The following is a 54,647-nucleotide window of genomic DNA, read 5'->3' on the forward strand; positions in this document are numbered from 1 at the left end:
GTCACCTTCCGAAGCCTCTCAACCCCGTCCAGCCCCCCAACAGCGCGTCGCCGCCCCGTCGGTGAAGGGGTGTCTAGAGCCACTCTCAAAGAGTCGCAACCCCTTTTTTAGAAGAAAATGCACTTTCCATGAAAAGTCCCGGGCCGACCCTGCGTCACCCAAATCAAGGGCGGATCGAAGGTGATCTCGCGCTGTTCGGGCCGATGCCCGCAAGGCGAGACCGTCTATACAGGCGCCAGATAACGGGGAGCCCACGGAACCTGTACCGGTCGAACCGCGCCGCCATCTCCATCCCGAGGCGGAAAAAGCCATTGCCGATCGACGGCGGGGTCGGGCGCTCTACGATCCCGATGCCCTGCCGGACAACCCCTTGCAGGACGATCAAGACACCAAGGCCGGTCTGGACGATGCATGCCCTTTGGCCTAGGCCAGTGGGGACAGCTGTAGGACACCCCATGAAAATCGCGACGTTCAATATCAATGGCATCAAGGCCCGCATCGGCGCCCTCACGGATTGGCTGCAGGAAGCACGACCCGACGTGGCCGTCCTGCAAGAGATCAAGTCGGTGGATGCCAATTTCCCAGCGCCCCATTTCGAGGATCTCGGCTATCAGGTCGAAACCCACGGCCAGAAGTCCTTCAACGGCGTGGCCATTCTGTCGAAGCTGCCGCTGGAAGATGTCAGCCGGGGCCTTCCCGGCGATGAGGCCGACGAACAGGCCCGCTACATCGAAGCCACCGTGATCGGCGATGTGCCGGTGCGCGTCTGCGGGCTCTACCTGCCCAACGGAAATCCGGCGCCAGGCCCCAAGTTCGACTACAAGCTGGCGTGGATGCAGCGGCTGGAGGCGCATCTCGCCACCCTCCTGCCCCGGGAAGAGCCGATGGTGATTTGCGGCGACTACAACATCATTCCGCAGGCCGAGGACGCGGCCCGGCCCGCGGCCTGGCGCGACGACGCGCTGTTCCGCCCCGAAAGCCGCGCCGCCTGGCGCCGGATCGTGAACCTCGGCCTGACCGACGCCTTCCGCGTTTGCCATCCGCATATGCCCCCGCATCCCGGACCGGAACACTACAGCTTCTGGGACTACCAGGCCGGGGCATGGAACCGGAATGACGGGATCCGTATTGATCACCTGCTGCTGTCGCCGCAAGCCGCAGATCTGCTGAACGACTGCCAGATCGACAGCGCCATCCGCGGCCGCGATAAACCCTCCGATCACGTGCCGGTCTGGATCGACCTCGCGGCCTGAGCACAATACGGCGGGCGCTCTGTTCTACCGCGCCGCACAATTCTTCTTGGCCAAAATACTCACCTTGCGCCGCGCAGCGGCGCCCGGCCCAACGGGAGGCGCCCCGCAAAGGGGCAACGACGGGCGGGAGCCCCCCGGCGACGGGGGCAACCGGGGACCTAGTCTTTGGTGACGTCGTGCCCGTGCAACCAGTCGAACCGGTTCAACGCGGCCTTGGGTGCCAGCTTGCCGCCCAGTTTCAGCGCGGCCAGCGCCCCGGACCGCAGCGGCGTCCCAAGGTGATAGGCGCGGGCGTTGCTGTCCGCCCCGGCCACGATCCGGCGGCAACGATCAATACGCCGGGTTTCATAAGCCGCCAGCCCGGTTTCAGGAGAAGCGGCGTTGGACAACGCATCGGCCAGAACCCAGGCATCCTCGATGGCCATGCAGGCCCCCTGCGCCAGGAACGGCAGGGTGGCATGGGCGGCATCGCCCAGCAGGGCCAGCCGTCCCAGCGACCATACCTGCGCCACCGGCCGCTTGAACAGGCCCCAAAGATAGACCTCCTCGATATCGGCCAGCAGGGCCCGCGCCTCGGGGGCGAAATCGGCAAAGGCCGCTTGCAGGGTTTCGGGATAATCCTGCTGGGTCCAGCCCTCGCCGACCCAGTGATCGCGCTCCTGCACCGCCACCACGTTCATGGTCCGGCCATCGCGCAGAGGATAGGCCACCATGTGCCGTCCGGGCCCGAGAAAGACCTGCACTTCCGGGGCCACCGCTTCGGGTTGCGGCACCAGCACGCGCCAAGCGGTCTGGCCGGTGAACGCCGGCTCTTCCTCGCCGGCCACCACCGCGCGCGCCTTCGACCGCACGCCATCGGCGGCAATCACCAAGGGCCGGGTCAGGGTCTCGCCCGAGGCCAGATCCAACCGCACTCCGTCATCCACCGGCAACAGGGCGTCCACGCCCGCGTTCAGGCGAATATCCACACCGATGGCATTGCAGGCTTCGTGCAGCACATCGACCAGATCGGCCCGATGCACGAACAGCCAGGGGTGCGGCGCTTTCAGCCCGGCAAGATCCATCTCCACCACGGCCTTGCCGGTCAGCCCGTCCCGCAGGGTGACTTTCTGGCCGCGCACCGAGCGCGCGATCAGCGCTTCGGCCACCCCAAGGGCGTCCAGAACCGCCATGCCGTTGGGACTGACCTGAATACCCGCGCCCACCTCGGTGACTTCCGACGCCTGCTCCAGCACCTCGACCCTTGCGCCGCGCTTGGCCAGCGCCAGCGCCGCGGTCAGCCCGCCGATGCCAGCGCCGATGACGGTGATGTCCTGTCCGATCAGCATGAGACGCCCTCCCTTGGGAAACGAAAAACACCCAGGCGAGACCCGGGTGCCTTGACAAAAATCAGCTTGCGCCGAAATTCAATCGTCGCGATGCACTTTTTCGCGGCGCTCGTGACGTTCCTGCGCTTCCAGCGTCATGGTGGCGATGGGACGCGCATCCAGACGCTTCAGCGAAATCGGCTCTCCGGTCGCCTCACAGTATCCGTATTCGCCCTCGTCGATCCGGCGCAGCGCGGCGTCGATCTTCGACACCAGCTTGCGTTGACGGTCGCGCGTGCGCAACTCCAGTGCCCGGTCGGTCTCCTCAGACGCCCGGTCCGTCACATCCGGAAAGTTCCGTGAACTGTCCTGAAGGCCTTCGATCGTATCGCGGCTTTCCACCAGGATATCGTTCTTCCAGGCCGTCAGCTTGCGTCGGAAATATTCCAGCTGTCGATCGTTCATGAAGGGCTCGTCCTCGGCGGGACGATAGTCATCGGGCAAAAACACCTCGGCCTTCATCTCTGCTCCCCTTTTTCTCCCGTCAGGGACCTCGGGTCTCGCGGCCATACATGACCGAAATCCTTGGTAAACATGCGGGTCTGGTCCTACAGCGCCCGAATACAAGAACCCCAACAGCTTGTCACGCTGATTCCACGCTTCTTTAACGTCCGCTTGCAGCACCCGCGCGCTGTGCTAGGGTCGCGCCGACAATGTTTCTGGGCAGGACGAGTAGCATGAAGTTCACTGGCACCGACACCTATGTCGCCACCGACGACCTGACCGTCGCGGTCAACGCCGCCGTGACGCTGGAGCGCCCTTTGCTGGTCAAGGGCGAACCAGGCACCGGCAAGACCGAACTGGCCATGCAGGTGGCCGAGGCGCTGGACCTGCCGATGCTGGAATGGTCGATCAAATCCACCACCAAGGCGCAGCAGGGCCTGTACGAATATGACGCCGTCTCGCGCCTGCGCGACAGCCAGCTGGGCGACGAACGCGTGCACGACGTGGCGAACTACATCCGCAAGGGCAAGCTGTGGCAGGCCTTCGAGGCACCGGGCAAGGTCGTGCTGCTGATCGACGAGATCGACAAGGCGGATATCGAGTTTCCCAACGACCTGCTGCAGGAACTCGACAAGATGGAGTTCTTTGTCTACGAGACCGGCCAGACCGTGCGCGCCGCCCACCGGCCCATCGTCATCATCACCTCGAACAACGAAAAGGAACTGCCCGACGCCTTCCTGCGCCGCTGTTTCTTCCACTACATCCGCTTCCCCGATGCCGAGACCATGAAGCGCATCGTCGAGGTGCATCATCCCGGCATCAAGCCCGCGCTTCTGACCGCCGCGCTGGAGCAGTTCTATGAAATTCGCGACACCGGCGGGCTGAAGAAGAAGCCCTCCACCTCCGAGGTTCTGGACTGGCTCAAGCTGCTGTTGGCCGAAGATCTGGATCCCGCAGACCTGAAGGCCGATGCCGGGTCAGCCCTGCCCAAGCTTCATGGCGCGCTGCTGAAGAACGAACAGGACGTGCATCTGTTCGAACGTCTCGCCTTCATGGCGCGGAGCCAGCGCAGATGAGCCCGACCATCCGCCCGGTGCGGCCCGAGGATCGCACCCGGTGGCAAGACCTCTGGACCGGCTATCTGGACTACTATGAAACCTCCCTGCCCGCCGAACAGTTCGAGCTTCAGTTCGCGCGGCTGACCGCGCCCGACCCGTCGATCCACGGGCTGGTGGCCGAACAGGATGGCGAACTGCTTGGGCTGGTGCATTTCCTGTTCCATACCCACGGCTGGAAGGCCCGTGATGTCTGCTACCTGCAAGACCTCTACACCGCGCCCGCGCAGCGCGGCACCGGCATTGGCCGGGCGCTGATCGAAGCGGTCTATGTCGCCGCCGACGCCCGTGGCGCGCCGGATGTCTATTGGCTGACCCAGACCTTCAACACCCCCGCGCGGCAGCTTTACGACCGGATCGGCACCGCCACGCCTTTCATGGTCTACAGGCGGTCCTGACGATGATCCTGCGCGCGCGTCTGCTGGCCGCCCTTGCCGTGGCCCTGCTGCTGTCGGCCTGTGCCCAGCCGTTCGACACCCCACCGGCCCAGCCCAGTCCCGAGATGATCGCCGCAACCCGTGCCCTGCCGCCGATGAAAACCTTCGGCGCCGCGCGGCCCGAGCCGCCCCGGCGGTCGAACACCGAACTGGCGCGCGATTTCATCGACCTGACCATGAAGCTGGAAAACGGCGAGAGCCTGCCGGTCTTCACCCGCTTCTCCGAACCGGTCACCATTGCCCTGACCGGCGATGTTACCCCGATCTTCCGCACCGAACTGTCGCGGCTGGTTACCCGCATCCGCCGCGAGGCCGGCGTCGACCTGCGGCAGGTCAAGACCCCCAACACCGCCGCCATCGTGATCGAGGCCATCGCCCGCGCCGATCTGCAAAGCGAAGTCCCCGCAGCCGCCTGTTTCGTGCTGCCGCGCCACATCACCTGGGCCGAATTCAGCAGCCGCCGCCGCATCAGCGGGTTGAACTGGTCCGGGCTGACCGAACGCACCGCCGCCACGATCTTCATTCCCGCCGATGTCAGCCCGCAGGAAATCCGCGACTGCCTGCACGAGGAAACCGCCCAGGCGCTTGGCCCGGTCAACGATCTCTACCGGCTGGAAGACTCGATCTTCAACGACGACAACATGCATTCGGTGCTGACCGGCTTCGACATGCTGATCCTGAAGGCCACCTATGATCCGGCGGTGCGCAACGGCATGTCAGCGGGCCAACTGGCTGCCGTGCTGCCCGGCGTCCTCGACCGGATCAACCCCGCCGGGCGCCGCTATGCCACCCGTCCCTACGCACCATCGACCAAGCCCTGGCTGCGCGCCATCGACGGGGCACTGACGCCCGACCGCTCCATGGGTGCGCGCCGCAACTCCGCCACCCGTGCGCTGGAACTGGCGCTTGACGCAGGCTGGGACGACACAAGGCTTGGCCTGTCCTTCCTGACCAGCGGACGGCTTGCCGCCGGTGGCAATGGCCCGCAGGCGCTGGAGGACTTCTTTCAGGCGGGCTATGTCTACCAGCAGCGCGACGCCACCGCGATCCATGGCGCCAATGTCGGCATCCAGATTTCGGCCTTCGCGCTGGCCACCGGCGAGATGGACACCGTCCTGCGGCTGGCCGACAAGCACATCCCGGCCGCCCGACAGGCCGAGAACGCGGCGTTGCTGGCCGACTTCCTGCTGGTGAAGGCGGCAGCGCTTGACGCGCTCGGCCGGACAGGCGAAGCCAGCGCCACGCGCCGCGACGGCTATGGTTGGGCGCGCTACGGGCTGCGCTCGGACGCCGACGTGTTGCGGCGGGCCGCTGAAATCGACGCATTGGTGCCGCGCGCACTGGAGGGAACATGATCATCTTGATTGCCGCATTCGCCGGCGCACTCTGGGGCAGCCACATCGCCCGCAAACGCAAGGGCAACCTTGCCGACATCCTTCAGTATGGCGCGGGCTATGGCATCGCCTTCGCGCTGCTGGGCCTGTTCGTCACAATCCTTCTGAACCGGATCGTCTAGCGGATGTTCCTGCGCTTCTTCGAAAACCTGCGCAGCGCCAAGATCCCCGTCAGCCTGCGCGAATACCTGTCGTTCCTCGACGGCATGGCCGCCGGGCTGGTGACCTATGACGTGGACGGATTTTACTACCTCGCCCGCACCGCCATGGTGAAGGACGAACGCCACCTCGACCGCTTCGACCTGGCCTTTGCCGAAACCTTCAAGGGGCTGGAACACGTCGACCTGTCGGAACTGGTCAGCCAGGTCGATCTGCCCGAGGAATGGCTGAAGAAGCTGGCCGAAAAGACCCTCTCGCCCGAAGAAAAGGCCGAGATCGAGGCCCTGGGCGGCTTCGAAAAGCTGATGGAGACCCTCAAGGAGCGTCTCAAGGAGCAGCAAGGCCGCCACCAGGGCGGCAGCAAGTGGATCGGCACCGCCGGCACTTCGCCCTTCGGCGCCTACGGCTATAATCCCGAAGGGGTGCGCATCGGCCAGCACGAAAGCCGCCACCGCCGCGCCGTGAAGGTCTGGGACAAGCGCGAGTTCCGCAACCTTGACGACACCGTCGAACTGGGCACCCGCAACATCAAGGTGGCGCTGAAACGCCTGCGCCGCTGGGCCCGCGACGGCGCCCATGACGAGCTGGACCTCGACGGCACCATCCGCGCCACCGCCGAACACGGCTATCTTGATGTAAAAACTCGGCCCGAACGGCGCAACGCCGTCAAGGTGCTGCTGTTTCTCGACGTGGGCGGTTCGATGGACGATCACATCGGGCTGGTGGAAGAGCTGTTCTCGGCCGCCAAGGCCGAATTCAAGCATCTCGAACACTACTACTTTCACAACTGCCTGTACGAAGGTGTCTGGCGCGACAACTCCCGCCGCTGGACCGAGCAGACCCCGACCTGGGACGTGCTGCACACCTATGGGCCGGACTACAAATGCATCTTCGTGGGCGACGCCTCGATGAGCCCCTACGAGGTGATGTATCCCGGCGGCGCCAATGAACACTGGAACCAGGAAGCGGGCGAAACCTGGCTGCGCCGCGCCGCCACGCAATGGCCCGATCACCTGTGGATCAACCCGGTGCCGGAAAAGCACTGGGGCTATACCCAGTCCATCGGGCTGATCCGGCAGGTCTTCGAAAACCGCATGGTGCCGATGACGCTGGAAGGGCTGGACCGCGGGATGCGGGTGCTGGGCTAGGCGTTCCAACACAGGACAGACGTACAATCATGGCCGATTTCGGTAAAACCGCCGTCCCCAGCTATCGCCGTGACATCGACGGCTTGCGGGCGGTCTCGATCCTTCTGGTGCTGGTGTACCATCTGAGCACCGAGCTTTTTGGCCACAAGCTGGCCATGGGCGGCTTCGTTGGGGTCGATGTCTTCTTCGTCATCTCGGGATACCTGATCACCTCGATCCTTGTTCGAGAGCTTGCCACCACGGGCCGCATCAGTTTCCGGCGGTTCTACATCCGCCGCGCCCGGCGCCTGCTGCCGGCCCTGTTGACCATGATGCTGGTAGCCTACGGGGTCGCATGGGCCTATCTGTTGCCCGAGGATCTGTCGCAATTCTCGGCTTCGGCCCTGTGGTCGCTGCTGTTTGCATCCAATTTCTTCTGGTGGAACGGACTTCAGCAATACGGCGCGGATTCCGGCCTGCTGATGCCATTGCTGCACACCTGGTCGCTGGCCGTCGAGGAACAGTATTACCTGATCGCGCCGATCACGCTGATCCTGGCCTTCAGGTTCATGCCCGGGCGGATCCTGGCGCTTTTCGTGGCCGTCACGGTTCTGGGCTTTGCCCTGGCCTGCGCGCTCACGGCCACCGACCAGATGCTGTCCTTCTACCTGCTGCCCTCCCGCATCTGGGAGTTGTCGTCCGGCGCGGCTCTGGCGCTGTACCTGGCACGCGACAAGGCACCCGCGCCGTTCCTGTCGCGCTGGCCGCTGGCCGGCATCGGACTGGCCCTGATCCTTCTGTCGGGCCTGTTTTTGGCCTTCGGGCCCTATCACCCCGGCGTGGCCACGCTACCGGCCGTTCTTGGCAGCCTGAGCATCCTGGCGGGCACCGACCAGACGCGGGCACGCCGGTTTCTCTCTACGGCGCCCATGGTGCACATCGGGCTGCTCTCCTACTCGCTCTATATCTGGCACTATCCGGTGTTCGCCTTTGGCCGGATCATGAACACCCAACCCGGCTGGATCGACTTCTCGATCTGGCTGGTGCTGGTCTATGTCCTGTCCCTGGCCTCGTATCGGCTGGTGGAATCCCCGCTGCGCCATGGTCGGTCCCTGGCCTTGTCCGGAACAATCCTGGCCGCCGGTACGGCCTGCGTCATCGCGCTGTCCACCGTGTCCCTGGCCACCAAGGGCGCGCCGTTCCGGATGCAGGCGCTGATGGATGTGCTGGACAGCGTCCAGGTCAAGCGCAACAGCCAGGACGGCCGCTTCTGCCATCGCTCGCACACCGGGTCCCACTTCCCAAATCTGGATGTCGAGGAAAGCTGCGTCTTCGGCGACCCCAGCCAAACCTCGCCACTGGTGCTGGTGGGCGACAGCCACGCCGGCGCCCTCGCCCACAGCATGAAGGCGCTGGCCGACGACCTGTCGATGCCCTTCGTGCAGGTGACGTTCGCGGGGTGTTCCCACATCGATGGCGGATACTTCGGCCTTGATCCGAACGCCCGCTGCGCCGAGCGCGCCGCGCAGTTCCGGACCTATCTGGCCGAGATGCACGAGCCCATCGTCGTCTTCAGCGCACGCATTCCGGTGATGCTGGAGCTTGAACTGTTCGACAATGGCGAAGGCGACCGCGAGGTGCGCTATACACCGCCCGATACCGCGCGCCGGGCCGCCGAGGCGGGATGGCGGTCCGATCTGGTGGTTTCGACCCTGTCGGACTGGGCCAAGACCGCCCGCGGGCTGGTGCTGGTCTACCCGGTTCCCGAACAGGGGTTTCATGTCCACCGCAAGCTGACCGAATTGCGCCCGCTTCCCAGGTCCGCCGAAGACCTGCCGGACCTGTCGACCAGCCTGGACCGGTTTCACGAACGCACGGCCAGCAGCTATGCGGCGCTTGACCGGGTGACAGACCCGAATGTGGTGCGGGTCTATCCCGAACGCCTGTTCTGCTCGGACGACAGCGGACGCTGCTATGCCGCGAAGGGAGAGTTGATCTATTTCGCGTCCGACAACCATGTCTCGGATCTGGGTGCCAACATGCTGGCCGCACGGATCGGGCAGGTGCTGGACTCGCATGGGATGACGCCCCCATAGGCGTGCCCGGCCCCGGCAAAGCGCCGGAACCGGGAGAGACGTAGGGCGCCTAGCCCCGTTCGGACTTCAGCCCCTTGTAGATCGCCCAGCACATCAGCAGCAGGATGACCGTGAACGGCAACCCGGTCGAGATCACCATGGCCTGCAAGGCCGCCAGCCCGCCGCCGATCAGCAGCACGATGGCCACAGCCCCTTCGAAGATGCACCAGAACACCCGCTGGGGCACCGGCGCGTCGATCTTGCCGCCCGCCGTGATCGTGTCGATCACCAGCGATCCGCTGTCCGACGAGGTCACGAAGAACACCACCACAAGGATGATGCCGATGAACGAGGTGATGCTGCTCAGCGGCAGTTCACCCAGCATCTTGAACAGCTTCAGCTCCAGCGGCGCCTCGCTGACGGCGGTGACGCCATCCTGCACGACCTGCTGGATCGCGGTGCCGCCGAAGACGCTCATCCACAGCACGCAGACCAGCGACGGGATCAGCAGCACGCAGATGATGAACTCGCGCACCGTGCGGCCCCGGCTGACGCGGGCAATGAACATCCCCACGAAGGGCGACCAGCTGACCCACCACGCCCAGTAGAAGGCGGTCCAGCCCTGGCTGAAGTTCACATCCTCGCGGCCCAGCGGCATCGCCAGCGCCGGCAGGTATTCCACGTAGGCCAGCAGGCTGTCGGCAAATCCGGTCAGGATCGCCACCGTCGGCCCCACGATCAGTACGAAGAGCAGCAACAGGAAAGCCAGCCCCATGTTGATCTCGGACAGCACCTTCACGCCGCCGTCCAGTCCGCGCACCACCGAAATCAGCGCCACAGCGGTGATCGCGGTGATCAGGATGACCTCGGTGGTCGAACTGACAGGCACCCCGAACAACTCGTTCAGACCGGCATTGGCCTGCGTCGCGCCGAACCCCAGCGAGGTCGCCAGCCCGAACAGCGTGGCAAACACCGCCAAAGTGTCGATCACATGGCCCCACCAGCCCCAGACACGTTCACCCAGCAGCGGATAGAAGGCCGAGCGGATCGTCAGCGGCAGCCCCTTGTTATAGCTGAACAGCGCCAGCGCCAGCGCCACAACCGCGTAGATCGCCCAGGGATGCAGCCCCCAGTGATAGATGGTGGCAGCCATGCCCAGCCGGATTGACTCGGCCTCATCGCCCGCAGCCCCGCCCAGCGGTGCCCAGTCGGTGCGCACGCCGTTCTCAACCGTGGTACCGCCCAGCGAAGTGCCGAAATGGCTCATCGGTTCGCTGACACCATAGAACATCAGCCCGATGCCCATGCCGGCGGCGAACAGCATCGCGAACCAGCCGATATAGCTGTAGTCCGGTGTCGCATCCGAACCGCCCAACCGCACCTTTCCCAGCGGCGAGACAATCAGGAACAGGCAGAACAGCACAAAGATGTTGGCCGCGCCCATGAAGAACCAGTCGAAATTGGCGGTCAGCGCCGGGCGCAACCAGCCGAAGAAGCCCGCCGCCTGCTCGGGCAGGGCCAGGGCGTAGAAGACAAAGGCAATGATGCTCATCCCGGAAATCAGGAACACCGGGTTGTGGATATCCACCCCGAAAGGGCCGACCTGGGTTTCGAAATTGTCTTGCCCGATGGTGTAATCGGTGTCGATGATCTCCGCGTCGCCTTCCGGCGCCGGAATACTGGTCTCGGTCTCGTCGGTCATGAAGACCTCCCTGTCATTTCTTGTTGCCGGCCCGTGGTGATCACCGCACCACCAGCACGCTCACATGTGCGTGCCCCGCGATCTTGCCGCCATTGGTGGGCCAGATGTAATTCAGGATGCCGGGATCGTGGCTGGCCATCACCACCAGATCGGCACCGGTGTCCTTCACCGCGTGCAGCAACGCCCCGTCCAGATCAACGGCGGGATCATGGTCGATGATCGCATGGGATTCGGTGGCGATCCCCTGCCCGGCCTGCCCGGTGGCAAAGCCCGCCAGCTTGGCCTTGTATTCGGCCGGGGTATGGGCAACCTCGGTCGGCGTGGCGGCGCTGACACCGACGTAGATCACCGTGGCGCCGTAAAGCTTGGCCAGATCATGGGCGCAGGTCAGCGCCCGGGCCTGGCTGTCGAGATGCCTCAAGTCGATGGGCATCATGATGCGTTTGAACATGCCGTCTCCCTTCCTGTCCGCCCGGCGGGTTCGGCCGGGCACGTCTCATCCGTCCCCGGACTATAGCGGAGTTCTGGTGATTATCTCATGGATGATTGCTGACCCAGCGTAAGACAGCCCGGCCCCGGCAATGTCCCCACAGCGCCGGGTCGGCCCGAAAATACGACATGGTGCAGTGGGTGCGCTTTTTGCTGGCATGCCCCGGCCCGGTCTGCTTTGCCGGGGTCATGACCCTGAAAGCCCTGCACCACGTCGCCCTCATCGCCTCCGATCTCGACGCCAGCCTTGCCTTTTACGGCGATCTTCTGGGGTTCGAGGTTGTGGATCGCAACTTCCGCGCCCCGCGCAACTCGTGGAAAGTGGATCTGCGCCATCCCTCGGGCATCGGGATCGAGCTTTTCACCTTTCCCGATGCGCCGCCGCGCCCCACCAGCCCCGAGGCACAGGGGTTGCGCCATCTCGCCTTCGCGGTCACCGACCTCGACGCGGCGATCGCGCCGCTGAAAGCCGCCGGCATCGCGGTCGAGCCGATCCGGACCGACCCCTACACCGGCGCCCGCTTCACCTTCTTTCCCGATCCCGACGGGTTGCCGCTGGAATTCTACGAAAGCTGAGCGGTGCGCCAGCCATACACCAGCCATACGTTTTCCATACGCGTTCCAGCCCCGTTTTTTTGCTTGCCGGAACCGCCCTGCGCCCCCATCTCTAGAACATGTTGAAACTGACCCCGATCCTGCTGGCGGTGTTCTACGGCCTGGCCATGTACATGGTCTCGGCCTTCCGCACCCGGCGCGAGCTCGACGCCAAGTCCACCGAACTGGTGGATCCAGGATTGTCGCGTGAATTCAACAAGCTGGCCGCCGCTCTCGACCTGCCGCGCATCAAGGTGAACCTCTACAACATCGACCCGGTGAACGGGCTTGCGGCCCCCGACGGACGGGTGTTCATCACCCGCGGGTTCTACAACAAGTACCGCGCGGGCGAGGTCACAGCCACCGAGATGACCAGCGTCATCGCCCACGAGCTGGGCCATGTCGCCCTGGGCCACGCCCGCAAGCGACTCATTGATTTTTCAGGACAAAATGCGCTGCGCAGCGCCCTTGCGGTGGTGCTGTCGCGGTTCCTGCCGGGCATCGGCGTCTGGATCGCCAACGGTCTGGCCACCCTGCTGGCCGCACATCTGTCGCGCAGCGATGAATTCGAAGCCGACGCCTATGCCTCTGCCCTGCTGGTCAAGGCCGGCATCGGCACCGCACCACAGAAATCCCTGTTCCGCAAACTCGACGGCCTGACCGGCGCTCATGGCGCCACCATGCCCGCCTGGCTGCTCAGCCATCCCAAGACCGACGCCCGCATCGCCGCCATCGAGGCGCTAGAATCCCGCTGGCAGCCCGAAGGCTAATCCCCGGTTTTTCTTGTCAGAAATACTCACTGCGCCGCGCAGCGGCGCCCGGCCCAACCAGACACGCCCCCAAGGGGCAAGGCGGGGCGGGAGCCGTCCCTCAGGCTGCGGGCCGTTGCGCGAAGGCATCGTCCAGCACCGTGCGCAGGATCTCTGCCGGAACATCATCTGTCACGAAGGCCGCGCCGATGCCCCGCGCCAGGATGAACCGCAACGTGCCATCCACGACCTTCTTGTCCTGCCCCATCAGCGAAATCAGCGCCTCGGGACCCGGCAATTCTCCCGGAATATCAGCAAGATCGCGCATCATGCCCATCTCTTGAAGATGCGCCCGCACGCGGCTGGGATCTTCCTGCGCACAAAGCCCCAGCCGCGATGACAGTTCAAACGCCAGCGCACAGCCGATGGCCACGCCTTCGCCGTGAAGCAACCGGTCGGAATAGCCCGTCGCCGCCTCCAGCGCGTGGCAAAAGGTGTGCCCGAGGTTCAGCAGCGCGCGCTCGCCCTGCTCGGTCTCGTCGGCCACCACGATCTCGGCCTTCATTTCCACCGAGCGGCGCACCGCCTTGATCCGCGCGGTCTCGTCCCCCGCCCGCAACGCCGGGCCATGTTCTTCCAGCCACTGGAAAAAATCGGCGTCGCCCAGCAACCCGTATTTCACCACCTCGCCATAACCGGCCAGGAAATCGCGATCCGGCAGGGTGGCCAGCACGCCGCTGTCGGCCAGCACCAGGCTGGGTTGATGGAAAGCGCCGATCAGGTTCTTGCCCTGCGGCGCGTTGATCCCGGTCTTGCCGCCGACCGAACTGTCGACCTGCGCCAGCAGGCTGGTGGGGATCTGCACGAAGCGGACGCCCCGGCGCAGCACTGCCGCTGCAAACCCAACCAGATCGCCGATCACGCCGCCGCCCAGGGCGATGACCACATCGCGCCGCTCGATCTTTTCCGCCAGCAGCCATTCGACGGTGCGGGTGAACTGCGGCCAGCCCTTGGTGCTTTCACCCGCCGGCAGCACCAGCGCGCTGCTGTCGATGCCTTGAGCCTTCAGCGCCGCTTCCAGCGCCGCCAGATGCCGCGCGGCCACGTTGTCGTCGGTAACGATGGCCACCCGTGGGCGTTTCAGCAGCGGCGCGATGTGACGCCCCGCATCCGCCAGCAGCCCCGGCCCGATCCTCACATCATAGGCCCGGTCGCCCAGCGGCACATGAACGGTTTCAACGGCAGGCATGGTTGGTCACTTTCAGGATGTCGGGATGTTCGGCCAGCGCCGCGATCACCGCGCTGGCCATGTCATCAATGGAATAATTGGAAAACGACGAGACATGAATCGCCGCCTGCGCGTAGATCGGGGTGCGTGCCTCGAACAGCGTCTTGAGCGTTTCATAGGGATTCTCGGTGCGCAGCAGGGGCCGCGTGTCGCGATACCGCACCCGCGCCCACAGCAGGTTCAACTCGGCATTCAGCCAGACCGACACGCCCGAGGCTTCGATCAACGCGCGGTTGCGCTCGGACAGGAAGGCACCACCGCCGGTGGACAGGATGCAGGGCGGCCCGGACAGCAGTCGCGCCAGCACCTGGGTCTCCTTCTCGCGGAAGAAAGCCTCGCCATAGGTCTGAAAAATCTCGGAAATCGTGGAATTCGCCGCCGCCTGGATCTCGTCGTCCTGATCAATGAACGGCACCCCCAGCTTGCGGGCCACGGCTGTCCCCACGGCGGTTTTCCCCGCGCCCATCATCCCCACCAGAACGACAGTTTTTTTCAGCTCTTGCGCCAAAAGGCCTGCCCTTTCCCTCATCTTATTTAATACATCTCTATGACGTGATCTTGCGGCAATTCCCATATAGAATGTGACGAAAGCGGTCACAACGCTGACAGAACAGAGGCTCAGGCATCGTGCGACTAGTCAAGATCATCTCCGTCCTTCTTCTACTGGCCGTGCTCGGTCTGGTGGGTTTCGCCTATCTGGGCGATCTCAGCCCGGCGCAGACCGAAACCCGGATCCCCGTGGATCTGAATGCGCAATAGACGCATTGCCGGGGCCCTGCTGGGCGCTTGTCTGGGCGTGACCGCCTCGGTCGCGGCCGGTGACGATGCGCCCCTGTCGGCCATTCCGTGGCTGTCGGACACGTTGGAAGCCCCGACCGAACGCTACGAACCACCGGCCACCCCGCTGGACGATCCCGCCCCCATCGACGTGGCGCCGCTGGAGCCGCCCGAACTGGGCACGACCGGGCTGATCTCGCCGGTCAGTGTCGGGCTGACGGGGGATCTTTGGGCCGCGTCCGATACCGACACCGTGACCCGGCTGATGCGCGCCATGCCCGGTCTGCTGCATCCGGCCCTACAGACGCTGTTCCGCAATCTGGTTCTGGCCGAGGCGATCCCGCCCACCGGTTCGGGCGAGGCGTTTCTGCTGGCCCGTGTCGATGCCCTGTTGACCCGGGGCGATCTTGTGGCAGCCCAGTCGCTGCTGGAGCGCGCCGGTCCTGACACGCCCGAGCTGTTTCGCCGCTGGTTCGACATCTCGCTGCTGCTGGGTACCGAGGATCGCGGCTGCGCCACGCTGGCGGCCAAGCCCGATCTGGTGCCCAACATCGAAACCAAGGTCTTCTGCCTGGCCCGATCGGGCCGCTGGCCCACCGCCGCGCTGACCCTGGAAACCGCCCTTGCCCTGGACCGGATCACGCCCGAGGCGCGCGACCGGATGGCCCGCTTCCTTGATCCCGAACTGTTCGAGGGCGAACCGTCGCCGCCGCTGCCGGATCCGATCACACCGCTGGATTTCCGGTTGCTGGAGGCCGTAGGCGAGCCCATTCCGACCCGTGACCTGCCACTGGCCTTCGCCCAGACCGACCTGCGCCACATCATCGGCTGGAAGGCACAGATCGAGGCTGCCGAACGTCTGGCCCGCGCTGGTGCCCTGCCGGTGCAGGACCTGCTGGCGATCTATACGGCGCGGCGCGCCGCCGCCTCGGGCGGGGTCTGGGACCGGGTTGACCTGATCCAGCGGCTGGATGTGGCACTGACCGCCGGCAATGCCAATGACGTCGCCAATCTGCTGCCAAGGGTCCGGGAGGCCATGCATCAGGTCACGCTGGACGCGGTTCTGGCCGCCCTCGTGCAGCCCCGGCTTGAGCGGCTGCGCCTGCCTGCAAGCCTTGGTCCGCTTGTCTACGAGATGGCGCTGCTGTCCAACGGTCGCGCCCGGTTGAGCGTACCACCGGTGCCGCCCGACACCCTGCCATCGGCCCTGCAGGATGCGGCGGCGGTTGTCGGACAGGACACGAAAGTACGCGCCGACGTGCCCCTGGCCGCCGCCCTTGCCGCCGGGCTGGAGGCCGACACCCTGCCCGCAAGCTATGCCGATCTGGTCGCGCAGAACCGCACCGGCGAGGCGCTGTTGCTGGCCTTGCGCGATCTGTCGGAAGGCCACGGCGGCGATCCCACCGACGCGGGCGAGGCCGTGCAACTGCTCACGGCGCTGGGGCTGGGCAACACCGCCCGCCATGCAGCGGCCCAAATCCTGCTGCTGGACCCGCGGGGATGAGCGAGGCGCTCATCAGCCGGTTTCTAGAGGCCCAGGCCGCTGAACTGGGGGCTGCGCGCAACACACTTCTGGCTTACGGGCGCGACCTGAAGGACTTCCTGACCTGGTGCACGCGCCGGGGGCTGGATTTTGACTCCGCACAACGCGGCGACATCGAGGCCTACCTGGGTTTCTGCACCGATCAGGGCTTGTCACGGGCCACCCGCGCCCGCAGGCTAGCGGCGATCCGGCAATTGTATCGATTCACCTTCGAGGAAGGCATGCGCGGCGACAATCCCGCGATCCAGATCAAGGGGCCGGGCAAGACCCGCGCCCTGCCGAAGACGCTGAGCGAGGCCGAGGTTTCGGCGATGCTGGAGGCCGTCCCCGCGCAGGGCCGCACCGACGCCGACCGATTGCGCAACACAGCCCTTCTGGAAATCCTGTATGCGACCGGCCTGCGGGTCAGCGAGTTGGTGACCCTGCCGGTGTCCGCTGCCCGGGGCGACCCGCAAGTGCTTCTGGTGCGCGGCAAGGGCGACAAGGAACGGCTGGTGCCGCTGTCGCGCCCTGCCCGCGCGGCGCTGACCCGTTGGCTGGAATCGCGCGATGCGACCGAGGAGGCCGCCGTGGCCGAAGGCGCCAAACCCTCGGCCTACCTGTTTCCCAGCCGCGCCGCCGCCGGGCATCTGACCCGGCAGAGCTTCTTTCTGATGCTCAAGGCGCTGGCGGTTTCAGCGGGCATCGACCCCACCAAGGTCACGCCGCACACCCTGCGCCACGCCTTCGCCACCCATCTGCTGGAACACGGTGCCGATCTGCGGGCGATCCAGACCTTGCTGGGCCACGCCGATCTGTCCACCACCGAGATCTATACCCATGTGGTCGAAACCCGCCTGCGCGAGTTGGTTCTGACCCATCACCCGCTGGCGGAAAAGTAAACGGCCCACGGCCATTGCCAGCCCGCCGCGAAGCATTAGTGTGAGCCGGAACGCAAACAATCGTCCGAGCAGACCCATGCACATATCCCGTCGTTCCTTTGGCCTTGGGCTGGCCGCTCTCGGCCTTGCCGGATGCAGTTCCTCCATCCCGCAATCGCGCGCCTCCAGCGGGCTTTCCGCCGATCTGAAACCGGTCCCCAATGCCGCCTATGACGCCTGGGTTTCGGGGTTTCGTGGTCGGGCACGGGCGCAGGGGATCACGACCGCGACCCTTGATGCCGGGTTCCGGGGCGCGGGTTACTTGCCGGGGGTCGTCAAACGGGATCGCAACCAGACCGAATTCAAGCGCAGCCTTGAAGACTACCTGTCCATCGCCGTCTCGGACGAGCGGGTCTCGAAAGGCCGCGCGGCCTATGCCCGCCATCGCAGCACGTTGAATGCCATTGCCAGCACCTATGGCGTCGATGCCACCATCATCACGGCGATCTGGGGGCTGGAAAGCTATTATGGCGAGCGGCGCGGCGATGTGCCGGTGATCTCGGCCACCTCGACGCTGGCCTATGACGGGCGGCGCGGTGCCTTCTTCGAGAAACAGTTGATCGCGGCGCTGAAGATCATCCAGAACGGCGATATCGCCGCCAACAACATGACCGGAAGCTGGGCCGGGGCCATGGGACATACCCAGTTCATCCCGACCTCGTACCAGGCCTTTGCCGTGGACTACACCGGCGATGGCCGCCGCGATATCTGGTCTGACGATCCCAGCGACGCGCTGGCTTCGACCGCCGCTTATCTGGCGCGCAACGGCTGGACCAAGGGCCTGAAATGGGGCGGCGAGGCCGGGGTGCCGGGCACGCCGTCGGGGCGCACGATCCAGCCGCAGGCCGGCGGACCGAAATTCGTCGTCACCCGCAATTTCAACGTGATCAAACGCTACAACAACTCGGACGCCTACGCGCTTGGCGTCGGGCTTCTGTCGGACCGGATCGGCGGCGCCGGCCCCCTGCGCGGCAGCTTTCCACCCGATGAATACGGGCTGACCAAGGACGATCGCATTGCCCTGCAGGAGGGCCTCACAGCCCGCGGCTTTGACACCGGCGGCAGCGATGGCGTGATCGGCCCGAACTCCATTCAGGCGATCCGGGACTATCAGCAGAACCGGGGTCTGCCGGTGACCGGGGAACCGTCAAAGGCCCTGCTGGCAAGTCTTGGCTAAACGGCACTTTCCCCCTATGTCGGCGCCATGACAGAGACACTTCACATCATCGGCGGCGGCATGGCCGGCTCCGAGGCCGCGTGGCAGGCCGCCAATGTTGGCGTGCCCGTCACCCTTCACGAAATGCGGCCCAAGGTCGGCACCTTTGCCCATCAGACCGGCAATCTGGGCGAAATGGTCTGCTCGAACTCCTTCCGCTCGGACGACAGCGAACAGAACGCCGTGGGGCTGCTGCACTGGGAAATGCGTCAGGCGGGCGGGCTGATCATGGCCACCGCCGATACGCACCGGATCCCGGCGGGCGGCGCGCTGGCCGTGGATCGCGAGCCCTTTGCCGAAACGGTCACCGCCAAGCTGAAGGCGCATCCGCTGATCTCGGTCGAATATGGCGAGATCACCGCCCTGCCCGACGACGGCCATTGGATCATTGCCACCGGCCCGCTGACCTCGGGCGGGCTGGCCGCAGCGATTCAGGCCGAGACCGGCGCCGATGCGCTGGCCTTTTTCGACGCCATCGCCCCGATCATCCACGCCGACAGCATCGACATGTCCAAGGCGTGGTTCCAAAGCCGCTATGACAAGGGCGAGACCGAGGCCGAGCGCACCGCCTATCTGAACTGCCCGATGGACCGCGACACCTATGAAGCTTTCATCGACGCCCTTCTGGCCGCCGAGAAGACCGAGTTTCACGACGGCGAAACCGCCAAGTATTTCGACGGCTGCCTGCCGATCGAGGTGATGGCCGAACGCGGCCGCGAAACCCTGCGCCACGGCCCGATGAAACCGGTGGGCCTGACCAATCCGCACCAGCCGGACATCAAGGCCCATGCCATCGTGCAGTTGCGCCGCGACAATGCGCTTGGCACGCTGTTCAACATCGTCGGCTTCCAGACCAAGATGAAATACGGCGCCCAGACCGAGGTGTTGCGGATGATCCCCGGACTGGAAGAGGCGCGCTTTGCCCGTCTGGGCGGCATTCACCGCAACACCTTCATCAACTCTCCGACGCTGCTGGACGGGCAGATGCGGTTGAAATCCAAGCCGAACATCCGCTTTGCCGGACAGATCACCGGCGTCGAGGGCTATGTCGAAAGCGCCGCCATGGGCCTTTTGGCGGGTCGTCTGGCGGCTGCCGAAATCAAGGGGGAAACCGTGGACACTCCGCCCCCCGAAACTGCCACAGGCGCGCTGATCACCCATATTTCAGGCGGGGCCGAGGCCAAGACCTTCCAGCCGATGAATGTGAATTTTGGCCTGTTCCCGCCGGTTGATCTGAAAGGCGGCCGCAAGAACCGCCCCGCGCGCTACAAGGCCTATACAGATCGGGCAAAAGAGCTTTGGCTAAAGTGGCTGGGAACAACAGACTAGCGCGCAAGGCAGATTGCTGTTCCTGAAAAGCGGTTGTCAGGGTCGGCATACAATCAGAGGATGTATTGTGCTATCCAGCGGCACTGACCAGGAGACCTGAAAGTGCATTCTTCAATACTGAAAGCCGCGCTGACCGGCGCGATGATTTGCTTCGGCGCGCCGGTACTTGCCACAACGACGATTGACATCGACCACCCGGACATGTGGTCGGAATGGATGACCTATCAAACGCCGGAGAAGCGACCGGGCATCTTCAAGATCGTGCTGAGCAATTACGATCAAACTGAAGTATCGGACTTCCACATCCAGCTTCGCAAGTCACGCCACTTCCCACAGCACGTGTTTGTTCCGGTGACCAACAAGGTCCCACCGTTCGAGAACGTATCGTATACCGACAGAAACCGATTGTATAATTTGTGGGGGGGAACCTTCACGGGAAGCGACTTTTTGACGATCACCTTGCTCGTCAACAATGCCGAAGGAAACGGGGCCGATACGGTGTACTACCGGTACAAGCCAACAACATCTTCCAAGGAAATCACGGAAACCCCGCTTCCCGCCGCCTTGCCTGCGCTTTTGACCGGTTTTGGCGGGCTGGCTCTGGTCAGGTCCAGACGGCGCAAGACAACGGCGGATCAGGATGCGGCATAGGCTGGCTTGAAGATCGGGACCGCGGTGCCTAAGTTTGAATGTAACGCTGATTAACTTCACTCAACAGGACGTCCGATGAACTATATCCTTGCCATTCTGCTGCCGCCGCTGTCGATCCTGATCGCCGGACGGCCCTTCGTTGCCATCGTCACCTTCCTGATCTGGATTCCGGCGCTGATCTTCTCGGGCGGGCTGACCCATCCGATGTTCATCATCCTGGCGTGGTTCCTGATCCACCAGTCGGGCACCGCGAAAATCATGCGCGAAGGCCGCTGACCGGCGGTCGCGGCAATAGGGTTCCGACCGTCTGGCCAAGTGGCGCGGGGCGGCGTAATCAGGCCCCATGCGCACGCGTTTTGCCCCCTCTCCGACCGGCCCGCTGCATCTGGGCCATGCGTTTTCGGCGCTGGTCGCCGATAATCTGGCGCGGACCGAAGGCGGCACCTTCCTGCTGCGGATCGAGGACATCGACCAAAGCCGCGCCCGTCCTGAATGGGAGGCGCAGATCTACGACGATCTACGCTGGCTGGAGCTGGACTGGCCCGAGCCGGTGATGCGGCAGTCAGACCGGATGGATGCCTATGCGCTGGCATTGGACCGCCTGTGGAACGCCGGGCTGCTGTACCCCTGCACCTGCACCCGGCGTGACATCGTCGAGGCGCTGTCGGCCCCGCAGGAAGGCGCACCCGCCTATGGTCCCGACGGCCCGGTCTATCCCGGCACCTGCCGCCCGGCGCACCCGCCACGGGGACCACGCCCGCAGGACGCCGTGCTGCGCCTGAACATGGCCGCGGCACTGGCGTATCTGGGGGCGTCGGACTGGAGCTTTAGCGAGACCGGCATCGACGCAGGTCCGACCCGCTTTACCGCCGAACATCTGACAACCCAGGTCGGCGACGTGGTGCTGGCACGGCGCGGCATGGGCACCTCCTATCACCTGTCGGTGGTGGTGGATGACGCCGATCAGGGCATCACCCATGTGGTGCGCGGCGTGGATCTGGCCGAGGCCACGGCGATTCATCTTGTGCTGCAAGACCTGCTGGGCCTGCCCCGCCCGGTCTATCACCATCACCGTCTGATCCGCGACGCCGCCGGGAAACGGCTGGCCAAGCGCGACGACGCCCGTGCCATTGCGCTGTTTCGCGCCGAGGGCCGGACGCCCGCCGATATCCGGCGGATGGTCGGGCTCTAGCCGAGCCGCCCCATCAGTTCGACTTCCGCCCCGTCCCGTACGGCGGTGTAGAAACACGTCCGGCGGTTGGTGTGACAGGCCGGGCCTTCCTGCCGGACCAGCATCAGCAGGCAATCGCGGTCGCAATCGAAGCGCATCTCGACCAGGGTCTGCACATGGCCCGAACTTTCGCCCTTGGCCCAGAACGCCTGCCGCGAGCGCGACCAATAGGTGACATGCCCGCCCTCAAGGGTGCGCCGGATGCTGGCCTCATTCATCCAGGCCATCATCAGAACTTCGCGCGTGTCGATGTCCTGGGCAATGGCGGGGATCAGGCCCTGCGCATCGAAGCGCAGGCTTGCGGGGTCGAATTTCATCACGGGTCCTTTGCGCGGGCGATCTGGGGGGCTATGTATCCGGGACGTCCAGAGGAGAAAAGCCGCGATGGCCGAAAGCGACCTGATCAATCTTTATTCCAAGCGCATTCTGGCGCTGGCCGCCGACATACCGCATCTGGGCCGCTTGGAAGCCCCCATGGGCACGGCCAGGGTGCGCGCGCCGCTGTGCGGGTCGGTGGTGACGGTCGATCTGGATCTGGACGACGGGCGGATCAGCCGGTTCGCGCAGGACGTGAAGGCCTGCGCGCTGGGACAGGCTGCGGCCTCGGTTGTGGGGGCGGGCATTCTGGGCACCACCCCCGCGCAGGTCGCCAAGGCCCGTGCGCAACTGGCCGCCATGCTGAAGCAGAATGGCCCGGCCCCGGATGCGCCTTTTACAGGGCTTGAAGTGCTGAAGGCGGCGCGGGACTACACCAACCGCCATGCCTCGATCCTGCTGAGCCTTGATGCCGCGCTGCAAGCCATCGAGGCCAGCGGCAAGACCGTCAGCGCCTGACACTTTTCACCGCAACAGACTGTTCCAAAAAAGAAAACGCCGCACTCCCGGGCTCTGGGAGGCGGCGTAAGTAAGGGCGGTACCGGAGCCGGGTTCGGACGGGCAGGACCGAACCGGGCGGACCATTGGGGATGGAATTTTCCGGTCTCGCAGGCAGATCAGAACGTGGCAAGCAATGCCGGCAGGTGGAGGAGCGACACAAAGGTCACACCGAGAGCGGCAACACCGACGAGATCTTTCCAAAGCGTCTGAGACGAGCGGTTCAGCGCGGTTCTGACATCCTGGATCATCGGGGTTCCCTCCGGTCACATCTGATATGTTCTTGGTATGTTCCATTCCGAGTCGTGTAAAGAACTTTTTAGGAACATTTAACGGAACACGAAGATCGGACCGGGCAGATTTCATGCCTCCGGCGGGAGTATTTGGTCCAAGAAGAAAGGGTTAGCCCGCGCGCAAAAGCGCCAGCGCCTGATCCTGTTCCAGCAGCCACAGAAGGTGACGCGCGGCGGCGCCACGTGGCGAGGAGAGGGTAGAATCAATGGCCAGCAGCGCGCGGGCATCGTCGCGGGCGGTTTCCATCAGGCCGGACTGGCTGTCCAGATCGGCCACGCGGAACCGGGGCAGGCCCGATTGCGCGACGCCGATCATGTCGCCGGCCCCGCGCATGGCAAGATCTTCCTCGGCCAGCCGAAAGCCGTCTTCGCTATCACGCAGCAGGGTGAGTCGGCGGCGGGCGCTGTCGGTCAGCGGGGTGTCGTAAAGCAGCAGGCAGGTGGATTTCTCGGTGCCGCGCCCGACCCGGCCGCGCAACTGGTGCAACTGGGCGAGGCCGAAATGCTCGGCCCCTTCGATGACCATGATCGAGGCGTTAGGCACATCCACGCCAACCTCGATCGCGGTCGTCGCCACCAGAACGCGCGTGGTGCCGGCGATGAAATCGGCCATGGCGGCATCCTTGCGCTCGGGCGGCATCTGGCCGTGGACAAGCCCGACATTGCCGTCGCCCAGGCGCGCACGCAGCGCCTTGAAGCGCTCTTCGGCGGCGGTGGCGTGATGGGTTTCGCTTTCCTCGACCAGCGGGCAGACCCAATAGGCCTGGCGGCCCTCGGTGATGGCCTGGCGCAGGTGATCGACCACTGAATCCAGTTTCTCCGCCGCCATCAGCGCGGTCTTGATCGGGGTGCGGCCCGGTGGTTTCTCGTTCAGGATCGACAGATCCATATCGCCGTATTGGGTCAGCGCCAGCGAACGGGGGATCGGCGTCGCGGTCATCACCAGAACATCCGGGCGCAGCCCCTTGCGGGTCAACTCCAGCCGCTGGCGGACGCCAAAGCGGTGCTGTTCGTCGATCACGACAAGACGCAGGTCGGCGAAGCCCACATCGGGTTGAAACACCGCATGGGTGCCGCAGAGGATCTGGATTTTTCCCTCGGCCAGCGCCGCCAGTTTTGTCGCGCGGGCGGTGCCGGTGTCGCGGCCGGTCAGAACCTCCATCCGCACGCCGGCGGCCGCGACCAGCGGGGCGAGGCCCGCGGCATGCTGACGGGCAAGGATCTCGGTCGGGGCCATCATCACCCCCTGCCCGCCGGCCTCGACCGCGGCCAGAAGGGCCATCAGAGCGACAAGGGTCTTGCCCGCGCCCACATCGCCCTGAAGCAACCGGTTCATCCGGTGCGGGGCAGCCATGTCCGACTGAATTTCGGCAATGGCACGGGTCTGGGCCCCGGTGGGGGCGTAGGGCAGGCTTGCCAGAACCCTGTCCTGCAACTGGCCGGTGGCGCGGTTTTCTCGTCCAGCCTGCTTGCGGGCGTGCGCGCGGGCCAGCGCCAGGGTCAACTGATGCGCGAAGAGTTCATCATAGGCCAGACGGGTGCGGGCTGGCGCCGAGGGAGCCAGATCGGCGCCGCTTTTAGGGTGATGTGCCGCGTGCAGGGCTGCCGCGAAGTCCGGCCAGTTCCGGGACGACAGCAGCGGACCGTCGATCCATTCGGACATCTCGGGCAACAGCGCCAACGCCCCTTGCGCGGCCTTGGTCATGGTTTTCTGGGTGATCCCGGCGGTCAACGGGTAAACCGGTTCAAACTCTGGCAGCTTGGCCGCGTCCGCCTCGGGCAGGACATAATCCGGGTGGGCGATCTGCGCCTGGCCGTCGAAAAATTCCAGCTTGCCCGAGATCGTCCGCGCCTCGCCCACAGGCAGCAACTCTTGCAGGTAGCGCGGATTGGGCCGGAACCACACCAGCGTGATCGTGGTTTGCGCGTCCTCGACCAGCACGCGATAGGGGCGGCCCTTGCGAGCGGGCGGATAGTGCGCCAGCACCTTGGCGCTGACCGTGACCACCGCACCCTGCGGCACGCCCTGGGCGCTGGCACGCGGGCGACGGTCCACACAACTGGTGGGCAGGGTGAACAGCAGATCACGCGGTTTGGTGATCTGCACCTGCTCCAGCGCTTGCGCGGTTTTTGGGCCGATCCCCGGCAGGGTTGTCAGCGCCGCAAAGAGCGGAAACAGGGCTTGGGGCCGTCCGCTCATGCGCCGTCGATCAGTGCGCGCCAGGCGTCTTCGTCGATGGTCTCGACGCCAAGATCGACGGCTTTCTTCGCCTTCGACCCGGCCCCCGGTCCCGCGACCACCAGATCGGTTTTCTTCGACACCGACCCCGATACCTTGGCGCCCATGGCCTCGGCCCGCGCCTTGGCTTCGGCCCTTGTCATGGTTTCCAGGTTGCCGGTGAAGACCACCGTCTTGCCGGCCAGCGGCGAGCCTTCGGTCTGCGGTGCCGCCACGGGCTGGATGCGCAGATGTGCGATCAGCCGGTTGATCGAGGCGCGCTCGGCCTCTTGTCCCAGCGTCGTGACCAGGCTGTCGGCCATGACCGCGCCGATGCCGTCGATAGACAGGAAGTCCTCCATCGCCTCGGCGTTCTCGGCCGCCGCCTCGGCGGTTTCTGCCAGCGCCTCCCAGGTGCCGAAGTGGCGGGCCAGAAGCTTGGCGGCGGCCTCGCCGATGTGGCGGATGCCAAGCGAGAAGATCAGGCGATCGAGCGGGATTTCGCGTTTCTCCTCGATGGCGGCAAAAAGGTTGGTGGCCGATTTCTCGCCCCAACCCTCGCGGTTCTTCACCTGTTGCAGGCCGCTGCCAAAGCGCTCCTGCAGCGCGAATATGTCGGCGGGTTCGGCGATCCAGCCATCGGCGTGAAACTGTTCGACCTGCTTGGCGCCCAGACCCTCGATGTCGAAGGCCGCGCGGGAGACGAAGTGTTTCAGCTTTTCGACCGCCTGCGCGGGGCAGATCAGGCCGCCGGTGCATCGGCGCACGGCATCGCCCTCCTCGCGCACCGCGTCCGATCCGCAGCGCGGGCAGGTGGTCGGGAAGACATAGGGCGCGGCATCCTTGGGGCGGCGCGACAGATCCACATCGGCGACCTTGGGGATCACGTCCCCGGCGCGGTAGACCTGCACCCAGTCGCCTTCGCGAATGTCCTTGCCGTCGCGGATGGGCAGGCCATCCCCGCCCCGCCCGGCGATGTAATCCTCGTTGTGCAGTGTGGCGTTGGAGACCACGACCCCGCCGACTGTGACGGGTGTCAGCCGGGCCACCGGGCTGAGTGCCCCGGTGCGGCCGACCTGGATTTCGATCCTTTCCAGATGGGTCCAGGCCAGTTCGGCGGGAAACTTGTGGGCAATGGCCCACCGCGGCGTGGTCGAGCGCACGCCAAGCCGGCCCTGATAGGCAAGGCTGTCCACCTTGTAGACCACCCCGTCGATATCATAGCCCAGATCGGCGCGCTGGTGTTCGATCTGTCGGTAGTGCTCCAGAAGTGCGCCAACGTCGGTGCAAACGCGGGTCAACGGGTTGATCTGGAACCCGAGCGAGCTGAGTTGCGCCAGCGCCTCGAACTGGGTCTCGGCCAAGGGGGCAGAGAGTTCTCCCCAACCGTATGCGAAGAAACGCAGCGGGCGGGCCGCGGTGATGCGGGCATCCAGCTGGCGCAGCGACCCGGCGGCGGCGTTGCGCGGATTGGCGAAGGTCTTGTCTCCGGCCTCGGCCTGGCGCTGGTTCAGGGCCGCGAAATCCTGGTGGCTCATATAGACTTCGCCGCGCACCTCCAGCACTTCGGGGGCACCGGAGATTTCGGTGGGAATATCGGCGATCGTGCGGGCATTCGCGGTCACGTTTTCACCCACGGTCCCGTCGCCGCGCGTGAGCGCATTGATCAGCCGGCCACCTTCATAGCGCAAGGACAACGACAGCCCGTCGATCTTGGGTTCTGCCGTCAACGCCAGCTGTGCTTCGTCACCCAGCCCAAGGTACTTGCGCACGGATTTGACGAATTCGGCAACATCCTCGTCCTCGAACGCATTGCCCAGCGACAGCATCCGCTGGGCATGGGCGGTCTTGCCAAAGCCCTCCGCCACCGGCGCCCCCACCTGATCGGAAGGGCTGTCGGTACGCTTGAGATGCGGAAACTTCTCTTCAATAACCGCGTTGCGCCGTTTGAGCCGGTCATAGTCGGCATCCGAAATCTCGGGCGCGTCATGGGTATGGTAAGCGGCGTTGGCGCGGGCCAGTTCATCGGCCAGCCGCGCCAGTTCTTCGCGGGCGGCTGCCTCATCCAGCTTGTCGATGTCGATCTCGGCCATGCTGCCCCCCCTGCGCTACAGGCAAGGTGATAGGCACCTCATCAGCCGAGGTCCAGTCTCTCCGTCACCGTGGCCTACGCCTGAAGCGCAAGGGTGGCCGCGTCGGTTTCGGGGTCGCGCAGCACATAGCCCCGGCCCCAGACGGTTTCGATGTAGTTGTCGCCGCCGGTGGCCTGGCTGAGCTTCTTGCGCAGCTTGCAGATGAACACGTCGATGATCTTCAACTCGGGCTCGTCCATGCCCCCATAAAGATGGTTGAGGAACATCTCCTTGGTCAGGGTGGTGCCCTTGCGCAGCGAAAGCAACTCCAGCATCTGGTATTCCTTGCCGGTCAGATGCACCGGGGTTTCGCCCGCCGCAACGGTCTTGGCATCCAGATTGACCGTGATCTTCCCGGTCCGGATCAGCGAATGCGAATGCCCCTTGGACCGGCGCACGATGGCATGGATGCGGGCGATCAGTTCCTCGCGATGGAACGGCTTGGTCAGATAGTCATCCGCACCAAAGCCGAACCCCTTGATCTTGTTCTCGGTATCGTCTGCCCCCGACAGGATCAGGATCGGCGTTTCAACCTTGGCCATGCGCAACTGGCGCAAGACCTCGTGCCCGTTCATGTCCGGCAAGTTCAGATCAAGAAGGATCAGGTCGTAATCGTACAGCTTCGCGAGATCGACCCCTTCCTCCCCCAAATCCGTGGAATACACGTTCAGATTGGCATGGGTCAGCATCAGTTCGATGCTTTTCGAGATCGTCGGGTCATCCTCGACCAGCAGCACACGCATTTTGAGCCCTCCGCAACAGCTACCGTAATACGGTTAACGTGACCAAGTATCGTTAACTGCGCGTTACTTTCGCCGACCCGCCGACGGATACCCCTAAACTTGTCTGTATTTCTGCAAGCTTGTGGTCTTCAGAGCATCTTCGCCGAACCGGTCCACGGCCATCGCCCAACTTTCAAGTTCGTCGTCGGACAGATGGTATCGAGACTTGGCCTCGTCCCGAGTAAGAAGGCCGAATTTGACCGCCTTGACAACCGTTGCCTTGCGACTCGCCACCCAACGCTGGGTTCTGGCCGACGGCAGATCGGCGCGCGACAGGGTAGATCCGTCCGGCAGCTTGACCAGACGGGGACCGTCTACTTTCTTGAGATACATAACTTTTTCCCTCACTAACCACGTGAGAGATGGTGCGCGGGGCATATTAATGGGCTCTGAAATCGCCCTCTTGTTTGTCCTTACACTTTTCCTATATTTTGGCGCCTGTTCCCGTGAAATCGAGATGTCGGACATATGACCCAGACCCTGAATTCCCTTGGCTTTGCCAAACCCGAGGCCGAGACCCGCGTGGTCGTGGCCATGTCGGGCGGCGTGGACAGCTCTGTCGTGGCCGCGCAACTGGCTGAGGACGGGTATGACGTGGTGGGCGTCACGCTGCAGCTTTACGATCACGGCGCGGCCCTGGCCAAGAAGGGTGCCTGTTGCGCCGGGCGCGATATCCACGATGCGCGCCGCGTCGCCGAGGAAATGGGGTTTCCGCACTATGTTCTTGATTACGAGAACATTTTCCAGGAAGCGGTGATCGATGAATTCGCCGATGCCTACCTGGGCGGTGCGACCCCGGTGCCTTGCATCCGCTGCAACGAGCGGGTCAAGTTCAAGGATCTTCTGGAAACCGCCAAGGATCTGGACGCCGATTGCATGGCCACTGGCCATTACATCCAGCGCAAGGTTGGCCCACATGGGCCCGAGTTGCATGCGGCCGTCGATGCGGCGCGGGATCAGAGCTATTTCCTGTTCTCGACCACGCCGGAACAGCTCAGCTACCTGCGGTTCCCGCTGGGTCACCTGCCAACCAAGGATGCGACACGGGCGCTGGCGGCGAAATACGGGCTGGCGGTGGCGGGCAAGCCCGACAGCCAGGACATCTGTTTCGTGCCGGATGGCAACTACGCCAGCGTGATCGAGAAACTGCGGCCCGGGGCCGCCGATCCCGGTGAAATCGTCGACATGGACGGCAATGTGCTGGCCCAGCACCGGGGGGTGATTCACTACACCATCGGTCAACGCCGGGGTCTGGGAATCGGCGGTCTGAGCGAACCGCTGTATGTCGTGCGGCTGGATCCCGACAGCCGCCGCGTCGTGGTCGGCCCGAAAGAGGCGCTGAGCACCCGCATCGTGCCGGTGCGCGAGATCAACTGGCTGGGCGACGCTCCCTTCACCAGCCGGGCGGAATGGCATGTCTCAACCAAGATCCGCTCGACCCGCCCGCCGCGCGAGGCGATCCTGCGGCCCACCGGGGACACCACCGCCGAGGTGGAACTGCTGACGCCCGAAGAAGGGGTCAGTCCGGGACAGGCTTGCGTGTTCTATGACAGCGGCTCCACACGAGTGCTGGGCGGCGGCTGGATCTGGCGCGGCGCGTGATCGGACGGTCCTCGTCTGGAGGGCGGTGGACGCCTCCGGCGGGAGTATTTTTCCAAGAAGAAAGAGCGCGCTGCGCAAGCGGTCCGGGCCTGCGTTTCAGGGGAGGCCGTGGCGGTTTTTCACGCAGCGCGGGATCCTTCCAGGGCGGCAACGCCCCTAGCGCGCGGCGCCAAGGCCGTCCAGAACCGCGCGGGCGGCGCGCAGGCCGGGGGCCTCGCCGCCCCGGCCCAGGGCCTGCATGGTCTGGCGGGCCGCCTGATGCTGGGCCGTCGGATCGGCCATAACGTCGGCCAATGCACGGGCCATCGGTTCGGGCCGGCAGTTTTCGCCCAGAAATTCGGGCACCACCCGGCTGTCGGTGATGATGTTGACCAGCGTGACCGTGTCGATCAGGGCCATGCGCTGCATGATCTTCATGGTCAACCACGCCATGTCGTAGCCGATCACCATGGGCGTGTCGGCGGCGGCCAATTCCAAAGAGACCGTGCCCGAGGCGGCCAGCGCGACATCGGCGGCCGCGAAAGCGGCGCGCTTTTCCGGCCCGTCCCCGCCGTCCAGCAGATGCAGGGGCTGTGGCCAGTTGGCCGTCAATTGCCGAACCAGATCAGCCACATGCGGGGCTGCGGGCAGCAGAACCTGCAGGTTGGGATGGCGGTCCTTCAGCAATGTCAGGGCGGCGCCGAAGCGCGGGATCAGGCGCGTGACCTCGCCCTTTCGTGACCCCGGCAGGGCCAGTACCAGCGGCGCGGATTCAGCAATGCCAAGGCGTTGGCGCAGGGCTGCAACCTCGGCCGGGCCGGCCTGTGGCTGGGTGACAACCGGGTGCCCGACGAAGTCGCAACGCAGGCCCACGGCCTCCATATAGGGCGGCTCGAAGGGCAGAAGGGCCAGCACCTGATCCACATGGGCGGCCATTTTTTGCGCGCGCCTGGGCCGCCAGGCCCAGACCGAGGGTGCAACATAATGGACGATGCGGATACCCGGGTCAGCAGCGCGCACGATCCTGGCCACCCGCAGACAGAAGTCCGGACTGTCGATGGTGACCAGCGCATCGGGTCTGGCCGCCAACACGGCTTCGGCGGTCTGGGCGATGCGGCGTTTCAGATGCCGGTACTTCGGCAGGATCTCGGCCAGCCCCATGACCGACAGTTCCTGCATCGGAAACAGGCTGTCCATGCCTTGCGCCTGCATGGCCGGGCCAGCAATGCCCTGGAACGAGATGTCGGGCTCCAGTTCCTTCAGGCCTGCCAGCAGGGATGCGCCGAGATTGTCGCCAGAGGCTTCGCCCGCGATCACGAACAGTCGCGTCACCTGCTGTCTCCGGCCGGGCGCACCCACAGGAACAGGCCCGCGGCATCGGCGCGGCGGACCACCTCGTCGCGGTCCAGAACCATGACGCCCTCGGCTTCGACCACGATCCCGGCCAGGCCCGCCTCGGCCACGCGGGCGACGGTATCGACGCCGATCACCGGCAGATCGATGCGGCGATCCTGCCCCGGCTTCGGCCCCTTGAACAACACGCCACGCGCGCCGTCGGGGTTGGGGCGGCAGGCGTCGGCGATCTGGGCCACATGGGCCAGCATCCGGTCGGTTCCGGGCGCGGCTTCGATCGCCAGGGCCTGACCCTGGGCCACCACGGCCCCCTGCCCCACGTCCACCGCCGCCATCACCGACACGATACGGGCCGCGCGGGCGGCATCCTTGCGGTCGCGGTCCGACGGTTGGGCCGCCGTCAGGACGCCGGGTTCGGGCAGCAGGTCCGGGGCGAGGTCATGCGCCGCGCGAATCGTGAACCCCTCGCCTTCGAAAATACCCAGCACCGTGCGCAGCAACCCGTCATCGCCGCCCTTGATGGCCGAAACGAATTTCGGGGCCAGAGCCATGGTTTTCAGGTCGAACTTGCGCGCATCGATCCGCGGACGCCCCACGACGCCTGCGAAGACCAGGTCCTGCACCCCGGCCTTGCGCAGCGCCTTGAACAGCGCGCCCAGCTTTTCCACCCGGAACGGGATCAGGTCCAGCCCGTCGGGATTGTCGGCGGGAAATCCTTCCATCTCGGCAAGAATCACCTCGCGCCCGCGCGCGCGCAGGGTGCGGGCCAGGTGGACCGGCAACACTCCGCGTCCTGCGATCATTCCAACGGGACCGGCCATCGGTTATTTCGGAGTCAGGAAGTGGCGGTCGGAGTCCGACTGCAAGAAGGCCACGATTTCCTGCACATAGGGGCTGGTGGTTTCCTGTCCCAGCCGCGTCACGCGCTCCATGAAAGCGCCCTCACCCTGCGCCAGCATCTGGAACGCGGCGCGCAGGGCGGTGATGTCCGAGCGGTTCACGCCCTTGCGCTTGAGGCCGACGAGGTTCAGCCCGTCCAACTCGCCACGCGGGCCTTGCACAAGTCCGTAGGGCATCACGTCGTTGGTCACCATGGTCACCGCGCCGATGATGGCGCCCCGACCGATGCGGACGAACTGATGGATGCCGGACAGGCCGCCGATGATGACATCGTCGGCAATGACGCAATGGCCGGCCAGGGCTGCCTGGTTGGCCAGGATCACCCGGTTGCCCACCTGCACGTCGTGGCCCACATGGGCACCGGTCATGAACAGGCAGTCGTCGCCGACGCTGGTGATGCCGCCGCCGCCCTCGGTGCCGGTGTTCATGGTGGCGCCTTCGCGGATGCGGTTGCGCTTGCCCACCACCAACCGGGTTCTTTCCCCCTTGAACTTCAGATCCTGGGGGATCTCGCCGATCACCGCGCCGGGAAACAGGATCGTGGCCTCGCCGACCTCGGTGCGCCCGGTCACCACCACATGGCTTTTCAGAACCACGTCCGCTGCCAGCGACACCTCGGCGCCGACCACGCAGAACGGGCCGATCTCGACCCGGTCGCCAATCATGGCACCGGGTTCGATCACCGAGGAGGGGTGGATACTGGCCGTGGGCGCGATGCTCACCGGCTCAGGCTCCGCGCCGGTCGATCATGGCGGTGAATTCGCATTCCGCGGCAACCTCGCCATCCACAGTCGCCTTCCCGGCGAATTTCCACACCTTGCCGCCGCCGCGCAGGGCATCGACGCGCAACTCAAGGATGTCGCCCGGGACCACCTTGCGGCGGAACTTGCACTTGTCGACGCCCATGAAGTAGACGACCGCGCCGCTGTCCACCAGTTCCAGCGAGAGCGAAACCATCACCGCCGAGGTCTGGGCCAGCGCCTCGATGATCAGCACGCCGGGAAACACCGGAAGGCCCGGGAAATGGCCCTGGAACTGCGGTTCGTTCATCGACACGCATTTGACGCCCACGGCGCTTTTCGACGGGACGATATCCTTGACCTTGTCCAGGAAAAGGAAGGGGTAGCGATGCGGGATCGCCCGTTGAATGAGGTCGATATCAGCCGTGGTAGGGATCGTGTCGCTCATGCTCGCATCCGATTTGCAGTCATTGCCTGCGTTTGGGTAGCAACTGACGGGGCCGGAAACAAGCGCAGGGCGCTATTGTGCGTCCGGGTCCGTGGTCGGGGTAGCATCCGGGGCCGTCGCGGGGTCGTCGGGGACCGGATCGTTGTCCGCCTCGGGATCGGCCACGGCCACGGACCCGGACCCGACCAGTTCGTCGATGGTGGCGATGGCCCGTTCGGTAATGTCCACGCCCTCCACGGCGAAGATCACCGCATCGCGATCCAGCAGGACCGACGCCCCGGCGGCGCGCAGAACCTCGATCAGGGCCGGGCCGATCAGCGACAGGAAGCGCTGGCGTTCCTGTTCGAACTTCCGCTGCAGCGCCAGCGCCTTGCGATCCTGTTCCTGCCGGATCTTCTGAACCCGCGCATCGAAGGCATCGGCCTTTTGCGCGAAAGTCGCGGCATCCAGCAGGCTGCGCTCTTCGGTCAGGGCCAGTTCTTCGGCGATCAGTTCGGCTTCGATCCGGCGATTCTCGGCCTCCAGCGTGGTGCGCTCGGCCCCCAACTCCTGCTGCACCCGAATCCCGAAAAGCGAGCGCAGGAAGATCGCATCCTGATCCAGCGTTGCCACCGGCAGGCTGGCGATCGGAGCATTCGTCACCACGGCCTGCTGGGCCACCGCCGGCCAAGCCGCCGTCAGCGCCAGGGCCAGAAGGGCCGCAGGTCCTCGCCAAAGATCAGAAACGGGTCGAGACCGTGAAGTTGAAGTTCCGCACTTCGTCATAGTCTTCCTTCTCGATCGCGCGGGTAAAGTCGAACCGCAGCGGGCCGATCGGCGTTTCCCAGAACACTGTCGCGCCGATCACCTGGCGCAGATGGAAGGCATCGTCCACCGTGCCGTTTGTTCCCTGGGTGATGTCCAGCCCCCAGATCGAGCCAAAGTCGTAGAAGAAGCCGCCGCGGATGCCGTATTCTTCGGGCAGGCCCAGCGGGAAGTCGGCTTCCAGGCTGACCCCGAAGGCAAAGTTGCCGCCCAGGGCATCCTCGTTGATGGCCGTGGTGTCACGCGGACCAAGACCGTTCCGCTTGAAGCCCCGCACCGTGCCGCCGCCGCGATAGCGATCAATAACCCGGCTGGAGCCGTCGAAGAAGTTCAGCGCCTGTCCGATGAAGTTGGCGGTCAGTCCGATATCCTCGTTGAACACCTTGGTGCCATAGTCGGCGGTAACGATGGTTTCGACGAAATTGGTCTGCCCGCCCAGCCCGGCGAAATTCTGCCGGAACTCGAACCCGTAGCGGGTGTTCGGGTCCAGGCTGGTCCGGCGCGAGTTGAAGTTGTACGCGTAGCCAAGGGCACTGGTGGTCAGGGCACCCGCCTCGTTCTGGATGATGATCGAACTTTCGTCGCTGACCTGCGAAACATCATCGTCGGACAGGCGATAGTTCAGCTCAAGACGACCGTTGTCGCTGATCGGGAAGCTGATCGACGGCTCGAACCCAAGACTGGTGGTGTTGAAGAAGGCGCTGTATTGCTCTGTCGCCTGATAGTAGATGTCGAAGACACCGGTGACATTGCGTCCCAGCAGGGCCGGTTCGATAAAGCGCAGTTGCGAATCCACGTTGTCGACCCCACCCGCGATGCTGAAATCAAGCTGCTGGCCGCGCCCCAGGAAGTTGCGTTCGCTCAGGCCGAATACCAGCCCGACGCCGTCCTCCAGCGAGAAATTTGCGCCCAGTTGCAACGACCCGGTCGGCTGTTCCTCGACATTCACATCGACGATCACCCGGTCCGGGGCGGTGCCTTCGCGGGCGTTGACATCCGCCAAGGTGAAGAACCCCAGAGCCCGGATACGCTCGGCGCTTTCGCGGATCTCGCGCGGGTTGAACGGGTCGCCCTCGACGATGCGGAACTGGCTGCGGATCACCCGGTCCAGCGTGGTGGAGTTGCCTTCGATGTCGATGCGCTCCACGAAGATGCGCGGGCCGCGGGTCAGGTTGAAGGTCAGGTTCAGGGTCAGGTTGGCATCATCGCGGTCGATCACCGGATCGGCACGGATGAAATCGATGCCCTCCTCGATCGCGCGACGCTCCAGCCGGGCGATGGTGTCGTCCAGCCGCGCCGGCGAATAGGTCTGGCCCTTGCGGATCTTGATCGCGCGGTCGAACAGCGCCAGATCCAGGCCCGGCACGTCGGTAGACAGATCCACGGTACCGATCTTGAACTTCTGGCCTTCCTCGACGTTAAAGGTCAGGAAGAACGCATCCCGCTCGCGCGAGAATTCGGGGGTGACGGACAGCACCCGGAAATCGACGAAGCCGCGCGACCGGTAGAAATCGGTCAGCACCTGGCGGTCGAACTGGATGCGGTCGTCGATATAGGTGTCGCGGCGCACAAGCTGGCGAAACAGCCCGGCCTGCTTGGTGCTCAGCGCCTGACGCAAACGGCGGTCCGAATAGCTGCGGTTGCCGACAAAGCTGATGCGCTCGACCTCGACCACGGCGCCCTCGGTCACTTCGAAGACCAGATCGACGCGGTTCTGGCTGCGCGGGATGATCTTGGGGGTCACCGTGGCGGCAAAACGGCCGGCCTGGAAATAGGCGTCGGTGATGGCCCGGGCATCGGCAGCGGCGATCGTCGGGCTGTAGACCCGGCGTGGTTGCGACGACAGCAGGGCCTGCAGGATGTCGTCGTTCAGCCGGCGATTGCCCTCGATGCTGATCTGGTTGATGGTCGGGAACTCGGTGACGATGAAGGTCAGGGTATTGCGCCCGGCCTCGATCTCGACGGCCTCGAACAGGCCCGAGCCGAGAATCCGCTGCTTCGCATCGTTGATCTGGCCCGTGGTGACCCGCTGGCCCTGTTCGATCCCGGCATAGGTCAGAACTGTCGAATCATCGATCCGCTGATTGCCTTCGACCCGGATCGCGCCATACGAAGATTGCGCCAGCACCGCCCCGTTGCCGATCAGGCAGAGCATCGTGATCGCCATTACGGCGACCCACACCACTTGTCTACGCAGCGCGCCCGTTGCCATATGCCTGCCCTCGCCCTTCTGCTTCTTTGCATCAGGGGTTAGTGCGGGACCGCCAAGATGTCAAAACCACACTGCACCGATGGCGCGGATATCGCGCAGCCACGCCACAGTTTCGCGGTATTCAGGGGCAGAAAATATCGTTTGTGACGGCAAAGATCATCAGCGACAGGATCAGCGCCAATCCGCCGGCCATCAGCACCCGCAAGGCGCGGTCGCTGGGTGCCGAGCCGGTAACCGCCTCCCATGCATGGAACACCAGATGCCCGCCATCAAGAACCGGCACCGGAAACAGGTTGATCAACCCTACCGCCGTGGACAGCACCGCGATGAACCAGATGAAGCTTACCGCGCCCTGGCTGGCCGCCGCACCCGAGGTTTCGGCAATGCCGATGGGGCCGCTCAGGTTGCACGAGGAAATCGCGCCGGTGATCATGTGGTAAAGGCCTGACAGGCTCTGCTGGACGATGTTGCCAACTTGGCTGAAACCGAAGCCAAGCGCCGTGATCGGCCCCAGCGTCTCGGTCTCGGGCACGAAGAACAGCCCGCCGGTGACGCCGATCAGATAGCGCTGCTCAAAGCCGCCATCCTCGCTGGGCACATCCACTTCGCGCGGGGTCAGGGTCATCGGGAAGGCGTCGCCGTCGCGCCAGACCTCAAGGTCCAGCGGAGCGCCGTTCGAGATCAGGACCGCGCTGCGCAGATCCTCGAACGAGGATATCCGGGTATCCCCCACCGACAGGATCACATCCCCGGTTTCCAGCCCGGCGTCCATCGCCGCCGATTGTGGCGTGACCGAGGTGACCAGCGGCGGATACGGATAGGGGCCGGGGAAAGTCAGTTCGCGCCCGTCGCGTTCCACCGTGTAGTCCAGTTCGGGTGCCACCGGCAGGTTGTTCACAAAAGTGCCGAAGCCGCTGAAGTCGGGCACGTCGCGGCCGTGGATCTCGACGATCTGGTCGCCGGGCATCAAGGCCTGGGCGCCAAAGGGCATGGGCCGCAGTTCCGCGATGGTCAGCGGCGCCTTGGCCTGCCCCTGGAACATCGCGATCAAGGCAAAGACGATGATCGACAGGACGAAATTGAACACCGGCCCTGCCGCCACCGTGGCCGAGCGCGCCCACAAGGGCGCGTCATGCATGGTGCGGCGACGCTCCGCCGGGTGCATTTGCTCCAGCGCCCGCGCATCCTTGCCCGAGGCCGCATCGCTGTCGCCCAGGAACTTGACGTAGCCGCCCAGAGGCAGCGCCGCGATCTGCCAGACGGTACCGCGCCGGTCCGTCCAGCGGGCCAGGACGGGGCCGAAGCCCAGCGAGAACACCTCGGCATGGATCCCGCTCCAGCGTCCGACGATGTAATGGCCGTATTCATGCACCGCCACGATGACCGACAGGGCCACCACGAAAGCTGCGATCGTATAGGCCAGGCTGCCGAAGCTGGGGATCAATCCGATGAGTTCCAAGGGCTGGAATCGTCCTTCTTGCAAATGTGTGCCGACGTGCGGCCTTGAGCGGTCAGGCCGCGGTCACGCGTGCGACCTCATCTCTGGCGATTTGGTCCACATGCAGGACATTATCAAGGGTCGGGGCCGCAGACAGGGCCGGATCGCCCGCAAGTCGGGTCAAAACCCCGTCAACCGCTGCCGCCATGTCCAGAAATCCGATGCGTCCGGCGATGAACAGGTCCAGCGCCCTCTCCTTGGCACCGTTGAAGGCCGCCCCGGTCAGACCGCCCGCCGCCATCACAGCGTGGGCCAGCCGCAGCGCGGGGTAGCGGGCCGGGTCGGGGGCGCGAAACGTCAACGCGCCCACCTGCGCCAGATCCAGCCGCGCCACTGGCAGATCGCGCCGCTCGGGCCAGTTCAGCGCATAGCCGATGGCGTGGCGCATGTCCGGCGCGCCCACATGGGCCATCAGCGCGCCGTCGCGAAAGCCAACCAGCGCATGGATCAGGCTTTCGGGATGGACCACGGTTTCGATCTTCTCGGGCGCGATGTCGAAGAATTCATGGGTTTCGATCAGCTCCAGCGCCTTGTTGAACATCGACGCGCTGTCGATGGTGATGCGCTGGCCCATGTCCCAGTTGGGATGGTTCGAGGCTTCGGCCACCGTGGCCTTCGCCAGCCGCTCCAACGGCCAGTCGCGGAACGCGCCGCCGGACGCGGTGATGACGATGCGCTCCACCGCCTCCATTTCCTCGCCCACCAGCGCCTGGAACACCGCTGAATGCTCACTGTCCACCGGCAGGATACGGGCGCCATGGGCGCGGGCCTCGGCCATAAGCAGCGGCCCGGCGCAGACCAGGCTTTCCTTGTTGGCCAGCGCCAGCGTGGTGCCGTGGCGCAGGGCGCGCAGGCCGGGCGCCAGCCCCGCCGCGCCGACGATGGCCGACATGATCCAGTCCGCCGGACGGTCCGCCGCCTCGATCAGCGCCTCGGGGCCCGCAGCCGTGGCGATGCCGCTGCCGGACAGGGCAGCCTTCAGATCATTGTGGCGGGCAGGATCGGCGGTCACCGCCAGTTCGACCTGAAACTCGCGCGCCTGCGCGGCCAGCTTGTCGATGTTCTGGCCCCCGGTGAGGGCCACGACCTGAAACTCGCAACGCCGGCGGCGGATCAGGTCAAGCGTGCTGCAACCGATGGATCCGGTCGCCCCGAAAATAGAGATCCGGCGCATCGCTCATCCGCCCCCCGGCGGAAACGGGACCACCTGTTCCACCAGAAGGAACAGCACCGCTGCGCCCAGAACCCCGTCGAACCGGTCGAAAAAGCCGCCGTGGCCGGGCAACAGGTTCGAACTGTCCTTGACGCCGACCTGCCGTTTCAGCGCGCTTTCGGCGATGTCGCCCATCTGCGACGCCATCGACAGCGCGATGGATATTCCGATGACCTGTGAACCGGCCATCGAGGTCTTGAAGGCGACGAAGCCGACCAGCCCTGCCGCCACCCAGCCCGCCACCGTGCCGGACCAGGTTTTCTTGGGGCTGACGCGCGGCCAGAATTTCGGCCCGCCGAAGGTCTTGCCGGCGAAATAGCCCGCCACATCGGTGGCGATCACGATTCCCAGCAGCCAGACTAGCCATTTCCACGAGATGTTCTCGCGCAGGTCCACAAGACCGTAGCCCGCCAGCAGGACCATCACCGAGAACAGCGCGAAGGCCAGCGGCTGACGCCTGGCTTGCCCCACACCCAGCAGCGCGGGCAGCATCAGCAGCGGCACGCCGTAGCCATCCGGAACCAGCGACAAAACAAGGCTGGCCACGCCGGCCGCCACCGCCACCAGCAGGCTGCGCGACACCCCGGTCATGGTTGCCAGTTCCCAAGTGATCAGGGCGACCGCCACGGCCACGAAGCCAACGAACCAGATGCCGCCCAGATAGATCGCTGCGATGGCCACTGACACCAGCACAACCGACGATGCGATCCGCGGCCCCAGATCTGCCCAACGTCCCTTGCCGGTTTTGGCCGATGGCTGTTGGTTGCCGGTCATCCCGGCAAAACGGCTCCGAAACGCCGCTCGCGTCCGCCGAAGGTCAGCAGGATGTCCGCGAAATGCTGGGGCGAGAAATCCGGCCACAGCGTGGGGGTGAATTCATACTCGGCATAGGCCGACTGCCACAGCAGGAAATTCGACACCCGGCTTTCGCCCGAGGTGCGGATCACCAGGTCGGGATCGGGGATCGCAGCGGTGTAGAGATAGGTATCGAAAAGCTCTGGCGTGATGCTGTCGACGCAGACCTCGCCCGCGGCCACGGCGCGGGCCAGACGGGTGGCCGCCATGGTGATCTCGTCCCGTGCGCCATAATTCAGGGCCACGGTCAGGTTCAGCCGGGTGTTGTCCGCCGTCTGCCGTTCCACCTGTTCCATCAACTGGACCAGCTTGCCGTTCAACGGTGTGCGATCGCCGATGAACCGCACGCAGACGCCGGATTCCATCAGCTCCTGCGCTTCGCTGACCAGATAGCGGCGGAACAGCGCCATCAGGCCCGACACCTCGGCCGTGGAGCGGCGCCAGTTTTCGGTCGAGAAGGCAAACAAGGTCAGGTAGCGCACGCCGTTGTCTGGGCAGGCGCGCACGATTTCGCGGACGCGGGTCGCGCCGGCATGATGCCCCTTCAGACGCGGCAAGCCACGACGAGTCGCCCAACGGCCGTTGCCATCCATGATGATGGCCACGTGTTCCGGTGTGATCTGGCGGTTGTCCTTTGCCGCCATCAGTATGTCTGCCCTGGACGCATCAAGCGGGGCTCCTGTCCTGATATGCCCTGCTTAAACCTGCATGATTTCGGCCTGTTTGGCCTCAAGCGCAGAATCCACCATTGCAACATATTTGTCGGTCAGTTCCTGGATCTCGTCGGACCAGACCTTGTTGTCGTCTTCACTCATCCCGGCGGCCTTGGCGCGCTTCAGCTGATCCATCCCGTCGCGGCGCACGTTGCGCACGGCGACACGGGCATGTTCGGCATATTGCGCGGCGACGCGGGTCAACTCACGGCGACGTTCTTCGTTCAGCTCGGGGATCGGCAGGCGGATGATGGTGCCATCGACCACCGGGTTGATGCCCAGACCGCTGTCGCGGATGGCTTTCTCGGCCTTCTGGACCATCGACTTGTCCCAGATGTTGACGGTGATCATCCGCGGCTCGGGAACGTTCACGGTGCCGATCTGGTTGAGCGGCGACATGGCGCCATAGGATTCCACCATGATCGGATCGAGCATGCTGGCTGAAGCACGCCCGGTGCGCAGCGACAGGAATTCCTGCTTCAGCGAAGCCATCGCCCCGTCCATCCGGCGGGTCAGATCATCGATTTCGATTTCAATCTCGTCTTCGGCCATTTGTTCTTCCTTTCAATCGGTGCGCTTCCGACCGCCTTCAAAACCCGGACCCTACAGGGACCATTGACGGGTTTAAATGCCTATAAGGTTAACCGTGCACGGTTGTATAGGTGCCTTGACCGCTGAGAATTCCGCGGAAGCCCCCCTGCTCATCGAGCGAGAACACGATGATCGGCTTGTTGTTGTCCCGCGCCAGCGCGATCGCCGAGGCATCCATGACGCCCAGGTGCTTTTGCAGAACCTCGTCGTAGGTCACCGTGTCATAGCGTTTCGCGTCGGCGTGCTTGACCGGATCCTTGTCATAGACACCGTCCACCTTGGTGCCCTTGAAGATCGCCTCGCAGGCCATTTCATTGGCGCGCAGCGTCGCGGCGGTGTCAGTGGTGAAATAGGGGTTGCCGGTGCCGGCGGCGAAGATGCAGACGCGTTTCTTTTCAAGATGGCGCACGGCGCGGCGGCGGATGTAGGGCTCGCAGACCTGATCCATCGGGATGGCGCTGACCACGCGGGTATAGACCCCCATGCTTTCCAGCGCGCCCTGCATGGCCAGTGCGTTCATCACGGTGGCCAGCATGCCCATGTAGTCGGCGGTGGTCCGCTCCATCCCCTGCGCCGATCCGGACAGCCCGCGAAAGATGTTGCCGCCGCCGATGACCATGCAGATCTCGACACCCAATTCGTGGACCGACTTCACTTCGGACGCGATGCGTTCCACGGTCGGCGGATGCAGGCCGTAGCCCTGTGTCCCCATAAGGGCCTCGCCCGAGATCTTGAGGAGCACCCGCTTGAACTTGATGCCGCTGTCGGAAACGTCGCCACTCATGAATTCTGCCCTGCCTTCTTCCACGTCGCCCGCACAATGAAGCAGGTTGCCCGCGCTTTCAATTGCGTTCGTCCACACATTCGCTGCGTCGCGGCATCTGATGCGTTCGCACAACGGCAGCAGCAGCGGGGATTGCATCCGGGGCCGTGCTTTGCCATGCGACAGATTACATGATCCAGGACCTTCTCGATACCCTGCCGCCCACGCGCCCCGTCCTTCTGGCCGGTCCGACGGCCTCTGGCAAGTCGGCGCTGGCACTGGCCGTGGCCGAAGCCCAGGGCCGGGTGGTGGTCAATGCCGATGCGTTGCAGGTCTATGACTGCTGGCAGGTGCTGAGCGCGCGGCCCTCGCCCGACGAACTGGCCCGCGCCGAACATGCGCTGTACGGCCATGTCGCCTATGACGCGGCCTATTCCACCGGGCACTGGCTGCGCGAGGTCGCCCCCTGCCTGGATCGCGACCCGGCGCCGATCATCATCGGCGGGACCGGCCTGTATTTCATGGCGTTGACCGAAGGGCTGGCGGATATTCCGGCGACCCGCCCCGAGGTTCGCGAGGCCGCTTCGGCGCATCGTGCGCAGGCCGGACTGGCGGCGATGGCGAATGAGCTGGATCCCGACACTCGGTCGCGAATCGACCTCAACAACCCCATGCGGGTGCAACGCGCCTGGGAGGTTCAGCAGCAAACCGGGCGCGGACTGGCAGACTGGCAGGCGGACACGCCGCCTCCGCGGTTGCCCGCCGATGGCGCCGCCTGCTGGCAGATTGCCGCCGATCCCGACTGGCTGAACGCCCGGATCGACCGGCGGTTCGACGCGATGATGGCGCAGGGGGCGCTGGACGAGGTGCGCGCGATCCTGCCGGTCTGGGATCCCGCGCGGCCCTCGGCCAAGGCCATCGGCGCACCCGAACTGGTCGCCCACCTGCGCGGCGAGATCAGCGAATCGGACGCCGTGGCCCGCGCCAAGATTTCCTCGCATCAATACGCAAAGCGGCAGCGCACATGGTTCCGGCGACGGATGAAGGGCTGGCGATTGCTGGATGCCTGTGCAATCGACGCGTGATTGCGGCAACACACCGCTGATTCGTCGAAAGTTCTGGATACTATTTCTAAACCCGGCTTGGACGAATCTTTCCCCCGTAAGTAATCTGACGCCAGACAGGGAGAGTCCATGTTCGACAGCCAGTCCTCAGATTCAACACAACGGCCCCTGAAGGCCGTTCCGATCTCGCAACTGGCCCGCCAGGGCCGATGGGAAATCGACACGCCGCGCAGCTATCTTGTGCCGGTGCTGCTGTGGTTCACCTGCGGCCAGGGCCGCTTGTCCATCGGGGGCGAGGTGCGGGGCTATACCGCGCACAACGCGATCTTCCTGCCCGCCAACACCTCGCATGCCTGCCAGGCCCTGGGGCGCACGCAGGGCACTGCCCTGTTCATGGGCGGGCGAAAGGATCTTCCGGTACCGCAGGAGGTGCTGCATCTGCGGTTGTCGACGTTGCAGGATCAGGCCGAGTTGAACCAGCTGGTCGAAGGCTTCCGGGCCGACTGCCGCTCGACCCTGCCGTTGACCGATGAGGTGCTGCATCACCGCGCCAGCCTGATTTCGCTGTGGCTGACCCGCAAGCACCTGATGTCCGGCACCCGCAGGATCACCCATCAGCCCGAAATGCCCATCGCCCGCCGCAGCGCCGCGGACTGAGCGGGCGGCCAGATCCCTGGCCAGTTTCAGCGTTCCGGATGCGGCCTTGCGCAGATCCTGTTGCCCTGACGACAGGTGCGCGGGATGATGTGCGATATCCACCAAGATGCCAAAGGCCTGTCGCCATGATTGCCCCGGTTCCTCCGCAGACCCTGCCCTACCATGTCGTGGTGTTTACCTCGCTGCTGCGCACCCCCGATCCCGCCTATGAAGTCATGGCGCAACGGATGGTCGAGCTTGCCCGGAACGCCCCCGGTTTTCTGGGGATGGACAGCGCGCGCGGCACCGATGGTCTGGGCATCACCGTCAGCTATTGGACCGATGAAGCCGCCATCGCGGCGTGGAAGGCCGACACCCGCCATCTGGCGGCGCAGCGGCTGGGAAACACCGACTGGTATGCCACCTATTCGTTACATGTGGCGCGGGTGGAGCGTGCCTATTCCGGCCCGCGCGACATCGAGACGCCCGCTGCTTGATCGTCACGCTGCGCGGGGCAACACCCTGAAACCGCCAACGGGTCAGATCAGGCGTCGGCGGCTTTTTCCTCCAGCGTCAACCATTCGTCTTCGGCGGCGGCCAGGGCGGTCTGGCGTTCCACCAGGGCCTCGGTCGCTTTCTGGAACTTCACCGGCGCCTGGGTGAACAGGTTCGGATCCGCCAGGAACTCTTCCAGCTTGGCGATCTCGGCTTCCAGCCGTTCGATTATGGCGGGCAACTTGTCCAGCCGATGCCGCTCGGTATAGCTCAGACCCTTGTCCGCAACCTTCTGGGGGGCCGGGGCCTCCGGTGCGGGCTTTCGCGGGGGTACCTTGGGGCTGGGCGCTTCGATCGGTGGGTTCTCCGCGCGCTGCGCCCGGTAGTCGCTCCAGCCGCCGGCATAGACCACGGCCCGGCCATCGCCCTCCATGGCGATGGTGGTCGAGGCCACCCGGTCAAGAAAATCCCGGTCGTGGGACACCAGCAGAACGGTGCCGTCGTAGTCGCCCAGCACATCCTGTAGCAGGTCCAGCGTTTCGACATCCAGATCGTTGGTCGGTTCGTCCAGCACCAGCAAGTTGCTGTCGCGCGCCATGATCTTGGACAGCAGCAGACGCGCCTTTTCGCCCCCCGACAGCGAACGCACGGGCGCGCGGGCCTGACGCTCGTCAAACAGGAAATCCTTCAGGTAGCCGACCACATGGCGCGGGGTACCGCGCACCATGATCTGATCGGCGCGCCCTGAAACCCGCATGGTCGGATCCCCGGCCAGAGTTTCCCACAGGCTCAGGTCAGGATCCAGTTGGGCGCGATTCTGATCAAAGACCGCCATTTCAAGGTTTGATCCAAGGCTGACGGTTCCGCTGTCGGGCGCGACCTCTCCGGTCAGCATCTTCAGCAGGGTGGTCTTGCCGACGCCGTTCGGCCCGACAAAGGCCACCCGGTCACCGCGCAGCACGCGCAGATCGAAGGGACGCAGGATAGTGCGGTCGCCGAAGCCTTTGGAGATGCCCTTGGCCTCGATCACCTTGCGGCCCGATTTCTGGCCCGCGGCCAGTTGCAGGTCGGCGGCCCCCTGGCGGCGGATTTGCGCGGCGCGGTCAGCGCGCAGATCCTTCAGCGCCCGCACCCGGCCCATGTTGCGCTTGCGCCGGGCCGAGATACCCTCGACCGCCCAGCGGGCTTCGGCCTTGATCTTGCGATCCAGCTTGTGGCGCGCCTCGTCCTCTTCTTCCCAGGTCTTGTCGCGCCAGACCTCGAACGCGGCAAACCCCTGCTCGCGCCGCCGCACCGCGCCCCGGTCGATCCACAGCGTGGCCCGCGTCAGGGCGGTCAGGAAGGCGCGGTCGTGCGAGATCAGGACAAAGGCGGCGCGGGTGTCCTTCAGGCGCTGTTCCAGCCAGCCGATGGCCTCGATATCCAGATGGTTGGTGGGTTCGTCCAGCAGCATCAGGTCGGGATCTTCGGCCAGCAACTTGGCCAGCGCGGCGCGGCGACGTTCGCCGCCCGAAGCGGCCTCGATGGCGGTTTCCGGACTGAACTTCAGCCCTTCGGACACCATGTCGATCTTGTAGGCCTCGGCGGGGTCCAGCGCGCTGGCGGCGTAGTCGCCCAGGGTGGCGAAGCCCGACAGGTCGGGATCCTGCTCCATGTAGCCCACCGAGATGCCCGGCGTGACCACGCGCTCGCCCTGGTCAGGCTCGACCAGGCCGGCCATGACCTTCATCAGGGTCGATTTGCCGGACCCGTTGCGGCCCACAAGGGCCACACGGTCGCCGGGTTGAACCACCAGACCGAGGTCGGAGAAGACCGGATCGCCGCCGAAAGTCAGCGAGATACCGGAGAGCTGGAGCGCGGGAGGGTTTGCCATGGCGCCGGGCTAGAGGAGCGGTGCCGCAAGATCAAGGGCCAGACGGCGTGCCCGGTCACAACCGCGTGGTTGGCGCCCCGGTTGCCCGCCTGCGTCTTGGCGATGCCCGTCTGCTGCCCTAGGTTTCCAAAGACACCGGCGGCCTATGACCATGCCGCCCCCGGACCCACACCCCGAACAGGAGGCCCGCAATGGACAAGATCACCAAGACCGAGGCGGAATGGCAGGCCGAACTGTCGCCACTGGCCTACAAGGTCACTCGCAAGCATGGCACCGAGCGCGCGCACACGCACGACGACTTTCCCAAGGATCCCGGCACATTTCGCTGCCTGTGCTGTGGCGCCCCCCTGTTCGACCAGAGTACCAAGTTCGACAGCGGCACCGGCTGGCCCAGCTTCTACGCACCGCTCGATCCCGAGATTGTCGGCGAGCGGGAGGATCGACGCTTGTTCATGCGCCGCACCGAAGTGCACTGCAATCGCTGCGAGGCGCATCTGGGGCATGTGTTCCCGGACGGGCCGGCGCCCACCGGCCTGCGCTATTGCATCAACGGGGTGGCCCTGACCTTTGCGCCCGAGGACGACTGACCCTATTCTAGGAAGTCGCCAGCGGTGGGCGTACCGACATTGCCGAAGATCTGGCGCAGCAGGCCGCGATCGGCAACCGACGGGTTGGTGACGCGCGCGGTAAGGGTGACGACCTGGCCGTCCTGCTCGTCCAGGCGGACGATGTTGCGCACAGTGCCGTTGTCGTTGAACAGGATGGCCACGACCTCACGCTCGACCACCTTGGGGGCGCGGGCGCCAAAGGTCTCGCGGGTGCTGGCCACGTAATACCACGCCCGGTCGCCATCGATGCCCTTGTTCAGCGGCAGGCCGATCTTCTCGGCCACGCTGTCGCGGGTGTCCCGGCCGACCGAAACTTCCGAGAGCTGATCCTCGGGCGGAACATAGCCGTGGTTGCGCACGATGGGTTGGCAAGCCGCCGCCAGCAGCACGCCCGCAACGGCAGCCAATCGGCCGGTGCGGCGGATCTGTGGGAAAAGCCGGTTCATCATCTTGCGCCTTGCCTGAGAAGTCGTCATCTGGCACCCGGATTAGCGAAGCCTCCCCCAGTGTTCAAGAATGGATGCCGCATGACACAGGAAACCTCGAACGATCAGCCCGCGTCAGATCGCCGGATTCGCCTCGATTCGCTGCGTCAGCGCCGGGCGCATGACTTCACGGTGATCCTGACCCGCGACGAAATGGAGACCGCCGCCGGGCGTCTGGGACTGGTCGCGCTCGACAAGGCGCGGCTGACCTGCACCCTGCGGCCCAGCGGCCAGCACGACTGGGATCTGGACGGCCAGATCGGCGCAACGGTCACACAGGCCTGCGTGGTCACGCTGGCCCCGGTCCGCACCCGCATCGATGAGCCGCTGACACGCCGCTTCCGGGAAGACTACGTCGAGCCTGACATCGAGGAAGACTCCGAGATCGAGATGCCCGAGGATGACACGCTGGAGCCCCTGCCCGCCGCGCTGGACTTCCTGTCGCTGTTCGAGGAATCGCTGTCGCTGGCCCTGCCGCCCTATCCGCGCGCCGAAGGGGCCGAGATCGTCGAGCAGAGTTTCGCCGAACCCGGCGTGAAGCCACTGACCGACGAGGATACCAAGCCCTTTGCCGGTCTGGCCGGGCTGCGCGACAAGCTGAAGGGCGACGAAAACTGACACGCGGTTGACGGGATTCCGAAAAAACTGCTTGCGCGGCACCGGAAAACCGCTAGAAGACCGACTTCATTTCCATGCGTGCCACTGACACCGGTCAGTTCCGCCACGCCCCTATCCGAAGGTTGAGACATGGCTGTCCAGCAGAACAAAGTCACGCGGTCCCGCCGGAACAACCGTCGCGCTCACGACGCCCTTGTCGCCGGGAACCCGAACGAATGCACCAACTGTGGCGAGTTGAAGCGCCCGCACCACGTGTGCCCGTCCTGCGGCCACTACAACGACCGTGAAGTCGTTGCTCTGGTGGAAGAAATCGAGCTGGACGACGACGCGGCATAAGCCGCCCCTTACCCGGGATACCATGATGGCACGGATGACACGGCAAGGCTCGGTCCGTGCCGAATCAGGTCCGATTACGATATCGGTCGACGCCATGGGCGGCGACCGAGGCCCCGGCGCAATCATTGCCGGTATGGGCCGTGCGGCCCGCGACAATCCCGATATCTATTTTCTGGTCCATGGGGCCGCATCCAAGCTGGAACCGCTGGTCGCCAAAAGGCGTGACCTGTCGGGCCGCTGCAAGGTGCGTGATGCCGAAGGTGTCGTGACCATGGACGCCAAGCCCAGCCATGCCATGCGCAACGGCAAGGGCACCTCCATGTGGTCGGCCATCGAAGCCGTGCGGGATGGCGAGGCGCAGGTCTGCGTATCTTGCGGCAACACCGGCGCGCTGATGGCCATGTCCATGGTGCGCCTGCGCAAGATCCCCGGCATCAACCGTCCCGCCATTGCCTGCCTCTGGCCGTCGCGCAATCCCGGCGGGTTCAACGTGATGCTGGACGTGGGCGCCGACATTCGCGCCGACGCCGAAGACCTTCTGCAATATGCGCTGATGGGCACCTCCTATGCCCGCGTCGGACTGGGCCTGCCGCGCCCGCGTATCGGCCTGCTGAACGTCGGCACCGAAGAGCACAAGGGCCGGGCCGAGCTGAAGCTGGCCCATGACATGATTGCCGCCGCTTCGGAAACCGCGCAGTTCGATTTCGTGGGGTACGTTGAAGGCGGCGACATTCCGTCCGATCGCGTCGATGTCATCGTGACCGACGGCTTCACCGGCAACGTCGCCCTGAAGACCGGCGAGGGCACCGCCAAGCTGATCCGCGAACTTCTGCGCGAAGCTTTCAACCACACCATCCTGTCGCGGTTTGCAGCGCTACTGGCAATCACCTCGTTGCGGCGTCTGGCCAAGCGGATCGATCCGCGCCAGGTCAACGGCGGGGTGTTCCTGGGCCTGAACGGCACCGTGGTAAAATCCCACGGGTCCGCCGATGCCACCGGGATCGCCGCTGCGATCAAGCTGGCCGCCGAACTGGGGCAGGCCGATTTCCCGGAGCGCATCGCGGCACGGGTTGCATCCCTGTCCGACACGGGCCAAGGTGGCGGGACGTCCGGACAGGTATACGGAACCCAGAAATGACAACACGCGCCGCAATTCGGGGAGTTGGCCACTATCTCCCCGAAAAAGTATTCGAAAACAGCGAGTTCGCGGCGACTCTGGACTCCTCCGATGAATGGATCCGGTCGCGATCCGGGATCGAGCGGCGGCATTTCGCAGCCGAAGGCGAAACCACTTCGGACATGGCGGCCAAGGCCGCCGAAGCCGCCCTTGCGGATGCCGGGCTTGGGCCCGATGATATCGACGCGATCGTACTGGCGACCTCCACCGCGGATCTGACCTTTCCCTCCGCTGCCACAATGGTGCAGGACAAGATCGGCATGACCGGCGGGTTCGCCTATGACGTACAGGCAGTCTGCGCCGGTTTCGTCTTCGCCCTGACCAATGCCAACGGTCTGATCCTGTCGGGACAGGCCGAACGCGTTCTGGTGATCGGCGCCGAAACCTTCAGCCGGATCATGGACTGGACCGACCGCGGCACCTGCGTGCTGTTCGGCGACGGCGCCGGGGCCCTGGTTCTGGAACGCGTCGAAGGTGACGGAAGCAATGCCGACCGCGGCATCCTTGCCAGCGACCTGAATTCCGACGGCCGCTACCGCGATATCCTTTACGTCGACGGCGGCGTCTCGACCCATACCACCGGCCACCTGCGCATGCAGGGCAAGGAAGTGTTCCGCCATGCCGTCGAGAAACTGGCCAGCACTGCCCATACTGCGCTGGAAAAGCTGGGAATGACCGGCGCTGACGTGGACTGGATCGTGCCGCATCAGGCCAACCTGCGCATCATCAAGGCCACCGCCCAGAAGATGGGGGTTCCGATGGAGCGCGTGGTCGTGACGGTGCAGGACCACGGCAACACTTCGGCGGCGTCGATTCCCCTCGCCCTGTCCGTTGGCAAGGCCCGCGGCCAGATCAAACCCGGCGACCTTGTGGTCGTCGAAGCCATCGGCGGCGGCCTGGCATGGGGTTCGGTGGTCTTTCGCTGGTAAAAGCCGCGCGACTCAAGCCATTGACACCAAAGGCATTGACAGGCTTTCGGGCCTCTCTCTATCCTGCTCTCGGACCTGGAGACGAGTGATGACTGGCAAGACCCTGACCCGCATGGACCTGAGCGAAGCCGTTTTTCGCGAGGTCGGCCTGTCCCGAAACGAATCCGCACAGCTTGTGGAATCGGTTCTCGACCATCTCAGCGATGCGCTGGTTGATGGCGAGTCGGTGAAGATATCGTCTTTCGGCACCTTCAACGTGCGCGACAAGGCCGCCCGCGTGGGCCGCAATCCCAAGACCGGGGAAGAAGTGCCGATCCACCCGCGCCGCGTTCTGACCTTCCGGCCCTCGCACCTGATGAAGGAACGCGTGGCCCAGGGCAACAAGCGCTGATCCGCGACACCGATGCGCAAATCCGCCGAAGCCTTCCGCACCATCAGCGAGGTGGCCAAGTGGCTGGACACCCCCGCCCATGTCCTGCGGTTCTGGGAAAGCCGTTTCCCCGAGATTGCACCGGTCAAGCGGGCCGGCGGGCGGCGTTACTATCGCCCCGATGACATGCGGCTTCTGGGCGGCATCAAGCATCTGCTGCACACCGAAGGCCACACCATCAAGTCGGTGCAGGAACGCCTGCAAACCGAAGGCACGGTTGCCATCGCGGCCTTCAGCCCGGCGCTGGATCTGAAGGCCGGCAGCGGCACCACCGCCGCGACCCCCACCGCCGCGACGCCGGAAAGCGCGGCCCCGCCGCCCACGGCAGAGGCCCCGGATGCCGGGACGCCGCCGCCCCCCTCCGAACTTCTTCCAAAAAAGCCCGCGCCGACCGACGCACGCCCTGGGGCGCAGGACGACGATATCCCGCCCATCGGGTTCTTCTTCGACGACAGCGAAGACGCCGACCCGGCCGAGGATCAAAGTGGCACCTTCGCCAGCAGCCCGGCATCCCCGGCCGAGGCGCCTGCAGACGCCCCGGCCGATCCCGAGGCCACGCCCCCCCAGACCGCACGGCCGTTCGAGGTTCCGCCCCTGTCCCCGGTCCCCTATCTGCCGGGCACCAGCCACGCCCTGCGCGCCCTTGTGCCCGCCCAACTGCCCGCCGCCCATCGCGCCGTACTGCGCGACGCCGCCACGCGCCTGCAGGCCCTGCAAAGCCGGCCTTGGTGAGCCGGGTTCGGGGCTGCATTTTTTGCGATCTTCCGCCTTGCCCTGCCGCCCAGAAATGATAAACAGCGCGAATGTCGGGCCATGGCGCAGCCTGGTTAGCGCGTCCGTCTGGGGGACGGAAGGTCGTGAGTTCGAATCTCGCTGGCCCGACCATCAAAAAGGCCCGTACCCGGTTCCGGGTGCGGGCCTTTTGCCTGAAGGAGATCTGCCGCGCCCATGACCGACCCGAGCCCCGCCCGCCAGGGCGTCCTGCCGATCCAGACCCTCCGCACCATGGTGGACCGGGGCGAGATCACCGGCGATCCCGCGATTCTCGAAGACCAGTACCAACCGGCCTCGCTGGACCTGCGGCTGGGCCGTGTCGCCTACCGGGTACGCGCCTCCTTCCTGCCCGGCAGCCAGGCTTGCGTTGCCGACCGGCTGGGCCGCTTCGAAATGCACCGCATGGACCTGGAGGCCGGCGCGGTGCTGGAAAAGGGCTGCGTCTATCTGGTGCCACTGATGGAATCCCTGGCCCTGCCCGTTGGCATCACCGCCGTCGCCAATGCCAAAAGCTCCACCGGACGGCTCGACCTTCTGACCCGCGTCATCACCGACAAGGGCAGCGAGTTCGACCGCATCGCCGAAGGCTATTCCGGCCCGCTCTATGCCGAGATCTGCCCGCGCAGCTTCTCGGTGCTGGTGCGCGCCGGCATGCGCCTGAACCAGATCCGCTTTCGCGCCGGCAAGGCCGAACTGGACGACGCCGCCCTCACCGCCCTGCACGCCGCCGAACCGCTGGTGGACGGTCCGGCCCATATCGATCAGGGTCTCGGGTTCTCCGTCGATTTGCGGCCGCGCGAAGACGGCGTTGTGGGCTACCGCGCCAAGCCCCATGCCGGGGTCATCGACCTGGACCGGATCGGCGCCTATGACCGCGCGGATTTCTGGGACGAATTGCACAGCGACGGCGACGGTCTGATCCTCGATCCCGGCGCTTTCTACATCCTCGTCAGCCAGGAAGCGGTCACGATCCCGCCGGATTACGCCGCCGAGATGGCCCCCTACATGGCGCTGATGGGCGAGTTCCGCGTGCATTACGCCGGGTTCTTCGATCCGGGCTTCGGTCATGCCAGCGCCGGTGGCAAAGGCTCGCGCGGCGTGCTCGAAGTGCGCTGCCACGAATCGCCCTTCCTGCTGGAACACGGGCAAAGGGTCGGGCGGCTGGTCTATGAACGGATGAGCGAACAGCCCGCCCGCCTCTACGGCGCCGAGATCAAATCGAACTACCAGGGCCAGGGCCTGAAGCTCTCCAAGCACTTCCGCTAATCCCGCCCCCTCCAACGCTTCGGGCGGCGGCGGCCCGGAAAGACGCCCACAGTTTCTTTTTGGCCTAAATACTCCGGGGGAGCGACCGTCAGGTCGCGGGGGCAGCGCCCCCAACGAAAGTACCGCCCCAAACGAAAAAAGCGGCCCCAGTGGGACCGCCCGTCGTTTCGCGATGATCGCGCTTGTGCCTCAGGAGGCTTCGGTGATGAACTTCACCGCGTCGCCGAAGGTCTGGATGGTTTCGGCTGCGTCGTCCGGGATCTCGATGCCGAACTCTTCTTCGAAAGCCATCACCAGTTCCACGGTGTCCAGGCTGTCGGCGCCCAGGTCATCGATGAAAGAGGCACCTTCGGTGATCTTGCCTTCTTCCACGCCAAGGTGCTCGACAACGATCTTCTTCACGCGATCTGCGATGTCGCTCATGTCATATCCTCTATGTCTTTCGGGGTCTTGCCCGTTCTTGATCAACAGCTCCAAAGAGCCACTTCAGGCCACTGGGCCTTCAACTTTTCCCAGAAATGGGTCCCTGCCCCCGGGCAAGTTGCGAGGCCTATAGCATATGGAATGGGGAAGGCAAACGCTTTCGCCGTCCCCGTTCATCCTCAGATCATCGCCATGCCGCCGTTGACATGCAGCACGGCGCCCGTGGTGTAGCCGGACTCCGCACTGGCCAGATACAGAACCGCTGCCGCGATTTCGCTGGCCTCGCCCATGCGCCCGGCCGGGATCTGGCCCAGGATTGCGCCCTTCTGGTCGTCGTTCAGCTTGTCGGTCATGGCGGTGGTGATGAACCCCGGCGCCACGGCGTTGACGGTGATGCCGCGGCTGGCGACCTCATAGGCCAGCGATTTCGACATGCCCACCAGCCCCGCCTTGGACGCGGCGTAGTTGCCCTGACCGGGATTGCCGGTGGCCCCCACGACCGAGCCGATGTTGACGATGCGGCCCCAGCGTTTCTTCATCATGCCGCGCAGCACGCCTTTGCTCAGACGGAAGGCCGAGGTGAGATTGACCTCCAGCACCGACGCCCATTCCTCTTCGGACATGCGCATGAACAGGTTGTCGCGGGTGATGCCGGCGTTGTTCACAAGGATATCGACGCCGCCCATGGCCTCGACCGCCTGTTTCGGCAGGGCGTTGACTGCCTCGGCGTCGCTCAGGTTGCAGGGCAGAACATGGGCACGTTCGCCCAGGTCCGCGGCCAGCGCCTCCAGCGGCTCGACACGGGTGCCCGATAGGCCGACGGTGGCGCCGGCGGCGTGCAGGGTGCGGGCGATCTCGGCCCCGATGCCGCCCGAGGCGCCGGTGACGAGCGCGGTTTTTCCGGTCAGATCAAACATGTGACTTCCTTCTTTTGCTCGGCTCAGGCGAGCGCGGCCTTGATGTCGTCAGGGGTCGAGATGGCGGTGCAGGCGATGGACCGTTCGATGCGGCGGATCATGCCGGACAGGGCCTTGCCCGCGCCCACTTCCCAAACCTCGGTCACGCCATTGGCGGCCATGAACTGCACGCTTTCGCGCCAGCGCACCGCCCCGGTCACCTGGGTGATCAGCTGCGCCCGGATCGCTTCGGGGTCCGAGGTTGCCTGCGCGGTCACATTGGCCACCAGCGGCGCCACGGGGGCAGCGATGGTCACATCGGCCAGAGCCCCGGCCATCACATCGGCGGCGGGCTGCATCAGGGCGCAGTGGAACGGGGCCGAAACCGGCAGAAGCAACGCCCGCTTGGCGCCCTTCTCCTTGGCCAGCACCGTGGCCCGCTCGACGGCCGCCTTGTGGCCCGAGACCACGACCTGCGCGGGATCATTGTCATTGGCGGCCTGGCAGACCTCGCCTTGCGCGGCGGCCTCGGCCACCTCGGTGACGGCGGCCAGGTCCAGCCCCAGGATCGCGGCCATGGCGCCCTGGCCCACCGGTACGGCAGCCTGCATCGCCTTGCCACGGATGCGCAGCAGGCGCGCGGTGTCGGTGACGCTCAGTGCCCCGGCGGCGGCCAGCGCCGAATACTCGCCCAGCGAATGCCCGGCCACGAAAGCCCCGTCGGCAATGGCCACACCTTCGGCTTCCAGCGCCCGCACGGCGGCCAGCGAACAGGCCATCAGCGCCGGCTGTGCGTTCTGGGTCAGGG

59 protein-coding genes and 1 tRNA gene (1 of these 60 only partly in view) are annotated in these 54,647 nt (G+C 65.2%); 31 read left to right on the forward strand and 29 right to left on the reverse strand.

Annotation, left to right across the window (positions count from 1 at the left end):
• Positions 1-455: 455 nt before the first annotated feature.
• Positions 456-1,253, forward strand: coding sequence for an exodeoxyribonuclease III (gene xth / locus ACP15K_RS03240; protein WP_424989805.1), 798 nt, complete (start codon positions 456-458; stop codon positions 1,251-1,253).
• Between the two features lie 158 nt (positions 1,254-1,411).
• Here the strand turns inward: xth and ACP15K_RS03245 are convergent, their stop codons facing one another.
• Positions 1,412-2,581, reverse strand: a complete 1,170-nt coding sequence (locus ACP15K_RS03245; RefSeq protein ID WP_193140741.1) for an FAD-dependent monooxygenase — start codon at positions 2,579-2,581, stop codon at positions 1,412-1,414.
• Positions 2,582-2,659: 78 nt separating this feature from the next.
• Complete coding sequence (gene dksA, locus ACP15K_RS03250) at positions 2,660-3,082, reverse strand: RNA polymerase-binding protein DksA (protein WP_193140740.1); 423 nt, start codon at positions 3,080-3,082, stop codon at positions 2,660-2,662.
• Between the two features lie 215 nt (positions 3,083-3,297).
• On the opposite strand from dksA, the gene ACP15K_RS03255 reads away from it, so the two are divergent.
• Genes ACP15K_RS03255 through ACP15K_RS03280 form a run of 6 tightly spaced genes read left to right on the forward strand, consistent with a single transcriptional unit; the run spans position 3,298 to position 9,392 of the window.
• A complete protein-coding gene (locus tag ACP15K_RS03255; protein WP_193140739.1) occupies positions 3,298-4,140 on the forward strand; it encodes an AAA family ATPase in 843 nt (280 codons plus the stop codon).
• Positions 4,137-4,577, forward strand: a complete 441-nt coding sequence (locus ACP15K_RS03260) for an N-acetyltransferase family protein (protein WP_424989806.1) — start codon at positions 4,137-4,139, stop codon at positions 4,575-4,577. Before ACP15K_RS03255 ends, ACP15K_RS03260 begins: the two co-directional genes overlap by 4 nt.
• Positions 4,578-4,579: 2 nt before the next feature.
• Positions 4,580-5,971: a DUF2927 domain-containing protein gene (locus ACP15K_RS03265; protein ID WP_193140737.1), complete on the forward strand. Its 1,392-nt coding sequence runs from the start codon at positions 4,580-4,582 to the stop codon at positions 5,969-5,971.
• On the forward strand, positions 5,968-6,132 hold the full coding sequence (locus tag ACP15K_RS03270) for a hypothetical protein (protein ID WP_193140736.1): 165 nt from the start codon (positions 5,968-5,970) through the stop codon (positions 6,130-6,132). The genes ACP15K_RS03265 and ACP15K_RS03270 overlap by 4 nt, the downstream gene beginning before the upstream one ends.
• A gap of 3 nt (positions 6,133-6,135) precedes the next feature.
• Complete coding sequence (locus ACP15K_RS03275; RefSeq protein ID WP_193140735.1) at positions 6,136-7,317, forward strand: vWA domain-containing protein; 1,182 nt, start codon at positions 6,136-6,138, stop codon at positions 7,315-7,317.
• Positions 7,318-7,346: 29 nt separating this feature from the next.
• The gene (locus tag ACP15K_RS03280) at positions 7,347-9,392 is read left to right on the forward strand and encodes an acyltransferase family protein (protein ID WP_193140734.1); all 2,046 of its coding nucleotides are present in this window, start codon (positions 7,347-7,349) and stop codon (positions 9,390-9,392) included.
• 49 nt (positions 9,393-9,441) lie between these two features.
• Here the strand turns inward: ACP15K_RS03280 and ACP15K_RS03285 are convergent, their stop codons facing one another.
• Together ACP15K_RS03285 and ACP15K_RS03290 are read right to left on the reverse strand one after the other, a co-directional pair.
• Positions 9,442-11,073, reverse strand: coding sequence for a BCCT family transporter (locus ACP15K_RS03285; RefSeq protein WP_193140733.1), 1,632 nt, complete (start codon positions 11,071-11,073; stop codon positions 9,442-9,444).
• A 40-nt stretch (positions 11,074-11,113) separates the two neighbouring features.
• Positions 11,114-11,524, reverse strand: coding sequence for a universal stress protein (locus ACP15K_RS03290; protein ID WP_193140732.1), 411 nt, complete (start codon positions 11,522-11,524; stop codon positions 11,114-11,116).
• Positions 11,525-11,691: 167 nt separating this feature from the next.
• On the opposite strand from ACP15K_RS03290, the gene ACP15K_RS03295 reads away from it, so the two are divergent.
• Together ACP15K_RS03295 and ACP15K_RS03300 are read left to right on the forward strand one after the other, a co-directional pair.
• Positions 11,692-12,138 (forward strand): VOC family protein, encoded by a 447-nt coding sequence (locus ACP15K_RS03295; RefSeq protein ID WP_226925702.1) that lies wholly within the window; start codon positions 11,692-11,694, stop codon positions 12,136-12,138.
• A 98-nt stretch (positions 12,139-12,236) separates the two neighbouring features.
• Positions 12,237-12,926: a M48 family metallopeptidase gene (locus ACP15K_RS03300; RefSeq protein WP_193140731.1), complete on the forward strand. Its 690-nt coding sequence runs from the start codon at positions 12,237-12,239 to the stop codon at positions 12,924-12,926.
• Positions 12,927-13,026: 100 nt separating this feature from the next.
• On the opposite strand, the gene aroB is transcribed toward ACP15K_RS03300, so the two are convergent.
• Together aroB and ACP15K_RS03310 are read right to left on the reverse strand one after the other, a co-directional pair.
• The gene (aroB, locus tag ACP15K_RS03305) at positions 13,027-14,154 is read right to left on the reverse strand and encodes a 3-dehydroquinate synthase (RefSeq protein ID WP_193140730.1); all 1,128 of its coding nucleotides are present in this window, start codon (positions 14,152-14,154) and stop codon (positions 13,027-13,029) included.
• A complete protein-coding gene (locus tag ACP15K_RS03310) occupies positions 14,141-14,722 on the reverse strand; it encodes a shikimate kinase (protein WP_193140729.1) in 582 nt (193 codons plus the stop codon). The genes aroB and ACP15K_RS03310 overlap by 14 nt, the downstream gene beginning before the upstream one ends.
• A 98-nt stretch (positions 14,723-14,820) precedes the next feature.
• Here ACP15K_RS03310 and ACP15K_RS03315 point away from each other — a divergent pair, with 98 nt between their 5' ends.
• From ACP15K_RS03315 to gluQRS, 8 genes are all read left to right on the forward strand, one after another.
• Positions 14,821-14,952 carry a hypothetical protein gene (locus ACP15K_RS03315; RefSeq protein ID WP_264299175.1) on the forward strand — a complete coding sequence of 44 codons (132 nt, stop codon included), beginning with the start codon at positions 14,821-14,823 and terminating at the stop codon, positions 14,950-14,952.
• A complete protein-coding gene (locus tag ACP15K_RS03320; RefSeq protein WP_424989807.1) occupies positions 14,942-16,474 on the forward strand; it encodes a hypothetical protein in 1,533 nt (510 codons plus the stop codon). Before ACP15K_RS03315 ends, ACP15K_RS03320 begins: the two co-directional genes overlap by 11 nt.
• The gene (locus tag ACP15K_RS03325; protein WP_424989808.1) at positions 16,471-17,394 is read left to right on the forward strand and encodes a site-specific tyrosine recombinase XerD; all 924 of its coding nucleotides are present in this window, start codon (positions 16,471-16,473) and stop codon (positions 17,392-17,394) included. The genes ACP15K_RS03320 and ACP15K_RS03325 overlap by 4 nt, the downstream gene beginning before the upstream one ends.
• Before the next feature lie 76 nt (positions 17,395-17,470).
• Positions 17,471-18,610 carry a lytic murein transglycosylase gene (locus ACP15K_RS03330; RefSeq protein ID WP_193140726.1) on the forward strand — a complete coding sequence of 380 codons (1,140 nt, stop codon included), beginning with the start codon at positions 17,471-17,473 and terminating at the stop codon, positions 18,608-18,610.
• A 27-nt stretch (positions 18,611-18,637) separates the two neighbouring features.
• Positions 18,638-19,978, forward strand: coding sequence for a methylenetetrahydrofolate--tRNA-(uracil(54)-C(5))-methyltransferase (FADH(2)-oxidizing) TrmFO (gene trmFO / locus ACP15K_RS03335; RefSeq protein WP_424989809.1), 1,341 nt, complete (start codon positions 18,638-18,640; stop codon positions 19,976-19,978).
• 102 nt (positions 19,979-20,080) lie between these two features.
• Complete coding sequence (locus ACP15K_RS03340) at positions 20,081-20,629, forward strand: hypothetical protein (protein ID WP_193140724.1); 549 nt, start codon at positions 20,081-20,083, stop codon at positions 20,627-20,629.
• A 75-nt stretch (positions 20,630-20,704) separates the two neighbouring features.
• Complete coding sequence (locus tag ACP15K_RS03345) at positions 20,705-20,905, forward strand: hypothetical protein (RefSeq protein WP_193140723.1); 201 nt, start codon at positions 20,705-20,707, stop codon at positions 20,903-20,905.
• A gap of 67 nt (positions 20,906-20,972) precedes the next feature.
• Positions 20,973-21,821, forward strand: a complete 849-nt coding sequence (gluQRS, locus tag ACP15K_RS03350) for a tRNA glutamyl-Q(34) synthetase GluQRS (protein ID WP_424989810.1) — start codon at positions 20,973-20,975, stop codon at positions 21,819-21,821.
• Here the strand turns inward: gluQRS and hisI are convergent.
• On the reverse strand, positions 21,818-22,177 hold the full coding sequence (gene hisI, locus ACP15K_RS03355; protein ID WP_193140721.1) for a phosphoribosyl-AMP cyclohydrolase: 360 nt from the start codon (positions 22,175-22,177) through the stop codon (positions 21,818-21,820). The two genes, gluQRS and hisI, sit on opposite strands and share 4 nt — an antisense overlap.
• A 67-nt stretch (positions 22,178-22,244) precedes the next feature.
• Here hisI and ACP15K_RS03360 point away from each other — a divergent pair, with 67 nt between their 5' ends.
• Positions 22,245-22,694: an iron-sulfur cluster assembly scaffold protein gene (locus ACP15K_RS03360; RefSeq protein WP_424989811.1), complete on the forward strand. Its 450-nt coding sequence runs from the start codon at positions 22,245-22,247 to the stop codon at positions 22,692-22,694.
• Between the two features lie 158 nt (positions 22,695-22,852).
• On the opposite strand, the gene ACP15K_RS03365 is transcribed toward ACP15K_RS03360, so the two are convergent.
• The 5 genes from ACP15K_RS03365 to ACP15K_RS03385 all read right to left on the reverse strand — a co-directional run bounded on the left by ACP15K_RS03365 (position 22,853) and on the right by ACP15K_RS03385 (position 28,491).
• Positions 22,853-22,984 (reverse strand): hypothetical protein, encoded by a 132-nt coding sequence (locus ACP15K_RS03365; protein ID WP_264299174.1) that lies wholly within the window; start codon positions 22,982-22,984, stop codon positions 22,853-22,855.
• Between the two features lie 151 nt (positions 22,985-23,135).
• Positions 23,136-25,226 carry an ATP-dependent DNA helicase RecG gene (gene recG, locus ACP15K_RS03370; protein WP_424989812.1) on the reverse strand — a complete coding sequence of 697 codons (2,091 nt, stop codon included), beginning with the start codon at positions 25,224-25,226 and terminating at the stop codon, positions 23,136-23,138.
• Positions 25,223-27,337, reverse strand: a complete 2,115-nt coding sequence (ligA, locus tag ACP15K_RS03375; RefSeq protein ID WP_424989813.1) for an NAD-dependent DNA ligase LigA — start codon at positions 27,335-27,337, stop codon at positions 25,223-25,225. Before ligA ends, recG begins: the two co-directional genes overlap by 4 nt.
• A 74-nt stretch (positions 27,338-27,411) precedes the next feature.
• The gene (gene ctrA, locus ACP15K_RS03380; protein WP_193140717.1) at positions 27,412-28,119 is read right to left on the reverse strand and encodes a response regulator transcription factor CtrA; all 708 of its coding nucleotides are present in this window, start codon (positions 28,117-28,119) and stop codon (positions 27,412-27,414) included.
• A 93-nt stretch (positions 28,120-28,212) separates the two neighbouring features.
• The gene (locus ACP15K_RS03385) at positions 28,213-28,491 is read right to left on the reverse strand and encodes a DUF1153 domain-containing protein (protein WP_193140716.1); all 279 of its coding nucleotides are present in this window, start codon (positions 28,489-28,491) and stop codon (positions 28,213-28,215) included.
• Between the two features lie 135 nt (positions 28,492-28,626).
• Here ACP15K_RS03385 and mnmA point away from each other — a divergent pair, with 135 nt between their 5' ends.
• Positions 28,627-29,760, forward strand: coding sequence for a tRNA 2-thiouridine(34) synthase MnmA (gene mnmA / locus ACP15K_RS03390; RefSeq protein WP_424989814.1), 1,134 nt, complete (start codon positions 28,627-28,629; stop codon positions 29,758-29,760).
• Between the two features lie 156 nt (positions 29,761-29,916).
• Here the strand turns inward: mnmA and lpxB are convergent, their stop codons facing one another.
• The 12 genes from lpxB to pyrH form a co-directional block, all read right to left on the reverse strand.
• A complete protein-coding gene (lpxB, locus tag ACP15K_RS03395) occupies positions 29,917-31,071 on the reverse strand; it encodes a lipid-A-disaccharide synthase (protein WP_319022437.1) in 1,155 nt (384 codons plus the stop codon).
• On the reverse strand, positions 31,068-31,895 hold the full coding sequence (locus ACP15K_RS03400) for an LpxI family protein (protein ID WP_424989815.1): 828 nt from the start codon (positions 31,893-31,895) through the stop codon (positions 31,068-31,070). The genes lpxB and ACP15K_RS03400 overlap by 4 nt, the downstream gene beginning before the upstream one ends.
• Before the next feature lie 21 nt (positions 31,896-31,916).
• A complete protein-coding gene (gene lpxA / locus ACP15K_RS03405) occupies positions 31,917-32,714 on the reverse strand; it encodes an acyl-ACP--UDP-N-acetylglucosamine O-acyltransferase (RefSeq protein WP_424989816.1) in 798 nt (265 codons plus the stop codon).
• Positions 32,715-32,718: 4 nt separating this feature from the next.
• Positions 32,719-33,180 (reverse strand): 3-hydroxyacyl-ACP dehydratase FabZ, encoded by a 462-nt coding sequence (gene fabZ, locus ACP15K_RS03410; protein WP_424989817.1) that lies wholly within the window; start codon positions 33,178-33,180, stop codon positions 32,719-32,721.
• Positions 33,181-33,252: 72 nt separating this feature from the next.
• A complete protein-coding gene (locus tag ACP15K_RS03415; protein ID WP_424989818.1) occupies positions 33,253-33,822 on the reverse strand; it encodes an OmpH family outer membrane protein in 570 nt (189 codons plus the stop codon).
• Between the two features lie 76 nt (positions 33,823-33,898).
• Complete coding sequence (gene bamA, locus ACP15K_RS03420; protein ID WP_424989819.1) at positions 33,899-36,151, reverse strand: outer membrane protein assembly factor BamA; 2,253 nt, start codon at positions 36,149-36,151, stop codon at positions 33,899-33,901.
• A gap of 166 nt (positions 36,152-36,317) precedes the next feature.
• Positions 36,318-37,655 carry an RIP metalloprotease RseP gene (gene rseP, locus ACP15K_RS03425; RefSeq protein ID WP_193140709.1) on the reverse strand — a complete coding sequence of 446 codons (1,338 nt, stop codon included), beginning with the start codon at positions 37,653-37,655 and terminating at the stop codon, positions 36,318-36,320.
• A 52-nt stretch (positions 37,656-37,707) separates the two neighbouring features.
• Positions 37,708-38,868, reverse strand: coding sequence for a 1-deoxy-D-xylulose-5-phosphate reductoisomerase (gene dxr, locus ACP15K_RS03430; protein WP_193140708.1), 1,161 nt, complete (start codon positions 38,866-38,868; stop codon positions 37,708-37,710).
• Positions 38,869-38,871: 3 nt separating this feature from the next.
• On the reverse strand, positions 38,872-39,681 hold the full coding sequence (locus ACP15K_RS03435) for a phosphatidate cytidylyltransferase (RefSeq protein ID WP_193140707.1): 810 nt from the start codon (positions 39,679-39,681) through the stop codon (positions 38,872-38,874).
• A complete protein-coding gene (uppS, locus tag ACP15K_RS03440; protein WP_193140706.1) occupies positions 39,678-40,406 on the reverse strand; it encodes a polyprenyl diphosphate synthase in 729 nt (242 codons plus the stop codon). Before uppS ends, ACP15K_RS03435 begins: the two co-directional genes overlap by 4 nt.
• 54 nt (positions 40,407-40,460) lie before the next feature.
• Positions 40,461-41,027: a ribosome recycling factor gene (gene frr / locus ACP15K_RS03445; protein WP_193140705.1), complete on the reverse strand. Its 567-nt coding sequence runs from the start codon at positions 41,025-41,027 to the stop codon at positions 40,461-40,463.
• Between the two features lie 88 nt (positions 41,028-41,115).
• Positions 41,116-41,850, reverse strand: coding sequence for a UMP kinase (gene pyrH / locus ACP15K_RS03450; protein WP_193140704.1), 735 nt, complete (start codon positions 41,848-41,850; stop codon positions 41,116-41,118).
• Between the two features lie 170 nt (positions 41,851-42,020).
• Here pyrH and miaA point away from each other — a divergent pair, with 170 nt between their 5' ends.
• The 3 genes from miaA (at position 42,021) to ACP15K_RS03465 (ending at position 44,026) form a co-directional block, all read left to right on the forward strand.
• Complete coding sequence (gene miaA, locus ACP15K_RS03455) at positions 42,021-42,914, forward strand: tRNA (adenosine(37)-N6)-dimethylallyltransferase MiaA (RefSeq protein WP_193140703.1); 894 nt, start codon at positions 42,021-42,023, stop codon at positions 42,912-42,914.
• A 108-nt stretch (positions 42,915-43,022) separates the two neighbouring features.
• Entirely contained in the window at positions 43,023-43,550 is a 528-nt protein-coding gene (locus tag ACP15K_RS03460) for a hypothetical protein (protein ID WP_193140702.1), read from the forward strand.
• Between the two features lie 125 nt (positions 43,551-43,675).
• Complete coding sequence (locus tag ACP15K_RS03465) at positions 43,676-44,026, forward strand: antibiotic biosynthesis monooxygenase family protein (protein ID WP_424989820.1); 351 nt, start codon at positions 43,676-43,678, stop codon at positions 44,024-44,026.
• Positions 44,027-44,073: 47 nt separating this feature from the next.
• Here the strand turns inward: ACP15K_RS03465 and ACP15K_RS03470 are convergent, their stop codons facing one another.
• The gene (locus tag ACP15K_RS03470) at positions 44,074-45,897 is read right to left on the reverse strand and encodes an ABC-F family ATP-binding cassette domain-containing protein (protein ID WP_193140700.1); all 1,824 of its coding nucleotides are present in this window, start codon (positions 45,895-45,897) and stop codon (positions 44,074-44,076) included.
• 191 nt (positions 45,898-46,088) lie between these two features.
• Here ACP15K_RS03470 and msrB point away from each other — a divergent pair, with 191 nt between their 5' ends.
• Positions 46,089-46,484, forward strand: a complete 396-nt coding sequence (gene msrB / locus ACP15K_RS03475) for a peptide-methionine (R)-S-oxide reductase MsrB (RefSeq protein ID WP_193140699.1) — start codon at positions 46,089-46,091, stop codon at positions 46,482-46,484.
• Between the two features lie 2 nt (positions 46,485-46,486).
• On the opposite strand, the gene ACP15K_RS03480 is transcribed toward msrB, so the two are convergent.
• A complete protein-coding gene (locus ACP15K_RS03480; RefSeq protein WP_226925699.1) occupies positions 46,487-46,981 on the reverse strand; it encodes an outer membrane protein assembly factor BamE in 495 nt (164 codons plus the stop codon).
• Between the two features lie 51 nt (positions 46,982-47,032).
• Between ACP15K_RS03480 and ACP15K_RS03485 the strand changes: the two genes are divergently transcribed.
• The 8 genes from ACP15K_RS03485 (at position 47,033) to ACP15K_RS03520 (ending at position 52,520) form a co-directional block, all read left to right on the forward strand.
• Positions 47,033-47,608 carry a YceD family protein gene (locus ACP15K_RS03485; RefSeq protein ID WP_226925698.1) on the forward strand — a complete coding sequence of 192 codons (576 nt, stop codon included), beginning with the start codon at positions 47,033-47,035 and terminating at the stop codon, positions 47,606-47,608.
• Between the two features lie 129 nt (positions 47,609-47,737).
• A complete protein-coding gene (gene rpmF, locus ACP15K_RS03490; protein ID WP_193140698.1) occupies positions 47,738-47,944 on the forward strand; it encodes a 50S ribosomal protein L32 in 207 nt (68 codons plus the stop codon).
• Positions 47,945-47,978: 34 nt separating this feature from the next.
• Positions 47,979-49,082, forward strand: coding sequence for a phosphate acyltransferase PlsX (plsX, locus tag ACP15K_RS03495; protein ID WP_424989902.1), 1,104 nt, complete (start codon positions 47,979-47,981; stop codon positions 49,080-49,082).
• A complete protein-coding gene (locus ACP15K_RS03500) occupies positions 49,079-50,050 on the forward strand; it encodes a beta-ketoacyl-ACP synthase III (protein WP_193140697.1) in 972 nt (323 codons plus the stop codon). The genes plsX and ACP15K_RS03500 overlap by 4 nt, the downstream gene beginning before the upstream one ends.
• Positions 50,051-50,138: 88 nt before the next feature.
• Positions 50,139-50,441: an integration host factor subunit alpha gene (gene ihfA / locus ACP15K_RS03505; protein ID WP_193140696.1), complete on the forward strand. Its 303-nt coding sequence runs from the start codon at positions 50,139-50,141 to the stop codon at positions 50,439-50,441.
• A 12-nt stretch (positions 50,442-50,453) separates the two neighbouring features.
• Entirely contained in the window at positions 50,454-51,212 is a 759-nt protein-coding gene (locus ACP15K_RS03510; protein WP_193140695.1) for a MerR family transcriptional regulator, read from the forward strand.
• Between the two features lie 75 nt (positions 51,213-51,287).
• Positions 51,288-51,365 (forward strand) — tRNA-Pro (locus ACP15K_RS03515).
• Positions 51,366-51,428: 63 nt separating this feature from the next.
• Positions 51,429-52,520 carry a 2'-deoxycytidine 5'-triphosphate deaminase gene (locus ACP15K_RS03520; protein WP_193140694.1) on the forward strand — a complete coding sequence of 364 codons (1,092 nt, stop codon included), beginning with the start codon at positions 51,429-51,431 and terminating at the stop codon, positions 52,518-52,520.
• A 189-nt stretch (positions 52,521-52,709) separates the two neighbouring features.
• Here the strand turns inward: ACP15K_RS03520 and ACP15K_RS03525 are convergent, their stop codons facing one another.
• From ACP15K_RS03525 to fabD, 3 genes are all read right to left on the reverse strand, one after another.
• Positions 52,710-52,943, reverse strand: coding sequence for an acyl carrier protein (locus ACP15K_RS03525; protein ID WP_193140693.1), 234 nt, complete (start codon positions 52,941-52,943; stop codon positions 52,710-52,712).
• A gap of 179 nt (positions 52,944-53,122) precedes the next feature.
• A complete protein-coding gene (gene fabG / locus ACP15K_RS03530; protein WP_424989821.1) occupies positions 53,123-53,860 on the reverse strand; it encodes a 3-oxoacyl-[acyl-carrier-protein] reductase in 738 nt (245 codons plus the stop codon).
• A 23-nt stretch (positions 53,861-53,883) separates the two neighbouring features.
• Positions 53,884-54,647 carry the 3' portion of an ACP S-malonyltransferase gene (gene fabD, locus ACP15K_RS03535; protein ID WP_424989822.1) on the reverse strand. Its footprint extends 166 nt past the window's final position, so only the last 764 of its 930 coding nucleotides appear in the window; its start codon lies beyond the right edge, outside the window — the gene reads right to left on this strand; its stop codon occupies positions 53,884-53,886.

The sequence above is a fragment of the Fluviibacterium sp. S390 genome (genome assembly GCF_049800695.1).
Lineage (GTDB): Bacteria > Pseudomonadota > Alphaproteobacteria > Rhodobacterales > Rhodobacteraceae > Meridianimarinicoccus.

Excerpts from the sequence above, each read along its gene's own strand:
- xth (WP_424989805.1), top strand. The coding sequence starts at position 456 with ATGAAAATCGCGACGTTCAATATCAATGGCATCAAGGCCCGCATCGGC.
- ACP15K_RS03245 (WP_193140741.1), bottom strand. The coding sequence starts at position 2,581 with ATGCTGATCGGACAGGACATCACCGTCATCGGCGCTGGCATCGGCGGG.
- dksA (WP_193140740.1), bottom strand. The coding sequence starts at position 3,082 with ATGAAGGCCGAGGTGTTTTTGCCCGATGACTATCGTCCCGCCGAGGAC.
- ACP15K_RS03255 (WP_193140739.1), top strand. The coding sequence starts at position 3,298 with ATGAAGTTCACTGGCACCGACACCTATGTCGCCACCGACGACCTGACC.
- ACP15K_RS03260 (WP_424989806.1), top strand. The coding sequence starts at position 4,137 with ATGAGCCCGACCATCCGCCCGGTGCGGCCCGAGGATCGCACCCGGTGG.
- ACP15K_RS03265 (WP_193140737.1), top strand. The coding sequence starts at position 4,580 with ATGATCCTGCGCGCGCGTCTGCTGGCCGCCCTTGCCGTGGCCCTGCTG.
- ACP15K_RS03270 (WP_193140736.1), top strand. The coding sequence starts at position 5,968 with ATGATCATCTTGATTGCCGCATTCGCCGGCGCACTCTGGGGCAGCCAC.
- ACP15K_RS03275 (WP_193140735.1), top strand. The coding sequence starts at position 6,136 with ATGTTCCTGCGCTTCTTCGAAAACCTGCGCAGCGCCAAGATCCCCGTC.
- ACP15K_RS03280 (WP_193140734.1), top strand. The coding sequence starts at position 7,347 with ATGGCCGATTTCGGTAAAACCGCCGTCCCCAGCTATCGCCGTGACATC.
- ACP15K_RS03285 (WP_193140733.1), bottom strand. The coding sequence starts at position 11,073 with ATGACCGACGAGACCGAGACCAGTATTCCGGCGCCGGAAGGCGACGCG.
- ACP15K_RS03290 (WP_193140732.1), bottom strand. The coding sequence starts at position 11,524 with ATGTTCAAACGCATCATGATGCCCATCGACTTGAGGCATCTCGACAGC.
- ACP15K_RS03295 (WP_226925702.1), top strand. The coding sequence starts at position 11,692 with ATGGTGCAGTGGGTGCGCTTTTTGCTGGCATGCCCCGGCCCGGTCTGC.
- ACP15K_RS03300 (WP_193140731.1), top strand. The coding sequence starts at position 12,237 with ATGTTGAAACTGACCCCGATCCTGCTGGCGGTGTTCTACGGCCTGGCC.
- aroB (WP_193140730.1), bottom strand. The coding sequence starts at position 14,154 with ATGCCTGCCGTTGAAACCGTTCATGTGCCGCTGGGCGACCGGGCCTAT.
- ACP15K_RS03310 (WP_193140729.1), bottom strand. The coding sequence starts at position 14,722 with ATGAGGGAAAGGGCAGGCCTTTTGGCGCAAGAGCTGAAAAAAACTGTC.
- ACP15K_RS03320 (WP_424989807.1), top strand. The coding sequence starts at position 14,942 with ATGCGCAATAGACGCATTGCCGGGGCCCTGCTGGGCGCTTGTCTGGGC.
- ACP15K_RS03325 (WP_424989808.1), top strand. The coding sequence starts at position 16,471 with ATGAGCGAGGCGCTCATCAGCCGGTTTCTAGAGGCCCAGGCCGCTGAA.
- ACP15K_RS03330 (WP_193140726.1), top strand. The coding sequence starts at position 17,471 with ATGCACATATCCCGTCGTTCCTTTGGCCTTGGGCTGGCCGCTCTCGGC.
- trmFO (WP_424989809.1), top strand. The coding sequence starts at position 18,638 with ATGACAGAGACACTTCACATCATCGGCGGCGGCATGGCCGGCTCCGAG.
- ACP15K_RS03345 (WP_193140723.1), top strand. The coding sequence starts at position 20,705 with ATGAACTATATCCTTGCCATTCTGCTGCCGCCGCTGTCGATCCTGATC.
- gluQRS (WP_424989810.1), top strand. The coding sequence starts at position 20,973 with ATGCGCACGCGTTTTGCCCCCTCTCCGACCGGCCCGCTGCATCTGGGC.
- hisI (WP_193140721.1), bottom strand. The coding sequence starts at position 22,177 with ATGAAATTCGACCCCGCAAGCCTGCGCTTCGATGCGCAGGGCCTGATC.
- ACP15K_RS03360 (WP_424989811.1), top strand. The coding sequence starts at position 22,245 with ATGGCCGAAAGCGACCTGATCAATCTTTATTCCAAGCGCATTCTGGCG.
- ACP15K_RS03365 (WP_264299174.1), bottom strand. The coding sequence starts at position 22,984 with ATGATCCAGGATGTCAGAACCGCGCTGAACCGCTCGTCTCAGACGCTT.
- recG (WP_424989812.1), bottom strand. The coding sequence starts at position 25,226 with ATGAGCGGACGGCCCCAAGCCCTGTTTCCGCTCTTTGCGGCGCTGACA.
- ligA (WP_424989813.1), bottom strand. The coding sequence starts at position 27,337 with ATGGCCGAGATCGACATCGACAAGCTGGATGAGGCAGCCGCCCGCGAA.
- ctrA (WP_193140717.1), bottom strand. The coding sequence starts at position 28,119 with ATGCGTGTGCTGCTGGTCGAGGATGACCCGACGATCTCGAAAAGCATC.
- ACP15K_RS03385 (WP_193140716.1), bottom strand. The coding sequence starts at position 28,491 with ATGTATCTCAAGAAAGTAGACGGTCCCCGTCTGGTCAAGCTGCCGGAC.
- mnmA (WP_424989814.1), top strand. The coding sequence starts at position 28,627 with ATGACCCAGACCCTGAATTCCCTTGGCTTTGCCAAACCCGAGGCCGAG.
- ACP15K_RS03400 (WP_424989815.1), bottom strand. The coding sequence starts at position 31,895 with ATGATCGCAGGACGCGGAGTGTTGCCGGTCCACCTGGCCCGCACCCTG.
- fabZ (WP_424989817.1), bottom strand. The coding sequence starts at position 33,180 with ATGAGCGACACGATCCCTACCACGGCTGATATCGACCTCATTCAACGG.
- bamA (WP_424989819.1), bottom strand. The coding sequence starts at position 36,151 with ATGGCGATCACGATGCTCTGCCTGATCGGCAACGGGGCGGTGCTGGCG.
- dxr (WP_193140708.1), bottom strand. The coding sequence starts at position 38,868 with ATGCGCCGGATCTCTATTTTCGGGGCGACCGGATCCATCGGTTGCAGC.
- ACP15K_RS03435 (WP_193140707.1), bottom strand. The coding sequence starts at position 39,681 with ATGACCGGCAACCAACAGCCATCGGCCAAAACCGGCAAGGGACGTTGG.
- uppS (WP_193140706.1), bottom strand. The coding sequence starts at position 40,406 with ATGGCGGCAAAGGACAACCGCCAGATCACACCGGAACACGTGGCCATC.
- frr (WP_193140705.1), bottom strand. The coding sequence starts at position 41,027 with ATGGCCGAAGACGAGATTGAAATCGAAATCGATGATCTGACCCGCCGG.
- pyrH (WP_193140704.1), bottom strand. The coding sequence starts at position 41,850 with ATGAGTGGCGACGTTTCCGACAGCGGCATCAAGTTCAAGCGGGTGCTC.
- miaA (WP_193140703.1), top strand. The coding sequence starts at position 42,021 with ATGATCCAGGACCTTCTCGATACCCTGCCGCCCACGCGCCCCGTCCTT.
- ACP15K_RS03460 (WP_193140702.1), top strand. The coding sequence starts at position 43,023 with ATGTTCGACAGCCAGTCCTCAGATTCAACACAACGGCCCCTGAAGGCC.
- ACP15K_RS03465 (WP_424989820.1), top strand. The coding sequence starts at position 43,676 with ATGATTGCCCCGGTTCCTCCGCAGACCCTGCCCTACCATGTCGTGGTG.
- ACP15K_RS03470 (WP_193140700.1), bottom strand. The coding sequence starts at position 45,897 with ATGGCAAACCCTCCCGCGCTCCAGCTCTCCGGTATCTCGCTGACTTTC.
- msrB (WP_193140699.1), top strand. The coding sequence starts at position 46,089 with ATGGACAAGATCACCAAGACCGAGGCGGAATGGCAGGCCGAACTGTCG.
- ACP15K_RS03480 (WP_226925699.1), bottom strand. The coding sequence starts at position 46,981 with ATGACGACTTCTCAGGCAAGGCGCAAGATGATGAACCGGCTTTTCCCA.
- ACP15K_RS03485 (WP_226925698.1), top strand. The coding sequence starts at position 47,033 with ATGACACAGGAAACCTCGAACGATCAGCCCGCGTCAGATCGCCGGATT.
- rpmF (WP_193140698.1), top strand. The coding sequence starts at position 47,738 with ATGGCTGTCCAGCAGAACAAAGTCACGCGGTCCCGCCGGAACAACCGT.
- plsX (WP_424989902.1), top strand. The coding sequence starts at position 47,979 with ATGACACGGCAAGGCTCGGTCCGTGCCGAATCAGGTCCGATTACGATA.
- ACP15K_RS03500 (WP_193140697.1), top strand. The coding sequence starts at position 49,079 with ATGACAACACGCGCCGCAATTCGGGGAGTTGGCCACTATCTCCCCGAA.
- ihfA (WP_193140696.1), top strand. The coding sequence starts at position 50,139 with ATGACTGGCAAGACCCTGACCCGCATGGACCTGAGCGAAGCCGTTTTT.
- ACP15K_RS03510 (WP_193140695.1), top strand. The coding sequence starts at position 50,454 with ATGCGCAAATCCGCCGAAGCCTTCCGCACCATCAGCGAGGTGGCCAAG.
- ACP15K_RS03520 (WP_193140694.1), top strand. The coding sequence starts at position 51,429 with ATGACCGACCCGAGCCCCGCCCGCCAGGGCGTCCTGCCGATCCAGACC.
- ACP15K_RS03525 (WP_193140693.1), bottom strand. The coding sequence starts at position 52,943 with ATGAGCGACATCGCAGATCGCGTGAAGAAGATCGTTGTCGAGCACCTT.
- fabG (WP_424989821.1), bottom strand. The coding sequence starts at position 53,860 with ATGTTTGATCTGACCGGAAAAACCGCGCTCGTCACCGGCGCCTCGGGC.